Here is a 57,671-nt window from a genome sequence, read left to right on the forward strand (position 1 = left end):
CTTGGATCCACTCGTGCACCAGCGCACGACGCACCGGTGCGCTGACTATTTTTTTCGCAGCGCTTCCTTGATCAAGTCGTTCTCGAACAGCTGCACGGCCAGCAACGTCTTCAGCCGCGCGTTCTCGGTCTCCAGATCCTTGAGCCGATTGGCATCGGGCACGCTCATCCCTCAGAACTTGCTGCGCCACAGGTAGTAGGAGGTCTCACTGAAGCAATGCCGCCGGCATAGATCCTTGATGGCCACACCGGCTTCGGCTTCGCGCAGGAAGCCGATGATCTGTTCTTCGGAAAAACGCTTCTTCACGTCCAATCTCCTCGGGGTAGGGATCGGACTCCAAACCAATGTGCTACTCAAACTTGGGGGGACGTCGCTTCTGCGCGATGCGCTGCGGTGCAGTGCGGGTTTGTGTGTGGTGCGGATTTGCAGTTCGCACGCTTGGCCGCTGCGGGGTTGCCAAGCTGTGGAGCTTGGTCCACAATGCACTCCCTTGCTATCTGTTGGATTCAGAAAATTCTTTTGAATCAAACTCTTGGGTTGCAAGTGCAGAAAGTGTAAAGCTTCTGCGGCACAGGCCCCGACAGCGGGGCTTTGTTTTTGTCGATCGCGGCGATAGCGCTCCGACGAGATGTTAAGTCCATCGGCCTGGTGGCAGAGTGGTTATGCAGCGGACTGCAAATCCGCGTACGCCGGTTCAATTCCGACCCAGGCCTCCATCTCGATTCAACGACCCGCCGTTGGTTTTGCGGCTGCTCGCTGTTGCGCAATTAAAACATCTGTCCCGCACTCTTACTGCGTCGACATTACCCTGCCGCTGACTGCATCGCGCCTTACGGATGCCGGGAGAGATCATCGTTCATCTGTCACCTGTGCGGGTCCACATTGTTTGCGGCATGCAAACTCCGCTGTCACGTCTATCCGTTACCTGCTGCCATTCGTTCGGCAGCAGATAGTCGGGGTGCGTGGTCGATCTGGGTCAGAATGCAAAGAACGCCATCGCCGAGTGGATCTAGGGAAGGGCGAAACGGGGCGATGTTCTTGATCTGAAGCGTTTGCCGCTATCGATGTCTGTCGATGGGCCTGAATATGGAGCGGGAAACGAGACTCGAACTCGCGACCTCAACCTTGGCAAGGTTGCGCTCTACCAACTGAGCTATTCCCGCTTGAGGCCGCGAATTCTACCTGGAACGCAGAGGCTGTCAACTATTAGCTTCGGTTTTTTTTGCACTCTTTTCCGCCACCGCCGCACGCTCGTCGGCGCGCAGGCTCGGCCAGGCCGCATGCAGGTACTGGATCCCCGACAGCAGGGTCAGGATCGCGGCGATCGCCAGCGTCCAATCGCCGACATGGAAGATGAACAACCCCATCCACACACTCTGCGGCGGCGAGCCATCGGGCATCACCGAATACAGCAGACATAGCAACGCGACCATCTGTGCGGTGGTCTTGATCTTGCCGATCATCGCCACCCGCACCTTGGCACGCTGGCCGATTTCGGCCATCCATTCGCGTAACGCCGACACCGCAATCTCACGACCAACGATCACCGCCGCCCAGACCGCCATCCATGGGGTCGGATGGCCCTGCACGATCAGGAACAGCGCCACTGCCACCATCAATTTGTCGGCAACCGGATCGAGAAACGCACCAAACGCCGAATATTGGTGGTAGCGCCGCGCCACCCAGCCGTCCAGCCAATCGGTGAATGCAGCCACGCCGAAAATCGCAGCGGCGGCGAAGTTGGTCCACGGATAGGGCAAGTAAAACACCAGGACCAAGATCGGGATCATCACGATCCGCAGCAGCGTGAGCCAGGTAGGGATGGTCAACTTCATTGCGCTGCTCTACTCGCCTGCCGGGTCGGGGACCGGCAGTCCATGCAGGTTAGCGTAGATTCGCGCGGCCAGTGCGTCATTGATGCCGTCCACCCGCGCGATCTCCGCTTCGCCAGCGGCCTTGAGCCCAGCCAGTCCTCCAAAATGCTTCAGCAGGCTGGCGCGGCGACGTGGACCGATGCCTGGGATGTCTTCGAGTTTGCTGGTCATACGCGCCTTCTGGCGGCGACCACGATGGCCTGTGATGGCGAAACGATGCGCCTCGTCGCGCACCTGCTGGATGAACTGTAGCGCCGGCGACGCCGCACCAGGACGCAACTCGCGCCCGTCCGGCATGAGCAGGGTCTCGTGACCGGCACGGCGTTCTACGCCTTTGGCGACGCCGATCAACCGCACGCCCTCCACGCCCAGCGCGATCAGCGCCGCGCTGGCTTGCGCCAACTGGCCGGCACCGCCGTCGATCAACAACACATCCGGCAACACCGCCTCCGCCTTGGCTTCGCCTTCCACGGCACGTCGGAAGCGGCGCTCGATCGCCTGACGCATCGCCGCATAGTCGTCGCCCGGCTCAATGCCGCTGATGTTGTAGCGCCGATATTGACTGCGCACCGGGCCACTGGCGTCGAAAACCACGCACGATGCCACCGTCGCCTCACCCATGGTGTGGCTGATGTCGAAACATTCCACGCGTTTAACCGGCTCCTCCAGCTCCAGCATTTCCCGCAACGCCTCGCTGCGGGCATGCTGCGCCTGATGGCTGCTCAGTTCGCCGACCAACGCGATCTGCGCATTGCGGCTGGCCAGCTCCAGATAGCCAGCACGCTCACCACGCACGTTCCATTTGAGTTGGACTTTGCGCTCGGCAGCGGAACTCAATGCCGCTTCGATCAACGCGGCGTCGGTAATCTCGCGATCCAACAACACCTCGCGCGGCGGCGGATGTTCGGCGTAGTACTGCGACACGAACGCGCCCAGCACTTCAGCCGCACTCTCCTCGCCATTGGTCTTGGGAAAAAACGTGCGTGTCCCGAGATTACGGCCATCGCGGAAGGCCAGCAGCAGCACGCAGGCATGCGCGCCCTGGGTGGCGCAAGCGAGTACGTCCAAATCCGCTGCGCGACCATCGACATATTGCCGGGTCTGCATGCTGCGCAGCGCGCCGAGCAGATCGCGCAGGCGAGCGGCACGCTCGAACTCAAGCCGCTCGCTGGCCATTTGCATCGCCTGCACCAGTTCCTCACCGAGCTGGTCGCTGCGACCGTCCAGAAACAGCATGGCGCGGCGTACTGCCTCGGCGTATTCGTCGGCCGCCACCAAGGCCACGCATGGCGCGCTACAGCGGCCGATCTGGTATTGCAAACACGGTCGCGAACGATTGCGGAACACGCTGTCCTCGCAATTACGCAGCTTGAACAGCTTATGCATCAGGTTGAGCGTCTCGCGCACGGCGGTCACGCCCGGATACGGACCGAAATAGCGCCCAGGCACCGCGCGCGGACCGCGATGCAAGGCGATCCGCGGCCACTCCTCGCGGGTCAACAGGACATAGGGATAGCTTTTGTCGTCGCGCAACGACACGTTGTAGCGCGGCGCCAACGATTTGATCAGTTGATTTTCCAGCAATAACGCTTCGCCCTCGCTACGCGTGACAGTCACGTCCATGCGCGCCACCTGCGCCAGCATGGTCATGGTCCGTGCGTTTTTCGGCGAACCGCTGAAATAGCTGGACACGCGCTTGCGCAGCGCGCCGGCCTTGCCGACGTACAGCAACGTGTCGTCGGCGGCATACATGCGATACACACCCGGCGCAGTACTGAGGTTGGCGGCAAACGCCTTACCATCGAACGCGGGCAATGCGGAGGCGCTCATTCGCTGATCGGCAGCTCGCTCAGTTCGCCGCTAGCAATGTCGTAGCGCAGCACGGCATGCGCATCGGTCTCGGCAATCCACACCGTCCCGGCACCGACCGCCAGCCCAGCCGGACCGTGCAAGCGCCGTGGCAACGCCACGGTCGACAATTCCCCACCACCCAGACGCAGACTGCGCAGACTGCCGTTGCCGCTGTCGGCGATCCACAGCAGCGGCGCGTCCGGACTGAGCGCGATCGCTTGCGGGAATTGCAGCCTGGCACTGCTGCGCGGACCATCCTCATGACCGAAATCCCACACTCCCCGACCACCGAGCAAGGTCTGCACCAGGTCCCCGCGCAACTGCATCGAGCGCACCGACGATCCCAAGGCATCGCAGACATACAGCACCTGATTCACCACCGCCAGACTGCACGGCTGCGCGAACGCGGCCAGATAGGCACTGCCGTCGCGCAACTCCAGCGCTCCCGCACCGGCACACCGGCGCAAGCTGCGGCTGCCGAGTTCATAGCTCCAGATGCAGTTGTCGCCGGCCATCGCCATGTACACATGGTTATCGGCGACCACGAGATCCTGCGGGTGGTTCAACGCGACCAGCAGGGGCTGCCCCACCGGGCCTTCGACCGGCTCGCCAGCACGTCCGTTGCCGCACAGCGTGTCGACCTGGCCGGTCAACAGGTGGATACGACGCAGTGCGTGGTTGCCCGTATCGACGACGTACAGCACCCCACGCTGCAAGGCCAACCCCTGCGGACGATGGAACGCCGCCTGACCCAGTTCACCGTCTATGAAATCCGCAGTGCCTGTGCCGAACTGGCGTAGCACACGGCCACTGGTCGTGCATTCGAGAATGCGATGATGACCGCTATCGGCGATATACAGGCGATCCTCTGCCAGAGCCAGACCCGTGGGGAAACGCAAGGGCAAACGCGGCTCTGGTTGAGTCTCGCGGACATCGCGCAAATCCTCGTCCAGCGACAGCGGCTGTTCGGCGCACACCCCTTGCAGCGCCCTGTCCAACGCGACGCCACCGATCCCGACCAGACGCTCGTACTCGAAGCCATCGGCGTCCAATAGCACCAACGTCGGCCAGGAATGAATATTGAAACGCTGCCAGATCTTCCAATCCGCATCGAGCACAATCGGCACCGAAATACCTTGGCGACGCAGCAGCTTCAGCGCGCCCTCCGGTTCGCGTTCGCTGTCGAAACGCGGCACCTGCACCGCGATGACCTGCAACCGGCCCGGATTGCGCGTCTGCCAATGGCTCAGTTCGGCCAAGCGCTGCACGCACCACACCGAGGCAGCGTTGACGAAGGCCAACACCAAAGCGCGCCCCTGCTGTTCACGCAGGGTGGTCGGCGCCGCATTCAGCCAAACACTGGACGACAACAGTTCCAAATCAGTAATGGAATTCATCGGTCAATTATGCCGGAGTCGAAGGTAGCGGAGAGCCGCGCCACGCTAGCGACGGCGGCTTCGTCTACCAAGCGCCAAACACGCTCGAAGTGCGTGCTGTCGCCGGTGTACGGATCCGGAATTTCCTCACCTGCCGCGACTCCGGCCCAAGGCAGCCACAGCGCCATCTGCGCACGCGCCGTGATCGGCGCGCGCCGACGCAGGTCTCGCAGATTGCTGGCATCGGCGCACAAGATCCAGTCGAACGCGGCGAAATCGGCATCGCACAGCGACCGCGCACGCAGCCCGGAAATATCCACGCCGTGACCACGGGCGCAAGCGATCGCACGCGGGTCTGGCGGCTCGCCACGATGCCAATCTCCGGTACCGGCGGAATCCACCTGCACCTGCTCGGCCAGTGGCGAATGCTGCAGGTGATGACGTAACACAGCTTCGGCCATTGGCGAGCGGCAGATATTGCCCAAACAGACCATCAATAGCTTCATGCCATGCCCTGTCGGTATGCCTCGGCACGTGCCAGATCCTCCGGGGTATCGACCCCGGGCGGGAACGGCGCCGGCGACAACGCCACCGCGATACGGAAGCCAGCCTCCAACACACGCAACTGCTCCAGCGACTCGATCTGCTCCAGTTGCCCAGGCGGCATCGCCGCGAACCGGCGCAGGAAAGCGGCGCGATACGCGTAGATGCCGATATGACGCAACCATGGACCAGGCAGGGAAAATTGCGTGCGGGAAGCGGCAAACGCCTCGCGGTGCCATGGAATCGGCGCACGACTGAAATACAACGCATTGCCCTGCGCATTACGCACCAACTTGACAACGTTTGGGTCGAACAGGTGGTCGGCCGCATCCACAGGCGTACCCAAAGTTGCCATTTCGGCGCCGCTTTCGGCCAATGCCTGCGCCACTGCCACGATGCCCGCGGCAGGCGCGAACGGCTCGTCGCCTTGCAAGTTGACGACCAGGGTCCCATCGTCCCAGCCGGCGATAGCGGCGCATTCGGCCAGGCGATCAGTGCCCGAGACGTGCTCGGCCGAAGTCGCCGCCACATGTACCCCCTGCAGATCTTGCACCGCTGCGGCAATGCGCGCATCGTCAGCCGCCACCCACACCTGCTGTGCGCCAGCGGCCAGCGCGCAGCGCGCCACATGGCGGATCAACGGCTCACCGCCAAGCAACCGCAACGGCTTACCCGGCAAGCGCGAGGCCGCATAGCGAGCAGGAATGGCGACCACGAACGACGGCGAAGAAACAGCGCCGCTCATACGACAGCGATGCCGGCAACGGCGGACGAAGGCAGGAAATATCGCGATACGAACATCATCGATGGTCTCTCCGCAGAGTTGTCATGAATGGCAAAGCAGACGCGCCCCGGATGCACGCGCCAAGCGCGGCCGCGGCCTCACGACGCGGCATATCGCATTGTATCGGCGAGAGCCGAAGCACCACGAAGGCCCGACATACACCAGGATTCTATCGCGCTGCGCCATCGGACACTGCGCGCATCACATTCCTCGGCACGCGGGCAGCTCACTCGGCGACATTGCCGGCGCGACCACGCAGCTTGTCCAGCCGATCCAGCAGTGCAATCCAAAATGCCGCTGGCAATTCGGCGACCAGCGGCACACTGAAGCACCAATCATCGACAAGCGCGGCACACTTGACCGCGTCCTTCTCGGTCATCAGCACCGGCAACTCGCTGCCAAAGGCCAGATCTGCCGCACTGTAACGATGGTGATCGGGAAACGCATGCGGCACCACCCCGATGCCATGCGCGCGCAACATGGCGAAGAAGCGCTGCGGATGCGCGATACCCGCCACGGCATGCACACGCTGGCCGGCAAAACTTTGCAACGACCGCCCGCGACCACCGCGCATAGGCTGTGCATTCTCGATGCGCAGGCGCATGGCCCACTCGCCGAAGCCGACCTGGACCTCTCCGCTGTCACTGTCCTGGCCCAGGTTGACGACCCGAAAGTCGCATTCGCCGCCGCGCGCGACCGGCTCACGCAGTGGCCCGGCCGGGAGCAGACGAGCGTTGCCGTAACGGCGCTGACCATCCACCACCTCGATCTCGACGTCACGTTGCAGCCGATAGTGCTGCAATCCATCGTCGCAGACCACGATGTCGCAACCGGCCTGCAGCAGTGCGCGTGCGGCGGCGACGCGGTCGCGATCCACCCGCACCGGCACGCCGGTCTTGTGCGCGATCAACACCGGCTCATCGCCACCGAGCTCGGCATCTGTTGCAGACTCGATCCAGCGCGCGACCTGATCCTGGCGACGACCGTAGCCACGCGAAGCCACCCCCGGCGTCCAACCCGCTTCTTGCAGACGCCGCACCAGCGCGATGGTCAACGGTGTTTTACCGGTACCACCCGCGGTGAGATTACCCACCACCACCACAGGCACGGCGAGACTGTGACGCTTACGCCAGCCACGACGATACAGTGCGCGGCGCAGCGCGATCACCCCCGCGTACAGCGGCGTCAGCGCGTGCGCCCACAGCGGCGCGGTGCCGGTGCCGTACCAATAGGCAGGAGTCTGCCGTCCACGTTCGTCACTCATTCGAACGGCCTTTCACGAAACTGCATGCGGTGCAGGTGCGCGTAGACGCCGCCCAGTGCCAGCAGTTCGCGATGGGTGCCGCGCTCGACGATACTGCCCTGATCCATCACCAGCACTTGGTCGGCGTGTTCGATGGTGGACAGACGGTGCGCGATGACCAGCGTGGTGCGCTCGGGCATCAACCGATGCAGCGCGTCTTGCACCAGGCGCTCCGATTCGTTGTCCAGCGCCGCAGTGGCCTCGTCGAGGATCAGAATCGGGGCATCCTTGAGCATGGCGCGCGCAATCGCCAAGCGCTGACGCTGACCGCCGGACAAGCGGCCACCTTTGGCACCGACCTGAGCCTGCATGCCATCGGGTAACTGCTGGACGAATTCCATGGCGTTGGCATTGGCAATCGCGTGCCGCAGTTGCGCCGCATCCGCTTCGCGCATCTCCCCGTAGGCAACGTTCTCGGCGATGCTGCCATCGAACAGCATCACCTGCTGCCCGACCAGCGCAATCTGCCGGCGCAAATCGGCCAGACGGTAATCTTGCAACGGCTGGCCATCGAGCAGAATCTGGCCGGACTGCGGGTCATAAAAACGTGGAATCAACTTGACCAAGCTCGATTTACCGCTACCGGAACGCCCAACGATCGCGGTCACGGTTCCAGGTGCGGCAACGAAACTGACCTCGGCCAAGGCCGGGCGGATCTGTCCCGGATAGGTCGCCGTCACCTGGCGGAATTCGATCAACCCTTGCGCACGACCGATGCGGCGTGTGCCACTGTCCTGCTCCTCCGGCGCATCCAGCACCACGAACAACCGCTGCGCCGAAGCAACACCACGTTGCAGCATGTTCTGCACGTTGGTGAGATTCTTCAATGCCGGAATGATCGCCATCATCGCGGTCATCAGCGAAACGAACTCGCCGGCAGTCAAACGCCCGGCCAATGCCTCGTGACCGGCGATCAGCAACAGCGCGGCCAGGCCGATCGCACCCAGCAATTGCACCGCAGCCGAGGAGATGCCACGGGTGGATTCGACCTTCATCGCCAGACGCAGGTTGGTATCGGCCAGATCCTGGTAGCGCTGCATTTCGCTGGCACGTGCGCCGTAGACCTTGACCTCCTGATTGCCGGACAGCGCCTGCTCGGCGGCCTGCATCAATTCCGCATTGCTTTCCTGGATGCGGTGGCTGACCCGCCGGTAGCGCTTGGCCACCCGGTCCATGACCCAGGCCAGCGGCGGCGCCACCAGCAAAATCGTCACCGTCACCGTCCAGCTATACCACAGCATCACCGCCAGCGCGCCGACGATCTGCAACGTCTGCTGCACCATGACCTTCATCGCATCGACCGCCGCCTGCGCCACCTGATCGCTGTCCGAGCCCAGCCGCACCAGCATCGAGGCCACCGGCTCGACATCGAAGCGGCTACCCGGCAGGCGCAGGTATTTGTCCAGCACGTTGACGCGGAAGTCGCGAGCAATGCTGCGCGCCGCGCGTCCCATCGCCATATCGGTGAAGTAACCGGCAAGACCGCGCAATACGAACAAACCGACGATCTGCAGAGGCAGCCACATCGCCACCTCGCGGTTGCGGGCAATGAAGGTCTCGTCGGTGATCGGCTTCATCAGCGCGAGAAAACCCGAGCCGGCCACAGCTTCCAACAACGCGCCAACGGCGGCGATCAATAACAAACCACGGTAGCCACCGGCATACGACAACAAGCGGCGATAGGTCCGCCAGGGCGAGTCTTGATCGGGCGTGGCGAATGGTGCGTTCACTTGTTGCCTCCGTCCCTGTTGGTATCGGGTGCAGTGGCGATGGCGATGCGGCGGAAACCAAGCTGACCCAGCGCGTCCTGCACGGTGACTACCGCCTGATACGGGGTACGCGCATCGGCACGCAGCAGCACAGGCTGGGTGCGGTCCTCACCAGCGACCTGAGCGATACTGCGCTTGACCGATTGCAAATCCGTGCGCAGCACTTCTTGATCGTTGACGAAATAATGCCCATCGGCATTGATCAACACGCTCAGAGCACGCGGCGGCACCGCTGTATGCTGGTCGCTGGCGTTGGGTAGCTGCAACTGCAGCGTGGAGCGAGCCTCGAAGGTCGTCGTCACGACAAAAAAGATAATCAGCACCAGGATGACGTCGATCAGCGGCACCAAGTCGATATGCGGCTCGTCCTCACCACGCTCGTCGCGAATCCGCACCGGCTCAGCCCTTGGTCGCGGCGGTGGCGCTCTGCGCCGCCGGTCGTGCGGATGCCGCCGGTATGCTGGTACGGCCGTGGCCCTCCAACACGTCGGTCAACGCCGTGGCCTCCTGCTCCATCTCGATGATGTAGCCAGCAATACGATTTTTAAAATGACGATGGAAGATTAATGCAGGCACCGCAATGATCATGCCAGTCGCGGTGCACACCAGCGCCTTGCCGATGCCACCTGCAAGCTGGTTCACGTCACCGACACCATGGTCGAGGATGCCAAGGAACATCTGGATCATGCCGACCACCGTGCCAAGCAGACCCAACAGCGGTCCGGCCGATGCAACCGTCCCCAAGGCATTCAGAAAACGTTCCATCCGATGGACGACATGACGGCCTGTATCTTCGATGCGCTCGCGCACGATCTCGCGCGAACGGTGGCGCACATCCAGGCCGGCAGCCAACAGCGCGCCTAATGGCGAATTGCGCCGCAACGATTCGATGTGGGTCGGATCGAGCTTGCCACGTGTGGCCCAATTGCGCACTTCCTGACCCAGCCCCGGCGGCAGAACTTCGCTACGGCGCAGGCTCCAGAACCGCTCCAGGACAATCGCCAGCGCGACCACGCCCAACAGCAGCAATGGCAGCATCGGCCAGCCACCCGCCCTTGACCAGTTCCAACACGTCGCATCCCTCCGGCACGTTCGGCCGTTCGTTCACTGGCCGATAGGATAGCAGCCGTCCGCGCTCGCTCCGCCGCATCCCACAACCGCGCCCGCCATGGCCGCCGCTGGCGCAGTTGCACACCGGCATGCCCAAGCCAGACGCGCAATGCGCCTGCTTGGGCGGTGCACGCGACCTGCGCACCGGAAGCTTGCCAACGCGCGACCACCTCCGGCCGCGGATGGCCGAAGCGGTTCCCCTCGCCCGCCGAGATCAGCACCAGCCGCGCGCCGGTGGCGGCGACGAACGCAGGTTGCGATGCCTGCGCGCTGCCATGATGTGGGGCCAGCACCACCTCGGCGTGCAGGTCCTGTGGTGCCTGGCGCAGCAGCCGACGTTCGATCACATCGTCGATATCGCCAGTGAGCAGGATCGCGCCATAGTCACTTTCGACGCGGAGCACGCAACTGGATTCATTGTCGAGATAGGGAAAGCTGGAAGGCGGATGCAGAAAGCGAAAGCGCACGCCGTCCCACTCCCAGCCGGTTCCCGCAACGCATGGCCGATCCACCAGTACCGGCGCACCGGCAGGTGCCTGCGCCAAAGCAACCGGCAAAGCAGCGCGGACAGCTGCAAAACCCCCGGCATGATCGTTGTCGCCGTGACTGATCACCACGCGCTGTAACCGCGCCACACCCAGCGCATGCAGCGCTGGCACCACTGCCCGCTCCTTGACCAGTTCCAACACGTCGCATCCCTCCGGCACGTTCGGCCGTTCGTTCACTGGCCGATAGGATAGCAGCCGTCCGCGCTCGCTCCGCCGCATCCCACAACCGCGCCCGCCATGGCCGCCGCTGGCGCAGTTGCACACCGGCATGCCCAAGCCAGACGCGCAATGCGCCTGCTTGGGCGGTGCACGCGACCTGCGCACCGGAAGCTTGCCAACGCGCGACCACCTCCGGCCGCGGATGGCCGAAGCGGTTCCCCTCGCCCGCCGAGATCAGCACCAGCCGCGCGCCGGTGGCGGCGACGAACGCAGGTTGCGATGCCTGCGCGCTGCCATGATGTGGGGCCAGCACCACCTCGGCGTGCAGGTCCTGTGGTGCCTGGCGCAGCAGCCGACGTTCGATCACATCGTCGATATCGCCAGTGAGCAGGATCGCGCCATAGTCACTTTCGACGCGGAGCACGCAACTGGATTCATTGTCGAGATAGGGAAAGCTGGAAGGCGGATGCAGAAAGCGAAAGCGCACGCCGTCCCACTCCCAGCCGGTTCCCGCAACGCATGGCCGATCCACCAGTACCGGCGCACCGGCAGGTGCCTGCGCCAAAGCAACCGGCAAAGCAGCGCGGACAGCTGCAAAACCCCCGGCATGATCGTTGTCGCCGTGACTGATCACCACGCGCTGTAACCGCGCCACACCCAGCGCATGCAGCGCTGGCACCACTGCCCGCTCGCCAGCGTCGTACCCGTCTTTGACCGCAGGACCTGTGTCGTACAGCAGTTGATGCTGCGCGGTACGCACCAGCACCGACAATCCCTGCCCCACATCGATCATCACCAATTCCACTTCACCCGGTGCTGGCCGCTCCAATGGCGGCCAGAACAACGGCAACCACAACAACACCGCCAGCGGCTTGCCCGGCACCGCGCGCGGCAACAACAACCAGAACGCACCAAGTAGTGCCAGCGGCAACGCCCAGTCGCGCGGCTCGGGCAACCACCACAGGGCGAAGCGGCTCTCTCCCAGCTTAGTGAACACCGGCCATGTCAGATCGAAACAAAACGCTGCCGTGCGCCACACCCAGATGCCCGCTCCGGCGTGGACCGTGTCCAGCGCAGTCCCGAGCAACGCCAAGGGAACCACGACCAGACTCCACCACGGGATCGCCAACAGGTTGGCTAATGGACCGACCGCCGACGCCTGACCGAAGAGCATCGTGCTCAACGGCAACAGGCCGAGCGTGGCAACGCCTTGCGCAGAGAGGAATTCGCGCAACTTGTCGCGCCAGCCGCTGCCCGCCTTGGGCATGCACCAGACCAACCAGGCGACGCCGAAGAAACTCAGCCAGAAACCGGCCGACAGCACCGCCAGCGGATCGGCGATCAGCATGACGATTGCCGCCAACGCCAGCGCATCGACCACCCGCACCGGACGCCGCCACAGGCGCGCGATCACGACCACCGCGATCATCAACGCGGTGCGGACCGTGGGCAGCGCCATGCCCGATAGCGCGGTGTAACCGGCTGCGCCAAGCATCGCCAGCAAGGCCATCGCCTGATGCCGTGGCCATGATCGCCCCAGACGCGGCCACAGCCGCCACACTCCGCCCGCAAACAAGGCACAGGCTCCCGCAACCAACCCCACATGGAAGCCGGAAATGGCGATCAGATGGGTCAGCCCTGCCGCGCGCAGGATGCGCCAATCGCGATCATCCAGACGCCGAGTGTCGCCCAACGCCAACGCCTGTACGTAGCGCGCCGATGCGTTCGGCACGGTCGCGGCGATGCGTGCCGACACACGCTCGCGCCAGGCATCGATGCCCTGCCCGGGCGCCAATTGCATTGCCGCGCGCGGCGCGACGACATAACCGCTGGCGGCGATCCGTTGCGCGAGCGCATATGCCTCGGCATCGAAACCACCTGGGTTGCTGAGCCCGCGTGGCGCACGCAGGCGCACGCTCAAGCGCCAGTGTGCATCCGCACGCAAGGCGCTACGCGACCCTGGCTGGAGCGCACCGAAGTCATCGTACCAAGCCAGTTGCAGCAGGCGTCCACGCAGCGGTGCCGGTTGTGTCGCATCGGTATCCACGCGGATAAGAAAACGGGTGCGCCGTGGCTGCGACTGTGGCAAGTCCACCACCTGACCACTGAGAGTGGTCACGTGGCTTTCCCAATCTGGGGGTAACTGCTGCGCCAGTACCCTCCCCGCGATCAATCCCAGCCAACCGGCACCGACCGCAAACGCGCCCAACCAGCGCCAGCGTGGCGACACGCCAAACAGCAGCAAGCCGCCCAGTAGCGCCGCCAGCGACAATGGCCATGGGAGCAAACGCGGCAGCCACAGCGCGGCCAGCACGCCGGCAGCGAGACTGACCGCGACGGCGATGCCGAACGGTGCGACCGCTGCGCGCTGACGCGCCAGAGTGACTGGCAACGTGGTGCGCATGAACTGAAGACAACCCGGCATGCGACCTGCCCTCCCTGGCATGGATCCGGACACCCGTGCGGACGCGTCGCCAGCACACGCCGCATCGATGTCAGGCTCAGCCTCGCACAGCGGGCACAGCTTCCCTATCGGATAAACACCTCGCAAGGCATCGGAGTTTGCCGGTCGCCGCATGCACGCCGCCGCACACACGACAACGCGTCTGCACGATGCACACGCCGCCAAAACAGCGCAGACGCATCACGCCGCACGCGATACCGCAACATCGCGATGACGCATCAGACCTCGGCAGGGGCGAGTTCGCGCAACTTGCCCTGGTGCAGTTCCAATACCCGGTCAAGCTTGCGCGCCAGACCGCGATCATGCGTGACCAACACCAGGCTGGTGCCGTGTGCACGATTGAGTTCCAGCATCAGTGCGAAGACGTTGGCGGCGGTCTTATCGTCGAGATTGCCGGTGGGTTCGTCGCCAAGCACGCAGGCCGGGCGGTTGACCAGGGCGCGTGCCACAGCGGCACGCTGGCGTTCGCCACCGGACAATTCGCCCGGCTTGTGCTCCAGGCGATGACCAAGGCCAACCGATTCCAACAAGGCGCGCGCGCGCGCATCGGCGTCGTGCATCGGCGCCCCACTCAGCAGCACCGGCATCATCACGTTTTCCAACGCGGTGAATTCGGGTAGCAAATGATGAAACTGGTAGACGAATCCAAGCGAGCGATTGCGCAGTTGCCCACGTGCCGCGTCGGTCAGCGCCGACATGCGCTGACCGGCGACGTAGACCTCACCGGAGGTAGGGACGTCCAGGCCTCCCAACAAATGCAGCAAAGTACTTTTGCCTGCACCGGAGGCGCCGACGATGGCCACGGTCTCGCCCGGGGCCACGCTCAGGTCCAGTCCGTCGAACACCGGCGTGCGCATCTTGCCTTCGGCGTAGGTCTTGGCCAACGCTTCGGCACGAACGGCCGCCCCGCCCAACGGCGACACCGACGGCTGAGGATTTCCCATCGGCGATTGCGGTTGCTTATTCATAGCGCAGCGCCTCCGCTGGTTGCGTGCGGGCCGCGCGCCATGCCGGATACAACGTGGCCAGGAAACTCATCAACAACGCCACGACGGTGATCACGACCACATCGTGCGGCTGCATGTCGGTCGGCAAGCCGGTGATGTAGTACACATCCTCGGGCAGGAGTTTGATATTGAACACCGCTTCGATGGCCGCCAGGATCCGTTCCAGGTTCAATGTCAGCACGATGCCACCGATCACACCGGCGACGGTACCGATCACGCCGATCAACGTGCCCTGCACCATGAACACCTGCATCACCCCGCTCGGACTCAACCCAAGCGTGCGCAGAATCGCGATGTCGGCCTGCTTGTCGGTCACCAGCATCACCTGCGAGGACACCAGGTTGAACGCCCCCATCGCGATGATCAGCGACAGCAGGATGCCCATGACGGTCTTTGTGCGCATCTTGCCTTCGGCGTAGGTCTTGGCCAACGCTTCGGCACGAACGGCCGCCCCGCCCAACGGCGACACCGACGGCTGAGGATTTCCCATCGGCGATTGCGGTTGCTTATTCATAGCGCAGCGCCTCCGCTGGTTGCGTGCGGGCCGCGCGCCATGCCGGATACAACGTGGCCAGGAAACTCATCAACAACGCCACGACGGTGATCACGACCACATCGTGCGGCTGCATGTCGGTCGGCAAGCCGGTGATGTAGTACACATCCTCGGGCAGGAGTTTGATATTGAACACCGCTTCGATGGCCGCCAGGATCCGTTCCAGGTTCAATGTCAGCACGATGCCACCGATCACACCGGCGACGGTACCGATCACGCCGATCAACGTGCCCTGCACCATGAACACCTGCATCACCCCGCTCGGACTCAACCCAAGCGTGCGCAGAATCGCGATGTCGGCCTGCTTGTCGGTCACCAGCATCACCTGCGAGGACACCAGGTTGAACGCCCCCATCGCGATGATCAGCGACAGCAGGATGCCCATGACGGTCTTTTCCATCTTCAGTGACTGATAGAGGTTGGCGTTCTCGCGGGTCCAATCGCTGACCATGTATGGCCCACGCAGCTTCAACGCCAGATCGCGGGCCACGTTCCAGGCCAAGTCCATGTCGTGCAATTTCAACCGCACGCCCGTCACGCCGTCGCCCATGCGCAGCACTCGCTGCAAATCCGTCATGTTGGTCACCGCCAGACCACGGTCGACCTCGTTGTAGCCGGCCTCGAAGATACCGCTGACGGTGAAGCGCTTGTAACGCGGCACCATGCCCATCGGGCTGGCCTGCGGCTCACCGAGCATCACCACGACCTTGTCGCCCACGGCCACGCCCAACCACAACGCCAATTCCTGGCCGAGTACGATGTTGTAGGAACCGGGAGTCAAGCTGTCGACCGACCCCTGCTTCATCTTTTTCGCCAGTACCGAGACCTTGGCTTCCTCCGCAGGCACAATGCCGCGCACGATCGCCGGCTGGTTGCGCAGACCGGTCAACAGCGCCTCTTCCTCGACATAGGGCGCGGCACCGGCCACACGCTGGTCGTGCATCGCGACGTCCACCGCGTGCTGCCAGTCCTGCATCGGCGCGCCCTGCGCGCTGACCGTGGCATGCGCGGCCATCTGCAGCAGACGGTCGCGGATCTCCTTCTGGAAACCGCTCATCACCGCCAGCGTGGTGATCAACACGGTCACGCCCAGCGCGATGCCGAGGATCGAGGCCATGGAGATGAAGGAAATGAAATTATTGCGACGTTTGGCGCGCAGATAGCGCAGGCCGATGGCCACGGGTAAAGGTTTGAACATGCGCAGCCACCATCCAGGAAGCGCTATGGTGCCATTTACGGAGGCGCAGACGAAGCGGCATGGGCCTGTGCGGCCAGACGCAGTTCACGTCGTGCCGGCGCCGGCAGCGTATCGGGCCACCACACCAGATGTCGCAACCGCTCTTGCGCATCGCGCCAACGCACGAATGCCAATGGCCCGCGCCAATGAACTTGCAACGCGGCGACCGGCACGCCGTCCACGGTGGCAGTGCCGGGCCCGGCAGGGATCAGCACGATGCAAGGAAGACGCGCGGCTTCGCTGCGCAATAGCGCCAGCGCATACAGCAAGGCCAACAGTGCCGCCGGCCACGCCACGCCGCGCGGCAGGTCCGAACCGAGGATGGACAGCGGTGCCAAAACCCCCAGCAAGCTCAGCGCGGCCAGCAGCCAGCGCGAGGGACGCCACTCAAGCCGGCATGGCGCGGATGGTGGCGATGAGATCGGCGGCATGCGCATCGGGACAAGCCTCATACCCCATGAACCAGCGCCATAATTTATCGTCCTCGCAATCGAGCAGCGATAGGAAAACCCCGCGTTCGACTGTCGGTGCGTGTGCCCAGCGCTGATCAAGGTAGCGACCGAACAGTTGGTCCAGCTCGCGCATGCCGCGCCGGCAGCGCCAACGCAGCTTTTTCAGTTCGGTGGTGTCGTCCATCGTATCGACCCTTGCCTGGTGACGGCGCGCCGCAGCGGTCGCCGAAACAAACGCGGCACCGAATCGCAGAGTCGTTGCCGCGTGGTCGGCGGGCAAACCCGCCGCAGTGAGACGGCTCGCCGAGCCGAGCCGATCAGGCGCGGCGCGCCATCATCAATTTCTTGATTTCGGCAATCGCCAGCGCCGGGTTCAGCCCCTTCGGGCAGGTCCGCGCGCAGTTCATGATGGTATGGCAGCGATACAGCTTGAACGGGTCTTCCAGATCATCCAGGCGCGCACCGGTGTCCTCGTCACGCGAATCGATGATCCAGCGGTAGGCCTGCAGCAGGATGGCCGGCCCCAGATAGCGCTCGCCGTTCCACCAGTAGCTCGGGCAACTGGTCGAGCAGCAGGCGCATAGGATGCACTCGTACAGGCCGTCGAGCTTCTTACGATCCTCCGGCGACTGCAGCCGCTCGCGATCCGGCGGCGCTGGGGTCTGGGTGCGGATCCATGGCTTGATCGAGGCGTATTGGGCGTAGAAGTGGGTCAGGTCGGGGACCAGATCCTTGACCACGCTCATGTGCGGCAGCGGGTAGATCGGCACTTCCCGCTTGCCGCAATCGGCAATCGCCTTGGTACAGGCCAGCGTATTGGTGCCGTCGATATTCATCGCGCACGAACCACAGATCCCCTCGCGGCAGGAGCGGCGGAAGGTCAGGGTTGGGTCGATCTCGTTTTTGATCTTGATCAGCGCATCCAGAACCATCGGACCGCACGCGTCCAAATCCACCTCGTAGGTGTCGGTACGCGGATTGCTGTCGTCGTCCGGATTCCAGCGGTAGACCTTGAAGGTACGCACATTCTTCGCGCCCTTGGCGGGATAGTGCTTGCCTTTGCCGATCTTGGAATTCTTGGGGAGGCTGAACTCTGCCATGGCTGTTCTCGTTGGCTCAGGCTTGCGTGCGCGGGAAGGAGATCCGCACCGCACGCATGTTTAGGAAAAAAATGTCACTGACAATCGAGAGAGCGGCGCAGACCAAGGCCCTGACCTCTCTCTCGACACCCAGCATCGACCGTTCGAACAGGACGCGCAATGCCAACAGCAGCCCAAGCGCAATCACGGTCAGCGAGAGCATGTTGGATTGCATCGCCGATCCTGCCCTGGGATCAATACACGCGCGGCTTCGGCGGCACCACGTCCACGTCATTGCTGAGCGTGTACATGTGCACCGGGCGATAGTCGAAGCTGCACTGGCCCTTGTCGTCGACGGTGACCAAGGTGTGCTTCTGCCAGTTGGCGTCGTCGCGTTCCGGGAAATCCTCGTGCGCGTGCGCGCCGCGGCTTTCCTTGCGTTGTTCGGCCGAGTTGATCGTCGCCACCGCGTTGAGCAGCAGGTTGTTCAATTCATAGGTCTCGATCAGATCGGAATTCCACACCAACGAGCGGTCGGACACTTTCACATCCTCGAAGCTGGCGAAGATCTCCGCCATCTTGTCCACGCCTTCCTTCAGCGTCTTGCTGGTACGGAACACCGCAGCATCGGACTGCATGGTGCGCTGCATTTTGTCGCGAATCACCGAGGTCGGGGTGCTGCCGTTGGCGTGGCGCAGCTTGTCCAGCATGCTCAATGCCTTGTCGCAGGCGTCGCCCGGCAGATCCTTGTGCGGCGCATCGGTCTTGATCGTTTGGGCACAGCGGTTGGCCACCGCGCGTCCGAATACCACCAGATCCAGCAACGAGTTGGACCCAAGACGGTTGGCGCCATGCACCGACACACAGGCCGCCTCGCCGATGGCGTAGAGGCCGGGCACCACCGCATCCGGGTTGTCGCCGTCCTTACGCACCACTTCGCCGTGATAGTTGGTGGGGATGCCGCCCATGTTGTAGTGCACGGTCGGCAACACCGGAATCGGTTGTTTATGCACATCGACACCGGCGAAGATGCGCGCGCTCTCGGCGATGCCGGGCAATTTTTCGTCGATCACGCCTGGCCCCAGGTGGGTCAGGTCGAGCAGGATGTGATCCTTGTGTTCGCCGACACCGCGACCTTCGCGGATCTCGATGGTCATCGAACGCGACACCACATCGCGCGAGGCCAGGTCCTTGTAGTGCGGTGCATAGCGCTCCATGAAACGCTCGCCGCTGCTGTTGCGCAGAATGCCGCCTTCGCCGCGCACGCCCTCGGTGATCAGGCAGCCGGCGCCATAGATGCCGGTTGGATGAAACTGCACGAACTCCATGTCCTGCACCGGCAGGCCAGCGCGCATCACCAAGCCACCACCGTCGCCGGTGCAGGTATGCGCCGAGGTAGCGCTGAAGTAGGCACGACCATAGCCGCCGGTGGCCAGCACCACGCCATGGGCGCGGAACAGGTGCAGCGATCCCTCGGCCATATCCAGCGCCAGCACGCCACGGCACACACCCTCTTGGTCGAAGATCAGGTCGAGCGCGAAGTACTCGACCATGAAACGTGCGTTGTGCGCCAGCGACTGTTGGTACAGGGTGTGCAACATGGCATGACCGGTGCGGTCGGCCGCGGCGCAGGTGCGCTGCGCCGATGGGCCTTCGCCGTATTTGGTGGTCATGCCGCCGAACGGACGTTGATAGATCTTGCCGTCCTCGGTACGGCTGAACGGCACGCCGTAGTGTTCGAGCTCGATGATCGCCGGGATCGCCTCGCGGCACATGTATTCGATGGCGTCCTGGTCGCCCAGCCAGTCCGACCCCTTGATGGTGTCGTAGAAGTGGTAGCGCCAATCGTCCTCGCCCATGTTGCCGAGCGCGGCGGAAATACCACCCTGCGCGGCCACGGTGTGCGAGCGGGTCGGGAAGACCTTGGTCAGGCAGACCGTCTGCAGGCCCTTCTGGGCCAGGCCGAAGGTCGCACGCAAACCAGCGCCGCCGGCGCCGACGACGACCATGTCGTACTTGTGTTCGGTGATCTTGTAAGCGGACATCGAGTCTGAATTCCTGTTACGGGCGCCGATCAGGCGCTGCCCAGCGCAATGCGGGCGACCGCGAATACACCGACGATTGCGCCGAGCACGGCGATGAACTTCACCATGGTCTGCAGCGCCACGGCCAGCAGCGAGTTGTGCACGTAGTCTTCGACAATCACCTGCAATCCGATCTGCGCATGCCAGAACATCGCGATCAGGAAACCGACCAGCAGCATGGCATTCCATGGTTTGGCGACCGCCTGGGTCGCGGTGACATAGTCGGCACCGAGCAGGCCCAGCACGAACGTCAGGAACCAGATGGTCAGGCCGACCAGGGCGGTAGCGGTGAGCCGCTGCAGCACGAAGTGTTCGGTGCCGGACTTGGCCGCGCCCAGGCCGCGCACGTTCTTCAGCGGGGTACGGTAACGATTCATGCGGCAGCTCCGGTGAGGACGTCCACCCAGATCAGCGCCACGATGACCAGACTACCGATCACCGACAGACAGCTACTGCGCAAGAACGCAGGAATGCTGAAGCCGTGACCGAAGTCCTGCACGATGTGACGCAGGCCGTTGCACAGGTGGTAGGCGAACGCCCAACTCCAGGCGAACAGGAACACTTGGCCGTACCAGGTGCCCGCCATTGCACGGAAGCAGTCCCAGGAGGCCTGCCCGCGCATCAGCACCAACAGCGCGGCGACGATGACCAAGGCACCGAACGCCAGCACGATGCCGGTGGCGCGGTGCAAGATGGACGTGACCATCTGGATCTGCCAACGATAGACCTGCAGATGGGGAGAGAGGGGACGTTCACGGGTCGCCATGCGCTTGGCTCGTTATCTCGGCTGGGCGGCGTGCTTAAGGCCGCGTTGGCTCACAACTGCTCAGAAATCGATGCAGCGTCCGTTTTTCTCCCAGTCGCCGTAGCGCGTCGGCTCGAGGCCGCCGCGCCCGCCGATCTCCTTCGGCGCAGGCGCCGGACGCGGAGGTGTCTCCTCGGCAGGCCGCTGCGTTTTGGGATCGGACTCGGGTATGGGGGTTGGTTGGCCTATCATAAGGGTCTCACAACAACTCAATTTTAGTCCTCCACTCTCGTGCCTGACAACCTGAATCTGGATTCCGGCGGTTTTTCCGCCCTGCCACACCTGGAGTACGTTGCATTGCGCGGCCCGGATGCAGTCGCCTTTGCTCATGCGCAGTTCGCCAACGACGTGCAAGCACTGCAAGTGGGGCAGTGGCAATGGAACGCCTGGCTCAACACGAAAGGCCGGGTGATCGTGCTGTTCGCGCTGTTGCGACAGGCAGAGGACACGCTGCTGGCCTTGCTGCCCGATGGCGGCGCAGCCGAACTGGCCACGGCGCTGGGCCGCTTCGTGTTCCGGCGCAAGCTGCGCATCGCCGCAGAAGACGATCTGCGCGCCCACGGCCGGCTGAGCCTGCCGGCGCAGGCACACGGTGCGCTGTCGGCGACCGGCGAGGACGGAGCGATCGAGCTGGACATGGGAGGCGATGGCCTGCCGCGCACGCTACGCATGCTGCCGGCGCAGGCCGGTCATGCAGCCGAGCAGACCGTCGTGGATGCTTGGCGCGAGGCCGACCTGCGCCTGGGCTTGGCCCGGCTGGACCCGAGCCAGCGCGAACAATGGACCCCGCAACAACTCGGGCTGGACCGGCTGCACGCCTTCAGCGTCAAAAAGGGCTGTTATCCGGGCCAGGAAATCGTCGCCCGCACCCATTTCCTGGGCAAGGCCAAACGTGGGTTGCAATTATTGGAACTGGAAGTCCCGGTCGCAGCCGGTGCGCCGGTCCTGCGCGAAGGCGAGACAATCGGCAGCGTAGTCAGCGCTGCCGGCGCGCTGGCGCTGGCGGTACTACCACTGGAAGAGGCACCGCCCAACGGACTGCAGGTCCAAGCACGCACCGCGCACTGGCAGCCGCTGCGCGAAGGGCTGGCACGCTGAGCGCGCACGCCATGCAGCCACGGCCACATGCGAGCCGTCGCGCGCGGCGCCGTGGCAATGCCGGCGCACCTTCAGGCTGCCGCCAGCCGATTGCCGCTGTCAGGATCGAAGAAATGCAGCGCCGCGCCGCGTACCGCCACCGGCAGATGCTCGCCCAGCCCTGGCAGCGCGCGCGGCGCGACCCGCATCACCAACGGTTGCGCACCATGGCGGAGGTTGACGAAAATCTCGTTACCGACCGGCTCCACCACATCCACGATCGCATCGAATCCTCCCTGTCCAGCCTCGCTAGGCTGCAGATGCTCCGGACGCACGCCGATCGCGATCTGCCGACCAATCCACTGCGGCGCGACCTGCGCGCCCGGCAACGGTACCCGACTGGCGTCGGCCAGTTGCAACTGCAAGCCGTCGTCTTCGAGCAATTGCCCACGCAGCACATTCATTGCCGGACTGCCGAGAAAGCCCGCCACGAACAGATTGGCCGGGCGCTCGTACAGTGCCATCGGCGCATCGATCTGCTGGATGACCCCATCCTTGAGCACGACGATACGCTGACCCAGGGTCATCGCCTCGACCTGATCGTGGGTGACGTAAATCATGGTGGTGCCGAGTTTGCGATGCAGCTGCGCGATCTCGGTGCGCACCGTGTGGCGCAGCTTGGCATCCAGGTTGGAAAGCGGCTCGTCGAGCAGGAACACCGCCGGCTCGCGCACCAGCGCGCGGCCCAGGGCCACGCGCTGACGCTGGCCACCGGACATGGCGCGCGGCAACTTGTCCAGCATCGGGGTCAGGCCCAGGGTCTGCGCGGCGGCGGCCACGCGCTGACGAATGACCGCCTTGCTCTCCCCACGCAACTTGAGCCCAAACGCCAGGTTCTCGGCCACGGTCATGTGCGGATACAAGGCATAGCTCTGAAACACCATGGCGATGTCGCGATCCTTCGGCGCCACCTCGTTGACCACACGCTCGCCGATACGCAATTGGCCGCCGCTGATCTCCTCCAGGCCGGCGATCATCCGCAGCAACGTGGACTTGCCGCAGCCCGACGGCCCGACCAGCACCATCAGCTCGCCATCGGCCACGTCAAAACTGGCCCCCTGCACGGCCACCTGACCGTTGTCGTAGACCTTGCGAATGTTGTCCAGTCGTACTTTGGCCATCGTGCGGTATCCGGTTTACGGCAAAAGGAACAGGCTGCCGCCGGTCCCACCCGAAGGCGGTGCATGCGTATGCCCATGCGGGTCGCATCGTGCCGGCTCAGCGGCAACAATGACCCACGATACGGTATTCTGACATGCAACCGTTTCCACGATCCGCCCTTGCCCGGCGGGAGGTCCTGTACGTGATTGGCCGCCACCGATCCGGCGCGCGACGCATCAGGACACTGCTGCTTGAGGCATTAGAGAGGTATCCTCAGAGGTCTTGCAGTCGTATTCCTCTCTCGCATCGCACGCTCGCGCCCGACGACCATCCCCCGTTGTGCCTTCGTCTGCGCCGCAGAACAGATACCGTCTGCGCCCGCCACACGCTTGCCAACACCACGCAACTAAAACCAGCCACTAGTGATTGACGACATGTCACCCGAAACCGAAATCCGGTCGATGCACGATACCTTCCTGTTGTTCGGCGCCACCGGCGACCTGGCCCAGCGCTACCTGTTCCCATCGCTACTGCGCATGCTCGACGATGGCTTCCTGGCGGACGATTTCCGCATTCGCGCGCTGGCACTGTCGCCGCACGATACCGCCAAGTTCCACGCGCTGCTCAAGCCGCGCCTGCACGCGGCGATGCCACAGATCGACGAGTCCATCGTGCAGGCGCTGCTGGCCCGCATCGACTACCGCTCGGTGGACCTGCGCAACCCAGAATCGGTCGCCGACGCAGTGCGCGACCTGAGCGCGCGCAAGTGCGTGAGTTACCTGGCGATCCCGCCGGGGCTCTACATCAGCACCTGCCAGGGTCTGGCCTTGGGCGGCGCGCTGGCCGCGCCGAACCGTCTGATGCTGGAAAAGCCGATCGGCCACGACTCGGACAACGCGCACGAGATCCTGCAATCGATCGGCGCGCTGATCGACGAAGACCGCGTGTTCCGCCTGGATCACTACCTGGGCAAGGCGGCGGTGCAGAACCTGATCGCCCTGCGCTTCGGCAACACGCTGCTGGAGGCGGTGTGGAACCGCAACTACATCGAGTCGGTGGATATTCTGGTCGCCGAAAGCGAAGGCGTGGATGGCCGCGACGCCTACTATGCGCGCTCCGGCGCACTGCGCGACATGGTGCAAAGCCATATCCTGCAGTTGCTATGCCTGGTGGCGATGGAGCCACCGGCCTCACTGGAAGCGGACCGTATCCGCGACGAGAAGGTCAAGGTGCTGCGCGCGTTGCGTCCGCTGGAGGCGGCCCACGCCGCGCGCGACAGCGTGCGCGGGCGCTACACCGCCGGCACCGTCAACGGCGAGCCGGCGCAGGCCTACCAGCCGCCGGAAGGCAGCGACGTGGAGACCTTCGTCGCAGTCACCGCCCACATCGACAACTGGCGCTGGGCCGGGGTGCCGTTCCGGCTATGTACCGGCAAACGCATGGCCGAGCGCTCCACCCGCGTGGTGGTCACGCTCAAGCCGGTCACCCACTGGCTGTTCGAGCGGCCGACCGCGCAACAGGCGACGCCGAACCGGCTGACCTTCCAGTTGCAACCCCAGGAAAATATCGAACTGGACCTGATGAGCAGCCTGGCCGGCCCGGAATGGGGCGCGCTGGAGCTGCAGCCGCTGGAACTGGAACTATCGGTGCCGACCGGGTTGCACCGACGCATCGCCTACGAGCGACTGATGCTCGACGCACTCAACGGCAACCACGCCCTGTTCGTGCGCGACGACGAAGTGCGCGCCGCCTGGGCCTGGATCGACAGCGTCAGCGACGCGTGGGCGCAGGCACGGCTGCCCTTGCAGCTCTATCCGGCCGGCAGTTGGGGGCCGCAGGAAGCGCAAGCCTACGTCTCGGCCACGCCACCTAAACCCGCGCCGCGAGACACACCATGAGTGCACCGCAGCGACCAGTCCTGGTCGCGGACATCGGCGGCACCAACGCGCGCTTCGCCCTCGCCGACCTGGACGCCTCCACCCCGCTGCTCAACGACAGCACCCAGACCTATGCGGTGGTGGAATTTCCATCGCTAGGCGACGCCGCCCGTCACTACCTGGAGCAGACCGGCGTGGACGCGCGCAGTGGCGTGTTCGCAGTGGCCGGGCGGGTGGACGGGGACGAAGCACGCATCACCAACCATCCCTGGGTGATCTCGCGTTCGCGTACCGGCAGCATGCTCGGCTTCGACGTCCTGCACCTGATCAACGACTTCGCCGCGCAGGCGATGGCGATCAACCTGCTGCAACCGCAGGACGTGGTCCAGGTCGGTGGCGCGAGCTGGAGCCCGGCGGCAATCGAAGGGTCGCGCAACTACGCCGTGATCGGTCCCGGCACCGGCCTGGGTGTCGGCGGGCTGCTGGTCCGCGGTAGCCGCAGCTATCCGCTGGAAACCGAGGGCGGCCACGTCAGCTTTCCGCCGGGTACGCCAGAAGAAATCCGCATTCTGGAGCTGCTCTCGCAGCAGTTCGGCCGCGTCTCCAACGAACGCCTGGTGTGTGGCCCTGGCCTGGTCAACATCCACCGCGCGCTCAGCGAGATGGCCGGCGACGATCCAGGCCCACTGAAACCGGAAGACATCTCCGCGCGAGCCGCCCAGGGCGATTACCGCGCCATGCGGACCATTCAAGTGTTTTGCGCGGTCTTCGGCGCCATCGCCGGGGATTTGGTCCTGGTGCATGGCGCCTGGGACGGGGTCTTCCTGACCGGCGGGTTGGTGCCGAGGATGCTCGACGCAATTCAGCACTCCGGTTTCCGCCAGCGCTTCGAGCATAAAGGCCGATTTTCGTCGATCATGGCGCGGGTACCCTCGCTGGCGGTGATCCACCCTCGTCCCGGCCTGCTCGGCGCCGCTGCCTATGCAGTGGATGTCGCGCGGCAATCTCCAGGAGCCATGGCATGAGCGCCACGTTGTCCGACCGCATCACCCTGATCCGCTACGACGATCCAGACGAATGGATCGACGCGGCTGCGGCCGAGATCGGCAACGCGTTAGCAGAGGAAATCCAACGCCGCGGCAGTGCGCGCCTGCTACTTTCCGGCGGCACCACACCGGCACCGGTGTACCAGGCGCTGGCCGAACTGCCGCTGGATTGGTCAAAGCTGGAGGTCGGCTTGGTCGACGAACGCTGGCTGTCGCCGCAGGACAGCGACAGCAATGCCTATCTGATTCGACACAGCCTGCTGGACCGCGCCGAGGAGGCACGCTTCGAACCGCTGGTGCGGGTCGGTAAGCCGCTGCAGGATTGCGTGCATGCCGCCAACCTGCACGCCCAACACGCGCCGTCCGCGTGCGTGGCGGTGCTGGGCATGGGCGGCGACGGCCACACAGCTTCGCTATTCCCCGGTGCCACCGACCTGAACAAGGCCCTGACCACCCCGCTCCCCTACGCCGCGCTGGATGCCACCGGCTGCCCCGGCGCCAATACTTGGCCGCGGCGCATCACCCTGACACCAGCCGGCCTGGCACCAATCGGTCAGCGCTTGTTGCTGTTGCGCGGCAAGCAGAAACTGCAGGTGCTGGAGCATGCGCTAGCCGGCACCGATCCACACGAATTCCCGATCCGCGTCGCGTTCGATACGCCGGGTGCGCGTTTGCGCGTGCACTGGTGCGAGTAGTCGAGCCGGAATCCGGAACCCGATGCCCGGGATCCGGAACAGCCGCGTACGCCAGCTGCTTTTGCCGCCCCCTGGCCCCTACCCCTCCGTAACCATTTCAGCCAATGACCCTGCATCCCAAACTTCATGCGATCACCGAGCGTATCCGCGTGCGCAGTGCGCCGTCGCGGCACGCCTACCTGGCCGGCATCGACGCCGCACTGCGCGAGGGGCCATTTCGCAGCCGCCTGAGTTGCGGCAACCTCGCCCACGGTTTCGCCGCCTGCGGGCCCACCGACAAGAGTCGCCTCGAAGGCGGGATCACCCCGAACCTCGGCATCATCACCGCCTACAACGACATGCTCTCGGCACACCAGCCGTTTGAGCACTACCCGGAACTCATCCGCAACACCGCCCGCGCGCTTGGCGCCACCGCACAAGTGGCAGGCGGTGTACCGGCGATGTGCGACGGTGTGACTCAAGGCCGGCCGGGCATGGAGCTGTCGCTGTTCTCGCGCGACGTGATCGCACAAGCCACCGCTATCGGCCTGAGCCACGACATGTTCGACACCAGCCTGTATCTGGGCGTGTGCGACAAGATCGTGCCGGGCTTGCTGATTGGCGCACTGGCCTTCGGGCACCTGCCAGCGATCTTCGTTCCTGCCGGCCCGATGCCACCCGGCATTCCCAACAAACAAAAAGCCGAAGTGCGCGAGCGTTACGCCGCCGGTCAGGCCACCCGCGAGGAGTTACTGGCAGCCGAGTCGGCCTCCTACCATGCCCCTGGCACCTGCACTTTCTACGGTACCGCCAACTCCAACCAGGTGCTGCTGGAAGCGATGGGCGTGCAGCTCCCCGGCGCATCCTTCGTCAATCCTGGCACCCCGCTGCGCGAGGCACTGACCCAACAGGCGACCGAACGCGCGCTGCGCATCACCGCGCTGGGCAACGACTTTCGCCCGCTTGGCCGTCTCATCGACGAGCGTGCCATCGTCAACGCCGTGGTTGCACTGATGGCCACCGGCGGTTCCACCAACCACACCATCCACTGGCTGGCGGTGGCGCGTGCGGCCGGCATCGTGCTGACCTGGGACGACCTGGACGCCCTGTCGCAAATGGTGCCGCTGCTGGCCCGCGTGTATCCGAACGGCGACGCCGACGTGAACCACTTCGCTGCCGCCGGCGGCATCGGCTTCGTGTTCCGCGAGTTGATGGACGCTGGACTGATGCACGACGACTTGCCCACCGTGGTCCCCGGTGGCATGCGCGCCTACGCCGACGAGCCATGCGTACGAAACGGCGCGCTGGCCTACGCGCCGAGCCCGGCCAAGAGCGGCGATGAAGCCGTCGTGCGCCCGGCCGCCAACCCATTCGAAGCGCAAGGCGGCTTGCGCCTGCTACGCGGCAACCTCGGTCGCTCGCTGATCAAGCTATCGGCGGTGAAGCCGCAATTCCGCACCATCGAGGCACCGGCGGTCGTCATCGATGCGCCACAGGCGCTGAACAAACTGCACGCCGCTGGCGCGCTGCCGCACGATTTTGTGGTCGTGCTGCGCTACCAGGGTCCGCGTGCCAATGGCATGCCCGAACTGCACTCGCTGGCGCCGCTACTGGGCCTGTTGCAGAACCAGGGCCGGCGCGTGGCGTTGGTCACCGACGGACGTTTGTCCGGCGCGTCGGGCAAGTTCCCGGCAGCCATCCACGTCACCCCGGAAGCAGCGCGCGGCGGCCCCATCGCCTGCGTGCGCGAAGGCGATATCGTGCGCCTGGACGGCGAAGCCGGCACCCTGGAAGTGCTGGTGGACGCCAACGAATGGGCCGCACGCACGCCAGCGCCGAACACGGCGCCAGCCGCGCACGACATCGGTCGCAATCTGTTCGGGATCAACCGCCGCGTGGTCGGCCCCGCCGACCAGGGCGCGCTCTCGATCTCCTGTGGCCCACCTGCGGCCGACGGCGACCTGTGGAACTACGACGCCGAGTACGAACTTGGACACGACGCGGAAGCCGCTGCCGCACCACACGAGGCCAAGGACGCCTGAGCGACTCTCGTATCGCTCCGACCACCCCCACCCTGCCCCAGGCCACTCGCGGCCTGGGCCTCGACGCGTACATCAATCAGAGACCCTCATGACCATCGCCGAACACCAGACCAAGGCCGAGCAATTGCTGCGCGCGGCCGGCATCCTGCCCGTCGTGACCGTGCACAGCCTGGAAGAAGCCCGCCGCGTTTCTGCCGCGTTGCTGGAAGGCGGACTGCCGGCAATCGAACTGACCCTGCGAACGCCCGTTGCCTTGGAAGCGCTGGCAATGCTCAAGCGCGAATTGCCGGATATCGTCATCGGTGCCGGCACGGTACTCAACGCGAGTCAGTTGCAGCAATCGATCGATGCCGGCGCCGATTTCATCGTGACCCCGGGCACCACGCCGATGCTGGCCGAGGCATTGGCGCGAGCACCACTGCCGGTGGTGCCAGGCGCGGGCACGCCGAGCGAACTGATGGCACTGATGGAGCGTGGCTTCCGCGTGTGCAAGCTATTCCCCGCCTCGGCGGTCGGCGGCCTGGCAATGCTCAAGGGACTGGCCGGTCCGCTGGCCGACTTGAAACTATGCCCCACCGGTGGAATCGGCGAGAGCACGGCTGCCGAATATCTGACGCAACCGAACGTGGTCTGCATCGGCGGCTCGTGGATGGTGCCGAAAGAGTGGCTAGCCAACGGCCAGTGGGACAAGGTCCGCGAGAGCTCCGCCAAGGCGGCGGCGATCGTCGCCGGAACCCGGTAAGGTCAACAAGTCCGAATCGCAACAACACTACAATGCGGAGCGGCCGGAGTGATTAGCCACTCAGTGGCAGCTCTGGTGGCAGCTCTGCATGTAGCACTGTTCAAACGCATCCACTGAATGACTGAGAGCCAGTGCTAATCAGGAAAAGCATGGTAATCATGCATCTGGACAGGCACCGTCAAGCAACTGTTGCGGTGCCACGGCTATCCGAAGACGACGACCTCCCGGATGCCGATTTTCCGGACCCCTTACGCCTTGCATAGAATTCGCTCAACCACTGTTCGGGCTTTAAATCGTCCGGCGCGACGCCATGCTCTTTGGCCTTACGATCCAACACATGATGCATGATGTCGATGTTATCGGTCGAAGCGGAAATGACAGATAGCGCATCATCCATACCGCGCAGATTGAGCTGGCATACCGACGATCCGTGTCCCTGCTTGACCAGAAAACAACGCGAACGTTCATCCAGACCGACGACCACCTGATATTCAGCCTCGGTGAGCTTGAGGCCATCCATGTAGTCTTCTTTACTGGCATTTGGATTGGGTAGCAGGATCATGGTGGCCGTCTGCTCGACCAGCGAGGCGGAGATATCGCTGGCCAACGCATCCTCTGGGCTCTGAGTCGCGAAGATGCCCAGACCATTCTGCTTACGGATGGTCTTCTGCTTGTTCTTGGCAAACTCTTTCAGCCCGCCCTTCCCGTCGAGGATCTTCCAGAACTCATCCATCACGTAGATCAACGGCCGACCATCAATCAATGCCTCCAAGCGATGCAATAGATAGTTGATGACCGGGGCACGCACTTCCGGATTGTCGATCACGTCGGTGTAGTCGAAGCCGATAATGCTCGCCTTTTCCAAATTGATCGTATCGACCGGATTGTCGAACACCCAGCCGTGCGAATTTCCTGCGGTCCACTTGCGAATGCGTGCATACAAACCGTCGTCCCCCATGTTGGGCAGGCTTTTACGGAAGTTAGTCATACTCCGCAATTGTATGGGCGTATCCAGCATGCTCTCGACTCCACGGAAGATATCCTCTTCTTCACGCGAGGTGTATTCGGGCTTTCCAGCCAGGACCTTGATCAAATCGGACAGGAACTGAATATTGGCTTCCGTCCGTTCGCACTGGAATGGATTGAATCCAGTCGGCTGACCATTCTCCAACGCAAGATAGTTACCACCACATGCACGCACGAAAATTTCCGCACCACGATCCTTGTCGAAGAAAAAGATAGTCGGAACGGGATCGAATTTCTGTACCTGGCTGAGCAGGAAGTTGATGAGCGCGGTCTTACCCGTACCCGACTTGCCGATGACCATCGTATTGGCAATGGCCTTTTCGCCGAACGAGTTCTCTGCCGGATGCGTGGCGTGAAAATTGAAATAATAAGGCTGCCCGTTCGTGGTCTGCAGAGTGGTGACACACTCGCCCCAAGGATTATTATTGCGTTTGCCCTGTGCGAAATTGTGCAAAGGTGAAAGCCCAAGAAAATTCAATGAGCTGACATTTGCCAAACGAGTCCGGTAGCGCCAGTTGCCCGGCAACTGCGCATAAAAAGATGAGACAATCGCCAGATCTTCTTTGGTCGAGACGAAACCAGCGTTGGACAATTCTGCGCGCGTGGTGGCGACTTGCTGCGACAACTTCTCTTGAGTATCGGCATAAACAGCGACCGTAAAATGGTACTCGCCCAGCACGAAATTGCCCGACGACAACTGATCCATCGCCAAGTCGAGCTCGTGAATCTGGCTAACCGCCTTATCGCCTGAGGAGACCATCATGCCCTTGGTCCGATCCAACACCTTCAGCGCGTCGTGACGCCCCATCGGGCTGAAAGAATGGGTCATGACATATTCAAAATCCAGATATTTCATACCATTAAGAATGCCAGGATAAGTGCCATCGGCATACTCTTTAATATTCAGAATTGCACCAAAATGATTAACACCCTCCGGGGTTTTAATCACATAGTCACCGGTTTTATTGGCAAACATATGCTTACTGACTGGAAGATAAGCAGATACCGGCGCCTGCAGCACCGGCACCGGCTCATCGATACGATTGATGAGATAACCAAAGAATTCCAGCGTTTCGGAGAACACCACGCCATTGCTGGCCTCATACATGCTCAGCCGGTAAGGCGAATAATCCTTGAGAACGGCCTCGACATTACCCGCAAGCTCAAGAATTTTAGCTATCGCCTGATCCTGCTCTGACTGCAGCTGCGTGATGCTAGAAGATTTATTCATCAGGCCGCTTACCGGTCACCACCGGACGATAGATCATGGTCATGTAAAGCTCGTTTTGCATGATCTTTTGCGAAGAAAGCGCACTGTAATACTGGTCGGAAAGTTCCTGATTGAAGGCTTGACGGAACTCACCATTGGAATTGATTCGACGGCGACGACGCACGTCATGAACCCAGAATGCCACGTTCGCGAAATCCGGTGCGCGCAGGGTCTGCAACATCCGGTTGAATGTGTTGTGGCGATGTTCGATCTCCCACTCCTCTCGCCCTACGAAGGGCAAGCCGCCAAGATGCCAAGTCAACATGAAGTCCCCTCCCGTCGTCTTGAGTACGGACGGTGCCACGTGAGTGGAGATGGAAATGAACTCACTGATCGAAGTATCTGGGATGAACATAATAGTGGAATAACTCGAAATACGTTTCGTCTTACCAAGGACCGACTTAAGCAAGCCGGGAACAGTCAAAATCACTACAGAAAATCACCACGCACATGCGGAAAAAATATTCAGTGCACGCCATGAAAGCTCGTGCACTGAGATAAACTAGATGTCAAATAGATTTAACGCCTTTTATCTGACGCATCTTTCCGATATTCATTTGGAGAAAAAACCCACATGCCTGAATAACGCTGCTGGTTACGCACACGCATTTTGAACATCCAACGCAAACCAAGCATTCTGAAGATCATCTCATCACGCTTGGTCATTTGTTGCATAACGAAAACGATGACAGGAATGAGCAGCAGAAAACGCATATCGAAATAAATTCCCATCAGGAAGCCACCTCCCGCTCCGATGAAAAACGGGATGTAAGGCACCCCGAAGAACATCGCAGGCCGGGTACAACCCCGGAAAAGTACGTCCTTATGCATACTGCAGCGCGTGCTGGATGAGATCGATACTCGCTTGGCAAGATGTCTGGCCCGTTTCGCCGATCAACATCTTGGCCAACTGACCAGCCCCACCGATCAGCACGCCTCCCAAGAGAACTGGCGCAACTTCGGAAACGCGCTTATGTGCAAAAGCAATCTGGTAACCCGAGAAAACCGTCGCGATGGTGACGACTACGACCGAGGCCATATTCAGGATGTTGTTCGTCTTACCGAGAGAGAAAGCCGCAGACTTTCTGATCAGCACCTGCATAATCGGCGCCTGTGCCCGCCGCCATGGCAACACCTGAAGCAAATATGGCAGCAGTAAAAATCGCAGCCTTCAACGCGGCCACACCAATGATCTTGGCGTTCGAGTTGATCTGATTATTATTGGACATCATGGGTATCTCCTTGACTTGAAAAACGTGGGGAAATCATTTAATCATTTAATCATTTAATCATTTAATCATTTACACCAAAGTGCCATTTAGACCGGCTAAAATACGAACGCTCCATCATCAGACGTCGGTGGTGATGCAGCTTTACCAGCAACAGCCGATCCCGCAACAACCGGCGAACTACTCGCGGAAGCCTCAGAAGCTGAATTTGCTCCACTGCCAACAGGAACCGCCACTCCCTTGCCGCCACCGGTTGACCGTATTACATAGAGGTCAGCATCTTTTTCTTGTGTAGGCATGAGTGCAGCGGCACTAGCCGGCGACTTTTCTTGTCCCTGCGTATTGACAGCAGCCTGATTTTGCGTCGAAATCTGCGCTTCCGGGACCAAACGATCGGCCAGTTGATTGTTAGACGCCGCGATGCGACGTGCGATGATCGAATCGACCTCATGCACTATCGCATCCTTTGCAGTTCCAGTCACAGCATGGCGTATGCCGACCGGAATTACCGGGATCGCCACTACCGGAGTCGCAGTTTGAGAGCGCTCTTGGTTGATGGACGCATAGATTTTCTGCACATAACCATGACTGTAACCAGTCTCAAAATTTCCGGAATAGTAGCAGCTAAAAGATTTGCCCCAATTTCCGCCAGAGCGGCTATAACATTCCGCGAGAATTTTGGAGGCGACTTGCAGATTTGAACAGGTTCGAAATGCTTTCTCGTATGAATCCAGCCCATATTTTATCAAGTTATAGCGATTGACCTGCCCTAGCCCGAGGGAAAAGTTGTAGCCCTTCTGCTCCAACATGTGTGCAGTGGCGACCGCCTCGGAGATATTCTTCGGCTGTCGGATCAAATGCCCGCCGACCACACCAATCGCGAACGGATTGCGTGAGGATTCCACGCGCACAACGTGCTGCATGACTTCGGCCGAAACCGCCATTTCAGGGCAACTCAGTAGTTCCATGCCTGGCAACATGCAGCCTTCACTCCGTATGTATCAACTCCATCGCCAAGTGCTTAGGAGTCACAGATGAGACATCGCTGAAAAAATTACCGCCAATCAACTATCAACCAACTTATCGTGTCAATGAAAATCACTCCTCGCACCGGAGAGTGTACGTTCTGGATCGAAATCGATACCGGTGATATAGCGCCGCCCAGCATGCGATTTGATGTGCACCACAATGTCGATGGTCATCATGAGCAAGCGCTTGATGACCGAGAACTCCAATCCCGAACCCTCGGCAGATGCCTTGACCATCAGGGCTAACTGATCCCAAGTCTGTCCGATGCTACCAGCATGGCAACTGGTGATGGAACCTGGATGGCCTGAAGCACAGTTGCGGATGAAGTAGAAAGATTCGTCACCACGCAACTCAGCCAGAATAATGCGGTCCGGCTTCATCCGCAAACAGGCTTCCATGCAACTCTTCGCAGTCACATTACTCGCGCTTTGCCCGCCCTTCGAGTAAAGCAAATGCACCACATTTGGCTGCGTGATAAACAGCTCGCGTGCATCCTCGATCGTGACCAAACGTTCTTCATTGGGAATATGATTCACCAGCGACTTCATGAACGTCGTCTTGCCACTCCCCGTAGCACCGGCAACGACAACATTCTTTTTGAACAAGACAGCTTTCTTGAAGAACTCGGCGTAATCGCGCTGACGCCGCAATTCAAGCAACTCACGATCCTGTTCGCTGACACCGGCCTGCATTTCCAGGATTTCCTGGAAAAACCCGTCTTGCTGGTATTGCTCTAACGTTTTGGCGTGCTTGGATGGGAGACGAATTGTGATCGACACTTTTCCCGCATCACAAGCAGGAGGAATGACGAACTGGGCGCGCTGCCCGGTCGGGAAGGTCAGCGACACGACAGGATCCACATCCGTGATGCGCTGACCAGTGTTGCTCTCGTTGACCACTGAGGTACAGAATTGCCGCGCACGCTCGAAGGTCAACGAAGGTATGTCCATTCGCTGCCAGCCACGCAGCGTCTCCAGATACAACTCACCAGGACGGTTGATGCAGATTTCCGTCACTTCCGGAGAATTGAGATAATCCAGAATTCCCAGCACCGAGTACTGGTAATCCAGGAAATCCGTCGAGATCTGTGCGGTCGGAGATTCTTCGAAAGTCACGTCGGATTCCTCAGGCGATCATCGCGGCAACACGGCAGTGAAATCGACATCCTTGGCAACGTACACATTGACCACGGTGCCTTGATTGATGGTGACAGTCGCTGGGTGACGACGATCCAACGCCTGATCCGCCAGGCGTTGGATGGATTGGGCCGTATTACTCTCGTAGGGCTGCTGGGTGACGACGCCGGAATTGATACCGACCGAAGTCGTCCTGGGGCCGTGCTCAGCCGCCTCCCATTTGAACGCATCGCTGAGAAGACTGATCATCAGAGCCGAGGAGATCCGGCTTGGCCAATGTGCGTTGTACTGGCCTGGATGACCCGCACTGCCAAGATTGTCGACCCCCGGCCCCACCATAGTGACGTCGATCCCAGTCGGGGTCGTGATGCGATCCCAAACCACCTGCATTCGCGGACCGGTCGGTTCTACTGCACCATACTGACCCAACATTTTCGACCCCTTTGGCAGCAATAGGCGCCGGCCGTTGATCGAATATACGGGCTCGGTGATGATGCAGGATGTGAAGCCTGGGAAGTCGGTAATGATGCGCGTCTCAAGGACACAGCGAATGTAGGTGCCGCGCACCAATAATCCGTCCGGATTGGCAATCGGCTTGGCGGAGGTTTCCTGCTCCTGTTGCTTTTGCTGGGCTCCACCCTGTTCTTGCCCTGGCAATAGCCCGGGGATACCTTGCTGCTGGGCACCACCGGCCTCTTGCATGACCGCCATGCGCCGCTCCAACAACGATGCGCCCCGCTCCTGACGTGAAGGTCGCGTATCTTGCGCCACACTCGCAGGTGGCATCGGTGGCATCGGCGGTAAATTTGGCTGCTCGGCCAACGGAACTGGTTCGGCCTGCTGGATTGGCGGCGGAGCGGCGGTTTGCGGCAGCGCTGGCGCAACTACGGCTTCCTGGCGTGGTTTAGGCGGCGGCGCTGCATCACGCCCGCCACCGATGACCCAGAAAATCGCCATGACCAACAGCAAGGCAACGCCCGCCAAGAAGACCAATGCCTTACGATTGAGCTTCTTGAGATCACTTGACCTGAGAACTGGCTCATTGGCGTCAAGATCCAGATCGGTGGTCTGCCGATGACGAGCGAAATAGGGATTCTCTCGGTTGGCGTCACCCGACTGTGGAGAACGCGGCTGACCCTGATCATGGTCATTATTTTCGTCAGAAGGAGGCATGTTCGAATTCACTTTTGCTTATTCCTACGCAGGCCGACGACATTTTTGCCATGGCGGATGACCAGGAAGGGATAGGTCCCATGAACGATCAGGGTATTTCCCTCAACTGTGGTATTGACCAAGAAATCCTCACCGTTCTCTTTCTCTCGACCGAATACGGCCGGGAAATTTCCTGTCGGGAAACGCGCCAGATCCATTTTTATGTATGTGAACTTTCCATCGTCATAAACGCTGCTCGGTACGATCCACATTTGCTTCGAACGCGTGGAGTAATCGTAATCGAAATAATAATGACGATCTTTGGTCAGCCGCGTATCCAACTGAGACTCATCCTTCACCTTCTCACTCGCCGCAGCGAAACTGGTATCTTTCGGATAGGTGAAGGACACTTTGTATTGAACACCGGACTGTTTGGCCTGCTCCAGCCTCTGCCAATCGGTGGCAACCACTTTCAATTCCAGAATATAGGAATGGGTGGCAGTCCGGATCATCATATTGGTGTCAACATCGACGTTCTTCGGCTTCAGATAGAAGACGTTTTCGCGGCGACTTAATTCCCAACCACTGCTAAACCCAGTACTGTAGTCAAGGATCTTCTCGTTCGGACTCAATTCGACCTGGGTGGTGATGCCAAGGCCGGTACGGATCTGATAAATCTTGTCAGGCTCATACTCGTACTGCTGAACCACCTGCGCTGAAGCCAACGGCGCGAACAGCGACAAGGCCAGCGATGCAATATGCACAGGACCAATTTTCGTCAAGAAACTCATCGAACGTTCGCTCCATTGCCATTGTTCTGGGGTGCAACGTTGGGCGCAGGCGGGGCAAGAGCGGGCTGCGCTCCGGGATAAACAGGTGCACTACCAGGATTTGCGGCTGGCATCTGTTGCTGGGCAGGAGCAACCACGTTGCCAGCGGGCATGGAAGACTGTGCGGCCATCGGTCCAGGCGGATGCGACTGCACCGCGCTCACCGTCGGCGACTGAACAGACGGCGATGGTGGCACTGGCATCGCCGAGTAGTCGTTATCGACTCGATAATCCGTTACCTGGAAACCCAATGGGTTCTGCACGCGAAGGTCTTCATCCATCACCAGGTTGTTATTATAGCGAAAACCCAGGATGGCAAACTTATTATCAAGAAAAGTGGACTGCCCACTTTTCTTATCATAGACACTACGCTGAAACCGAACATTCGCACCGTCATAGGGTTTTCCACCACCACCTTGCAGTGTAATACTCAGGATCGCCACCCGAATGGATCGCGTTTTTCCGTAAGTATAGTATGGTGCCGATGGATTATTTGGAGCATGCAACGCATAATACTCCGCTCCCACCGAGGTATCTTTAGGCGCCATCGAAAACACGGTCGGCCAGTCGTTCAGGCCCATCATTTCGGAGTCGTATGACTCCCTCGCCGTAATGAATCTGGCGACATTGCTTCTGGCCAGCGCCTCGCTGGTAGTGATACTCCTAACGTCACCAATATCCCGCAACACAGATACAGTTGAGTTACCGGTATAGGCATCTGCCATCACCAAGTAGGGAACCTTTTCCTTCAGCGGTAACATGTAGTAGTAACCACCGCCGAGCAACAAGCACAGGATGATTGCACTGAACGCAATCCACCATGCGCGACGCTCACTGCGCCGTGCCAAATCAGCAATGCTGATCTCGTAATTGACCGCTTTCGCAACGGTCTTGTTAACGCTCTCGCTCTCAACGGGCTTCTTACCGAACATCAGACTTCACCAGATTCATAATGTGGCTGCGCAAGCTCATACAGGCTCCCGCATGACGTCACTTTGTTTTTGCACCGCCGCTGACCCCAGGAGTAATACTGGGCGACGAGGAGGGTTTTACTAAAATGCGATTACCCGCAGCAGAGACAGTCACACCTTCTGGCGCATAGATCACGCTCAGTTCGGCAACCGCTTGCTGGATGCTGGCAGTATTGATCTTGGCCACGGGCGCATAGAGCGTGTAGTCGGACTGGATACCGTAGGACAACTCCATATTGGAATCTTTAGACCAACGTTCGAGCATTGTCTTCAATGTGCCATCCATTGGCACAGCCTGATATACGTATGAGGAGTAGAGCGGAATCTCCATCGTCGATGCGGAGAGCCGGTTGACCGGCTTCCAGCCACCACGGAAATTGGGCGCAGAACTGGTTGCGCAAGCGTTCAACAGCGCAATGGCGCTCAACGCAGCAATCAGCCGGAATATATGCGTTTTTTTCACGCTGGCCTCTGAATTACGGAAACGTTTCTGGATGAACAAGCAAAACCCAGCGCGATGCCCGCATGACCACGGAATTTCCCGCCGCCCCTGCACAGCACGCGCATCGTTTGATTGAGACAGACGCGAAAGACTGACGTACACGCAATTGAGTGAACATTGAACATGCCCACCACCCAGCGATATACGTCTAAAAAAGCAGAATGTGATAGCAAACCTTCCATGTCACCCTTACATGCACCGGCTTAGATGCACGCCCCCGTTCCTACTGCTATAGCCGAGCAATCAAAAATTGCGCTCGAGAATCTGCCTCATAGGCCCTGCCACGTCAAGTATTTGGCAAAAAAACGTTCAACTACTCGAAAAATGGCAAAATTAAGAGGATCTCATCACAAAATTTTGGTTGCTGTGCCGAAATGCCGACGACTGACATGAGCAACCGAGTGAAGTGGCGGCATGAGTAACAGTCGAAGTTGCCACACTCGACCAACTCTGCACACCCTGCCCTATCAGAAGAGCCCCCTCCCCAATACACTCACCACCTACGACAACTCCACACTTTGTCATCCCGCAAGACTTTCAACTTCAACACTTCACATTCCTTTGTATACCAGAGCCTTCCTTGGAGTACATCGCGTGACGTAAACCGCTCACTTAGATGGTGCTATCACCATAGAGAGTCTTCAGTGGATGATGCGTGATGATGACAAACGCGACCTGCCACCTGTCATTTTGATCAGCCAGAACTAGCGTATTCGGCGACATTCCAGGCCCAAGAAGGAGGCAAGTGGCCATTTGAAGGATTTGGATGGCCGGGAAAGCGGGCCTGAAGAAGCTGCTGGCCGAGCAAGTATCAGCAAACGAGCTAAGCAGGATTTCAGTGGGCCATTACTGAAGAAACTGGCACGGGTAGTGGTAACGTTGCTGACGCGGACTCCGTATTGAGCAAGCGCGCGGAAACTTCACTGACACGGGAGCATTCCTCACTCAGCGCTGGCGAAGTTCCCACTTGCTTGCCATGCGCCGCAGCGATGGATCCAGATCGGCATCATCGCGCAATACCGCAATCGGACGCCAGGCCAGGGCCAGCGACTCGGCGCTGACCACGAACGCCTCGTCCGCGCCAGCGCACACCACGTAACGCGCATCGTAATGCCAATGGCCCGGCGCCTCATCGCGCGCCGGAATCCAATGTCGATCCAGATCGAAGATGGCGCCATCGAGCAGGAACAACCCAGGCAACCCCGATTCTTCCTGCGCTTCTCTCAATGCTACCTGCGCCAGATCGCGCTCGCCATCGGCATGACCACCCAGTTGCAGCCAGCGCCGCAGCTTGCGGTGGTGGGTCAGCAAGGTGCGGGCGCCGTCGGCACTGACCAGCCACGCCGAGCCAGTGAAGTGACCGGCCAGACGCGCGCGCACGAACGGATCGGCGGCATCGTCCAGCAAGGCGAGAAACTGCGCGGCAAGCTCGGCCTGCTCAGGATATCGCTCGACATATGCGTGCAACGACTGGCGTAAGGGCGGTTCGGACATGTGCATTTCTCAATCGGGGTCGGCCATGATCGTGGTGCAGCGCACAGCGAGCTTGTGGTGGCCGGCTGGCTTTGGCATGGTACGACGCCTGCGCCATCCACTCCTGGGACGGACGCATCTTCACCTCAATACCCGGGCCCTTGCCCCCGACCCTACCTGGGATACACCGAATGCTGAAGTCTCTATTGCGGATCAAGCCGATCGCCCCCGCCGGCCATGTCGAAGCCGGCGAACCGTTCGAGGGCAGTCTGCAGGGCGAAACCTGCCTCAAGCGCAGCCTCACCGCCAAGCACCTGATCATGCTCGGGATCGGCGCGGTCATCGGGGCCGGCATCTTCGTGATGACCGGACAGGCCGCCGCCCACCATGCCGGTCCGGCGGTGATGCTCTCGTTCGTGTTCGCCGGCATCGCCTGCGCCTTCGCCGGGCTGTGCTATGCCGAATTCGCCGCGATGTTGCCGGTTTCCGGTAGCGCGTATTCCTATTCCTACGCCACGCTCGGCGAGGGTGTGGCCTGGTTCATCGGCTGGTGCCTGGTACTGGAATACCTGTTCGCCGGTTCCAGCGTCGCGGTCGGCTGGTCGGCCTACCTGATGAGCTTCGTCACCGGTACGCTGGGGCTGCCGTTCCCGGCGGAGCTGGCCGGTGGACCGCTGCAATGGACTGGCCATGCCTTCGTCGCCTCCGGCAACCTGGTCAACCTGCCGGCGGTGCTGATTGTCGTTGCGGTCAGCGCGCTGTGCTATGTCGGCGTCACGCAATCGGCGTTGGCCAACGCCATCGTGGTGACGATCAAGGTCGTGGTGATCTGCCTGTTCGTCGGCGTCGGCATCTCGCATATCGACCCGGCCAACTGGACCCCATTCATTCCGGAGAACACCGGCCCAGGTACGTTCGGCTGGAGCGGCATCTTCCGTGCCGCCTCCATCGTGTTCTTCTCCTATATCGGCTTCGACGCGGTCTCCACCTCCGCTGGCGAAACCAAGGACCCGCAGAAGAACATGCCGATCGGCATCCTGGTATCGCTGGCGATCTGCACGGTCATCTACATCATCGTCTGTGCGGTGCTGACCGGCCTGCTGCCCTATACCCAACTCGGCACCGCCAAACCGGTGGCCACGGCGCTGGAGCACTATCCCAACCTGGCCTGGCTGAAGACCATCATCGAGATCGGCGCCATCGCCGGCCTGTCCTCGGTGGTGCTGGTCATGCTGATGGCCCAGCCGCGCATCTTCTACACCATGTCCCGCGATGGTTTGCTACCTCGGCTGTTCGGCAAGGTCCACCGCAAGTTCCATACGCCCTATGTCGGCACTATCGTGGTCGGCGTGGCCGCCACACTACTGGCTGGATTGATCCCGCTGGAAGTCCTTGGCGAACTGGTGTCGATGGGGACCCTGCTCGCCTTCGCCACGGTCTGCATCGGCGTGCTGGTGCTGCGTTTCACCAAGCCCGAACTGCCACGCCCGTTCCGGGTGCCGCTCGCGCCGCTGATCTGTCCGCTCGGCGCGATCGCCTGCGTGTTGCTGTTCTTGCAGGCGTTCCAGGAACACTGGAAGGTCTTCATCGTCTGGACGCTGCTCGGCTTGTGCATTTATTTCTGCTACGGCATCCGCAACAGCCATCTGGCCGACAATGCCTGATCCTCGGCTGCCACGGCCGGCGTGCACGCCGTCCTTCACCCTCATTCCTTCGCACTGCGCGCCACGCCCGGCTGGAGCCGTTCCATGCTCAAACACCTCTTGGCCACCAAACACCCGCACGCCAGCCACGCCGATGCCGGCGGGCTGGGCCTACAACGCACGCTCGGCCCCTGGGGGCTGACTGCGCTGGGCATCGGCGCGGTGATCGGCGGCGGCATCTTCGTCATCACCGGCCAGGCGGCGGCCAACCATGCCGGGCCGGCGATCATGCTCTCGTTCGTGCTCGCCGCGCTGTGCTGCGGGTTCTGCGCACTGGCCTATGCCGAGTTCGCGGCGATGGTGCCGGTGTCCGGTAGCGCCTACACCTACACCTACGCCACCTTCGGCGAATTGGCGGCCTGGTTCATCGGCTGGATGCTGGTGCTGGAATACGGCGTGTCGGCGGCGGCGGTCGCGGTGAGCTGGACCGGCTACTTCCTCAGCCTGCTCGATCACTTCCACCTCCACCTACCAGCACCGCTGGTCAACGCGCCGCTGGATGGCAAGCTGCACCTCACCGGAGCAATCGCCAATCTACCCGCCGCCGGCATTGTGTTGCTGTTGACTTGGCTGTGCTACGTCGGCATTCGCAAATCCTCGGCGATGAATATGGCGATGGTCGTGCTCAAGAGCGGCCTGGTCGTGCTGGTGATCGTGGTGGGCTCGCATTATGTGGATCCATCCAACTGGCACCCATTCATTCCCGCTAGCCAAGGCCCAAGCAAGTACGGCCTGGAGGGCGTGCTACGCGGCGCTGCCATGGTGTTCTTCGCCTACATCGGCTTTGAATCGGTCTCGGTCGCGGCGCAGGAATCGCACCGGCCGCAGCGCGATCTACCGATCGGCATGCTCCTGTCGCTGATCATCTGCACCGTGCTCTACATCGCCATGGCTGCGGTGCTGACCGGATTGGTGCCATACACCCAACTCGGCACCGACGAGCCGGTGGTGACGGCCGTCGCCGCGCACCCGCAACTGGCCTGGCTGCGCGTGGTCGTGGAGGTCGGCGCACTGATCGGCCTGTCTTCGGTGGTGCTGGTGATGATCATCGGCCAGCCACGCATTTTCATGATCATCGCCCGCGACGGCCTGCTGCCGCCACTGTTCACCAAGATCCATCCACGCTATCGCACACCGCATGTCAACACGCTGATCACCGGCATCGGCATCGCCCTGCTGGCCGCGCTGTTCCCGCTGGACGTGCTCGGCGAATTGACCTCGATGGGCACCTTGATCGCCTTCGCCGCGGTTTGCGCCGGGGTGCTGATCCTGCGCAGCACCCAGCCGGATCTACCGCGCCCGTTCCGTATTCGCCTGGTCTGGCCGGTCTGCATCGCCGGCGTGCTCAGTTGCCTGGCGTTGCTGTCGGCGATGACCGCGTACAACTGGCTGCTGATGGTCGGCTGGACCGCAGTCGGTTTGATGATTTATTTCGGCTACGGTTACCGCCACAGCCGTCTGCGCAACGATCCCGACAGCGTTGGCCAGGAATAGTGCAGGCATTGTGCGAGCGGGGACGCTACACCCGTCCCGGCCGGAGTGCGTGATTGCCGCCGACGCGTTATCCCAAGCACACCAGCAAGCCCTACACTAAGACGCATGAATGCCCTGCCCTACGACCCCGAACGCCTGCGCACGCTGGCGCAATTGCTGATCGGCAACATCCGCGAACTCTCCCAGGCCGGCTGGACTCCGGCCACCAGCAGCAATTTCTCCCATCGCTTGGACGCGCGCCATGCGGCGATCACCGTGTCCGGTCGCGACAAAGGCAGGCTGGTGGAGGACGACATCATGGTGGTGGACTTCGACGGACAAGCCGTGGGCCGCCCATTACGCCCATCGGCCGAGACCTTGCTGCATACCCAACTGTACCGACGCTTTCCCGAGATCGGTTGCGTGTTGCACACGCATTCGCCGGTACAGACCATCGCCTCGCGCCTGTATGCGGCACAGGGCCATGTCCACCTGGAAGGCTACGAACTGCTCAAGGCGCTGCACGGCAACCAGACCCACGAGATTGCGGTGGACCTGCCCGTCTTCGCCAATACCCAGGACATGACGGTGCTGGCCGCGCAGGTGGATGCACTACTTGATCGCACCGCGCTGTGGGGCTATCTGATCGACGGCCATGGCCTGTACGCCTGGGGCCGCGACATGGCCGAAGCACGCCGACACCTGGAAGCCTTCGAATTCCTACTGCATTGCGAACTGGAACTGCGCAAACTAGGCGCACAAGGCTAGACATCGTCGCACCGCGCAATACGTTCCAGTGCCGCAACAGTCGCCTGCAATACACCTGCTACCCTCTTCCTCCCCGCATCTTTCGTCTTGCCGCCATGAGCCGACTCCGCATCTTTGCCGACACCACTCCCGAGGCGCCGCTGTTCGATAGCCGCGATGGCGATGCGATCGCCGCCGAGCTGCAGAAGATCGGCGTCGTCTTCGAACGCTGGCAAGCGAACCAACCGATCCAAGCCGGCGCCTCGCCCGAGGCGGTGATGGACGCCTACCGCGCCGACATCGACCGTCTGGTGACCGCGCACAACTTCAAGACCGTGGACGTGGTCAGCATTGCCCCCGACCATCCCCAGCGCGAGGAAATGCGCAAGAAGTTCCTCGACGAGCATTTCCACAAGGAAGACGAGGTGCGCTTCTTCGTCGCCGGCTCCGGACTGTTCACCCTGCACGTGGACGGCAAGGTCTACGAAATCGAATGCGTGCAGAACGATCTGATCGCAGTGCCCGACGGCACCCACCACTGGTTCGACATGGGCCCGGAGCCGCGCTTCGTCGCGATCCGCTTCTTCACCGAGCCGGACGGTTGGATCGGCCACTTCACCGGCACCGACATCGCCCAGCGCTTCCCGCGCTACGAGCCGGCCCAGCGCGACGAGGCGCACTGAACCATGGCCGCTCCGCGTGCGATCTTGACCGATATCGAAGGCACCACCAGCAGCATTTCCTTTGTCAAGGACGTCCTATTCCCCTATGCGCGCCGCGCTCTGCCCGGCTTCGTCAGCGAGCACGGCCAGCAGCCGCAGGTCCGGCAATGGCTGGACACGGTCGCTAGTGAATGCGGCGGCATCTGCACCGACGCGGTCATCGTGGAGACGCTGCAGGGCTGGATCGATCAGGATCGCAAGCACACCGCACTCAAGGCACTGCAGGGCATGATTTGGGAAAGCGGCTACCGCGACGCCGATTTCACTGCGCACATCTATCCCGATGCCGCGCCGGCGCTGCGCCGCTGGTACGCCGATGGACGCGCGCTGTACGTGTATTCGTCCGGTTCGGTGCCGGCGCAACAGTTATTCTTCGGCCACAGCGACGCTGGCGATCTACGCGGCCTGTTTTCCGGCTGGTTCGATACCGAGATCGGTGCCAAGCGCGAGCAAGCCAGTTATGTGCGGATCGCCGAAGCAATCGGCCTGGCGCCGATGCAAATCGTGTTTCTCTCCGACGTGGTCGCTGAACTGGACGCGGCACGCGCAGCCGGCATGGACACGATACTGATCGACCGCCGCGCCGATTATCCGCAACCGCGCCAGGGCGAAGCCTGCAATGGGCACCACCGCGTGGAGAGCTTCGCCGACCTGGATTTTTGAGCGCACGCATGCGTGCATCCGTCGCTACGTTCATCGCGTCCCTGACACCGTCACGACGCCAGCTGTCACGGCGGTTACTGCTGGCATTGCTGCTGGCGCTGGTCGTGCCCGCCTGCCAACTCGATGCCGAGACGGCACTGGCGACCGATGAAGTGCAGGCACCGCAAGATCCGCTCGACCAGGCGCAACTGCGCCGCGCGCTGAACGCGCTGCAACCACAACGCCCGGGAATCACCGACCTGTACGTCGTCGGCTTCGCCGGCGACGCCAGCGAAGACGTATTCCGCAACGAAACGCTATACCTGCGCCAACTGTTCGCCCAGCGCTTCGGCGCGGCCGGACGCATCGTCACGCTGATCAACCATGGCGACAATCTCGGCGCCCATGCCTACGCGCCGCAGGCCTCCTACGACAATCTGGCCGACACCCTGCAACGCATCGGCAGCCTGATGGACAAACGCGAGGATGCACTGCTGCTGTTTCTGACCAGCCACGGCACCGAACAGCACGAGCTGTATCTGCAATTCGGCCCGGGCGAGGACGCCGAATACGACACCATCACGCCAAAAGAACTGCGCGGATTGCTCGACGACGCCGGCATTGTCAATCGGATCATCGTGCTATCGGCCTGCTACTCCGGCGGCTTCGTACCGGCGCTGAAGACCCCCGACACGCTGATCATCACCGCCGCGCGCCGCGACCGTGCCTCGTTCGGCTGCGGCAATACCGCCAGCGCCACGTATTTCGGCCGCGCCTGGCTGATCGACGCGCTGGCGCGCACCAGCGACTTGGTCGAGAGCTACCGTCTTGCCAGCGCGCAGATCCATGCACGCGAGCGCGAGGAGGGCGAAACGCCGTCGCACCCACAGCTCTACGTCGGTGCCCGGATCGCACCGCTGCTGCAGCGCTGGCGCGCGCAATTACGCCCCATCGCGGCACCGGCATATCCCTATCCTGAGCCAGACGCAGCAGTCGCGCCGCACACAAAAGCGGCGCAAACGTCACACCGCACAGCACCAGCACCAGCACCAGCACGCAAATAACCATACCAAGTGCTCATGTCATCGAAAAAACCTGAGCAGTGAGCGCACCTCACCTGCTCAGCGACGCTCTGCCCTCGCGACTGCATGAAGGCTGCGCCCGCAACACCATCGACAAGCACACGCATCGGCGTTAACGCATCTCGACCTGCACATCCGCCGGCAGCGTGGGGATACGCAATTGGCCGTGCTCCCATTGCGCAGATTCACCATTAATCTCGGTCCGCCCAGGTTCGCCTGGGTACGGCCACGGAAGCACCAGGCCACCGCTCGGCACATGCAGGCCATCGGAAACATTCAACACCAAGCGATTTTTCTGCCGCCGCAGCCGATAACTTAGCAGCCCATGCGGCGTGCGCAGTTGTTCGATGGACACGCCTTTGCCGTCGAACCAGTCGATCGGAATACCTGCCGCCAGCACCAGGCTGTCATCGCTATCGCGGGTGTACGCGAACATGTCCAGCGCTGAGCGCACGAAATCCGAGGCCACCCAGGCATGCGGCAGATCGCCAAGGAAAAATGGCGTGCGCGGGGTGTGCGAGACCACTTCCGCCCACTGGTTCCAAGGCTGTGGCGTGCGATCCTTGAAGAAGAACGTCGTCGCCTCCCAGGCCCGCTCGCGCCAGCCCAGCCGCACGAACGCAGCGACATTACGCCACTCGTATGGGGTGTAGTCCTTCCACGCGCGCTGACCATCGCGGCGGCTTACGAACTCACTCCAGTAACGCTCGAAGGTGGCATTCAACAGTGCAGACGGCAATCGCACCTGCTCGCCCCCCGGCGCCAGCGCAATGGTGCTGGAGGTCGGATCGAAATCGCCCAGTTCAGCCGAGCCCGGCAGGAAATCGATGTGGTGCTGCTGCGTCGCAGCCTGCAACGACGCATCCAGATCCTCGCGGAACTGGTCGCGCGCAGCGGAGAAACTCGCCGCATCCTCGCCACGGCCCAACTCGACAGCCAGCGTTGCCGCGTCCGTGTAGCCGCGCGAGGCCCAGAAATCGTCCCAGTAGGCGTGCATCGGCTTGGCCGAATAGCCTTCGTGGCTGATCGACGCCGGCATCATTCCGTAGAAGGCCCGATTGCGCGCACGATTCTCGTCTGTCCGCTCGCTCAGACGCAGTTGCTCCATGTACTGATACGCGCCCAGCACGTGCGGCCACATCTGTTGCACAAACGCGTGGTCGCCGCTGTAGCGATCGTAGTTGGCGATGGCGAAAATCAACTCGCCATGGCTATCGTTTTCCGGCACCGGATCGCTGCCACGATCATCCACACAGCACGGCACCATGCCATTGTCGAACTGGTGGGGCGCGTACCAGGCAAGGTAGTCGCGAACCACATCGGCGCGCCCCAGGCGCAGCAGGGCGTCGGAAATCATCGCGCCGTCGCGGATCCAACTGCGCGAATAGGAGCGCGTGCCCGGTTGCAGACGTGGCCCGATCCGCGAGATCAACATGTGCGCCAATGCCGTGCGCAGCGTATCGACCAGGGCCTTGCCTTGCGCCGGCACGTGCAATTGCACCCGATCCAGCGTTGCGTGCCATTGCGCCGCCATTTGCTCCTGCGCACGCGCCGCATCGAAGCCCGGTGGCAGCGCATGCAGCCCCGTCTGTGGGATCAGCAACGCCACCTCGCGCACCTCGCCCGGCGCCAAACGTCCACGGTACAGCAGTGCCCCGGAAGCCAACCCGTCGGGATCCTGCGCTTGCTGCGGCAAAGCGCTGCTGTCGGCATCCAAACGTTCGATGTCCATTCCGGCGTCGAACGCGGTGGCATAGGTGGCGTCGGGCTTCTGCACCGCGAACACGCGCGGCTGACCATCGACCCGCACCTGCGCGCCGTCGAACGCCAGTGCACGGATCGAGCTGACTCCGCCGAGCGTATTGAGGAACTGGCTGGGCGGGTTCACCTGGAACGGACGTACCGCCAAGGCCAAGGTGTAGTCGTGTGCCTGTTTGCTTGGGTTGCTGAGCCGATAACGCGCCACCAACTGCGCTTGCTCCGGTTCCCCCTGCACGAAGGCCGTCACGCGTAATGCGGCGTTGTCGTGGCGCCAGTCCACGCTGGGAATGGGCAAGTAATCGTCCTGCAAGCTCTGCGCGGTCTTCACGTCAGCCCAGCTCAGGCGCTTGCCATCCAGTAACAGGAACGGTTCGATGCTGAAACCGCCCTTGCCCACTTCGATCGCACCATCCTCGCCGATCAAGCCTTGTTCGCGACCGCCATCCAGGCCGACGATGGTCCAGTACGGCTGCTCTGCGCTGAAGCCACGCGGAAACCAACCGCGAGGAGACTGCGCCGCCACCGATTTGATGAAGTCGTTCGTCGTCGCGGCAAACGCCAGCGGCTGCAGTGCGATCTCGGCAATGCCGTAGTGAAAGCTGGGGCCGTCCTCCAGGTCGAAGCGCACGTAGCGCGCCTCGGTTTCCGGTAGCGCCAGCCAATCGATCACACCGTTACCAGCGGTGACCGCGCGCAGTTCACGCCAACTGCGTCCATCGATCGAACCCAACACCTTGTAGCGCGAGGCATAGACACCAGGCGCCCACTGCACCTTGGCACCGCCGAATTCGCGCACCTTGCCCAGATCCAGCATCACTGTCTGGGTCTTGGCATTGCCGCTGTACCACACTGTGTCCGGCTTGCCGTCGGCAATCCGCTGCCGCAATGCTGGCGCGGTGTCGGTACTGACCTGGACCGTCAACGGCGAGGTATCCTGCGGCGGCAATGGGATCAAACGCAATTGATCGAAGCACACCGTGCCGGCACCGCCAACCTGGTTGTAGATGGTGAACTCGATTTGCGCACTGCGCTTGAGTTCTTTTTCCGAACTCGGCCCCCAAGCCTTGTCGATCTGCCGCTTCTTGAAGCTGACCGCGCTCCATTGCGCGGGAAAATCGTAGCGTGGTTGGTTGACCCACCACACATTGTCACCACTGGCATCGATCAGCTTGAACTGCAGGTCGTTGCGCGGCGAATCACCGCGCAACTGGAACGCGAATTGGTAATTCTCCGGGTACTCGATCGGCAACGCGCGACGGATGCCGGCATAGCCGGACACTCCATTAAAATCGTAGTCCAGACACATGGCCTTGGCCCTGCCGCCGCCGGCTGCCTGCACCAGTCGCGCGGAAGCGGTGACCTGATTGGAAGCGACGATCTGCCAGTTATCCAGATTATTGAAACTATCCAGCGTCACAGGCGCGGTCGGCGGCGCGGCCCAAGCATGCGTCGCCAGCATGCCCAGAATCGCCAACAACGTCCTTCCGCTCATCCTCGCCACCATATTGCGCATCACATCTCTCATGTCTGGTTATCCTGTTTGCGTTACCCGACCTGAGCGACGCCGCGCTCCATGCCCCGGTGCCACCGCTTCCATGCCGATGGAGGAAAGCTCTCCGCCACTGTTCCCACCTGTGGCCACAGAGACCCGATCGCCTGCGCTCGACTATGCGCCCCGATGAAATGCAAGCGCAGCGCCTCAGCCCTTCACACTACCGAGCAGCAAGCCTTGGATGTAATAGCGCTGTAGCGCCAGGAACAACGCCAGTACCGGAATCACGGTCACGACCGCGCCCGCCATCATCATTTCCACGTCCATGATGTGCTCGCGCGACAGTGCCGCCAATGCCACCGGCAGGGTGTAGTGCTCCTGATCGGTCAGCACGATCAGCGGCCACATGAAGTCGTTCCATGCGGCCATGAAAGTGAAGATCGTCAACGTCACCAACACCGGCTTGAGCATCGGCAGGACGATCTGGAAAAACAGACGCAGTTCGCCAGCACCGTCGATGCGCGCCGCTTCCAGCAACTCGTCCGGAATCGAGCGCGCATACTGGCGTACCAGGAAAATGCCGAACACCGTTGCCAGCGCCGGCACCACCACGCCCCCGAAGCTGTTGACCAGGTGCAATTGCTTCATCAACAAGAACAACGGCAGCATCGCCACCTGCGCGGGGATCACCAACGCCGCTAACAGCACCTGAAAGACCCGCTCCTTGCCGACGAAGCGCAGCTTGGCGAAAGCGTAGCCGGCCATCGTATTGATCAGCAACGAGCCGAGCGTGATCGCGCACGACACCAGCAGGCTATTGGCAAAATTGCGCGCCATGCCGGTATGGCGGAACAACTCAACATAGTTCCCCAAGGTGGCGCCACTGGGCAGTAGCGGCGGCGGGAAGCGACTGGCTTGCCCTGCAGGCATAAACGACACCGACACCATCCACAACAGCGGCGCCAGACTCATCAGAGCGAGCAGCAGCAGCCCGCCGTTGACCAGCAACGCATGCCAACGCGAAGCACCGATCTCCCGACTCATGCCACTCATACCAAGCCCCTCTTGCGACCAAAATGCAGCATGACCGTCGTCACTGCCAGGATGATCAGGAACAGCAGGAACGCCACCGCCGACGCGCGGCCGAGGTTCCACCACTTGAAGCCTTCCTCGAACATGTAATACAGCACGCTGACCGTGCTTTGCAGCGGGTCACCGCGCGTCATCACGTAAGGTTCGGCGAATAGTTGGAAATAGCCGGACACGGTGATGACACCGACCACCAACAACACCGGCCCCAACATCGGCAGGGTGATATGCAGCAACTGCCGCCACTTCGACGCGCCATCGATGCGCGCGGCCTCGTACAGATCCTGCGGAATGGCCTGCAAGCCAGCAAGAAAGATCACCATGTTGTAGCCGAAGTTTTTCCAGACCGCGAACAGCATGATGGTCGGCATCGCCCAGTGCGGATCGCCAAGCCAGTCGATCGGGCCGATGCCCACATGCGCCAGCGCATAATTGACCAGGCCGTAGCTGGTGTGGAACAGATAACGCCAGATCACCGCCACCGCCACCAGCGTGGTCACCACCGGCGCGAACAGCGCGGTGCGCAACAGCGCCTTGCATCGTGCCACCGGCGCATTGAGCAGCAGCGCCGCGCCCAGCGAGGTGGCAATGGACAGCGGCACGCCGACGATGACGAAGTAAGTGGTATTCCACAGCGACTTCCAGAACATCGGAGTCTGCAGCAACTCCAGATAGTTGCCGACACCGACGAAACGCAAGTTGTGGCGATCGGCCAGCGCGTACAGGTCGAAATCGGTGAGGCTCAACACCAATGCCGACAGCACCGGCACGCCAAAGAACACACCAATCACCATCAGCGCCGGGCCGGCGAACAGCCAGCCGACCATGGAGCCGCGTTTCATGGCGCCGCTCCTGCAACCGGCGCGGTCGTTGCCTGCCGATGCTGCTGAAGATGGATCCAACGCCGTTTTTCTAGAATCTCGTCGACACGTTTATCCAATTCCCGCATGGCCTTGTCCTGTGGTTCGCCGCCACGCACCACACGTTCGGTGGCAAGGCGCATTTCCTGCACGATACGCTCCCATTCCAATACTTTCGGCGCCGGCTTGACCCGTTCCAACTGATCGGCGAACGCATGCGCCAGCGGATCGTCGGCCAACGACGGATACGCCCAGGTACTACGACGAGGTGGCATGTCGCCGATCAGCGCGTGGAAACGCGCTTGGATCTGCGGCCGCGACAGGAATTCGATCAGCTTCCACGCCGCGTCCTTGTGCTCGGATTTACGAAAGATCACCAGACTGGTACCACCGGCGATACCCGCGCCGGGACCGTCGGGACCAGGCAGCGGCAACGTGCCCCACTGGTTCTTCAACGCTGCCGGCGCGACCTTGCGGAACTCGCGGATGTTCCAGGGCCCGGAAATGTAGAACGCGTAGAAGCCGTTGAAGAACTCGTTCCACACGTTGGCAACCTGGGTTTCGGACATCTTTGGCGCCCAGCCACGCTCGAACATATTGGCGTAGAACGCCAGCGCCTTGCGAAAACCGGCGCTTTCGAAATTCCCATAGTTGTTGTGATCGCGCAGCAGCGGATCGGGCAATTGCAGGCCAAGCGACAATTGCTGCTCGAACTCGTTGAGCGGCATCAAGATCGCATAGCGCTTGGGCCCGACATGTTGCTTCACCGCCGCCATCGCCCGTTCCCACTCGGCCCAGTTCCGCGGCAGTGTCTCCACGCCAGACGCGCGCAGGATGTCCTTGCGGTAGAACAACAAACGCGTATCCACGTACCACGGCACGCCGTAGAGCTGGCCGTCGATGACGCTGGTGTCCCAAATGCCGGGGAAGTAATCCGTCGGGTCCACAACCTTGGAATGGGCCACGTAAGGCTGCAACGGCTGCAGGGTCCCCAGCTCGGCGAATTCCGGAATCCAGGTATTGCCTAACTGGCACACGTCCGGCAATCCGTCGGCGGCAAAGGCGGTCAACAGCTTCTCGTGCGCGGCGGTCCAGGGAACATTCTGGATCTGCACGTGAATTTGCGGATTTTCCTGCTCAAATTGCGGGATCAATTGGGCCACGACCTCCGCCTCGCGCCCCATCGCCCAGAACCGCAGCACCTCACCTTGCGGCATACGCGCACAATCGCACAAGACCACCACCAGCCCCAACAGCAGCAGCCAACGAGGGATCATGCGCAGCGTACTCGCAGTCGCTAACACAACGACTGCGTCACTGCCGGGCGGACGCGGGCCGAGCTCCGCGTCATCATGCGCCCCCCGTACACGACGGTTCCTGCACGCTATCGGCGCCCACCCGGCAGCGACTGGCGAGGTTGTGTTAGCCACTTTCATTTCGAATTGTGCGGCTGACGCGGCACAGGATTCTGTGGTGACTGCACGGCGGCGGCACGCGATTCGGCGATGCCGATCTCCCTGGCCTTGGCGGCCTGTTCGTCCTTTTTCAGCATCGACTGCGCCTCACCGTCAGGGGTCAACCAACCACCACTGAAACCAGCACGCTCCAGCCCGGTCCGGATGTACTTGTTCTTCTTCATGACATTCCAGACGAACTCATTGCGATAGTTCGCGATCATGGCCAGGATCGGCCCCTGGTCGATGCCGATGTAATCACTTGACACCCAGCCACGACCAGGAACAACACGCCCGGTCTTGAGCGGAATATCGTAGTTGAAGCTGGGGTTGAACGAATCCAGGAAGCCATAGCTGGAATAGATGAAGTCGCCGTAGCGCTTGTGCATTTCCTCGGTCGTCGGAATCACCACCTCCGGCGCGAACACCAGCGAGGCAATCGCGGCAGTGGGCGCCAGGGTGCCATCGTCGAAATTCTCGCGCAGCCCGGCACCGCGCGAAGAATAATGGCGGAACTGACGCTGATCGCCGTGGTAGTCCTGCTCGGTGTTCTGGGGGCCGTCGCTGGCGGTCAACCCCCATACGTTCTCGCCGTAGTCCTTCCACTTCATGGGATTGGCGATGGCGTACTCGCGCTGCGCCAGCACCGCGCGGCGGCTGTTGAGGAAGTAATCGATACCGCGTTCGCGCATGTACTGATCCTGGATATCGCGGAAATCGATCCAGACATGACTGTATTGATGCGCGAACATCGGGCCGAAGGAAAGATACTCCTGCCCGTAATACACGCCCCAGTCATTGTTGTAGGTGCGCGTCCATAACGTCCACGCATCGGGACTAACCGCGTGGGTCGGCGAACCGAGCGCGAGCACGTACAGCATCATCGCTTCGTTGTAGCCGGTCCAATCGTGGTTGATGAAGCCGCTCTCCGGAAACCAGCCCATCGAGATCAGTGGCTCGCGCTGCTGCAACCAGCCCCAGTCCACGCGCTTGTACAAGGTATCGGCAATCTCGCGGATCTGCTTCTCGCGCGCATCGTCGCTGTCGTAGTACGACTGCGCGAACAGCACGCCCATCATCAGCATCGCGGTATCGACGCTGGACAGCTCCACCCAGCTGTCGTAGCGACGACCATTCTGCATGTCCAGAAAATGATAATAGAAACCTTTGTAGCCGGCCTTTCCGATGCGCTGCGGTCCCAGCGGCGCATCGCGAAAGAAGCGCAGGGTGATCAGCGTGCGGTCCACCGCTTGGTTGCGGCTGATCCAACCGTTCTCGACGCCGATGGGATAGGCGGTCAGGGCAAAGCCGACCGAGGCGATACTGGCGAACGGACGCGACGGGAAGCGATCAGGGGTCAGCCCGTTGGTTTCGTTGGTCGTGTCCCAGAAAAACTGGAACGTGCGCCGCTCGATGTCGCTGAATAGCGTTGGCAACTCGGGCTTCACCGGTTTCGGCGGAAGCTGCGCCTCGACCAGGATCACCTGGACCGGCTTCTTCTGCACCACCTTCGGCTCCTCGGCTTTCTTGCACGAAGTCAACAACACGCCTGCCGCCATCATGAGCAGCAACATGCATGCGGAACTACGTTTTTGCCTCATCCTGCCACCCCGTGTACGTTCACCTGCATGCGCCACCCTCCATGACACAACCAGCGCAACGCCACCGCCCAGCGGGAACCGCAGTGTCGCATTGCTTGTCGATAGCCAGGTTGAATCCTGATCGTCCAACGTGGAATACGGGTCGTACTGCATGATATCGCACAGGCTGTTGCCCGCCAGACAGCAACCGGCGCGGTGTTGTTAGCCACTTTGAAATTGGTCGGCCCCATCGCGGCAACAGGCTCGCGGCATCATCATTGCGCTTGCTCACAACGCCGCAATGCCCGCAAGCCGCTCCGTGCCAGTCTAGAGGCGATGTCAGCCCTCATCCCCCGGAACTTCGGCGCGGATCGACAACGCATGGATATCGGTCTGCATCATGTCGCCTAGCGCGGTATACACCGCACGGTGTCGGGCCAGGGGCGGCATGCCCGCGAAAGCCGCGCTGACCACGCGCACATTGAAATGACCTCGACCGTCACGCGCACCGGCATGCCCGGCATGACGGTGGCTATCGTCTTCGATCTCCAACGCCAGCGGCGCGAACGCCGTCTGCAACGCCGCGCGGATCCGCTCGACCCGGTCTGCGGCCACCTGGCTCATGGCAACACCTTACGGAACGGCCGCACTTCGACCCGCGCATAGACGCCAGCGGCGACATACGGATCGGCATGCGCCCAGGCTTGGGCCTGGGCCAACGAATCGAACGCGGCCACCACCACGCTCCCGCTGAAGCCGGCGGGACCAGGATCTTCGGCGTCGATCGCCGGACACGGCCCGGCCAGCAGCAGGCGTCCGGCGTCCTGAAGGGCCACCAGCCGCTGCAAATGCGCTGGCCGCGCCGCCGCGCGCCTTGGCAACGCCTCCTCGCCATCGTACCCCTCGATCACGTACCACATCCGCCACCTGCCTTCGTTGCGCACCGAACATCGGCAAATTCTACCGCCGCAACGCTGGACACCGACCCTGCCGGCACATTACCCTTGGCAGCATTGCACGCGGCCTGATGCAGAGGTCCGCCGGTAGCTGGCGACCAAAGCCCCCTTCCGACGGCGAATTCGCTGCCTGACACCGCCCGCGCAGACGTCCTCCTCCGTTGTTCCGCCGCCACGACACGCGTGGCGTGCGTCGTAATGTTTCGTTGAATGAGGGGCCGCGTTGCGGGGACGACGCGCCATCAACCGCACTACCGCAGGCAAGGAGCTGCGCAAGGTCTTCCCTGCCCCGCCCTTTGCTACCGCAACACCGATGTCCAAACGATGACCTCAGAACTCGCGCTCGACGCGAACCCGCCAATCCAGACGCCTCACCCACAGCAGCAAGAAATGCCGCTGGCGGTGGTGCATGGGCAGCCGGTGCTGCAGATCCCGCAGGATCTGTACATTCCACCGGATGCGCTGGAAGTCATCCTGGACGCATTCGAGGGCCCTCTCGACCTGCTGCTGTACCTGATCCGCCGGCAGAACCTGGACATTCTGGACATCCCCGTCGCCGAAATCACCCGGCAGTATGTGGACTACATCAATGTGATGCAGGAACTGCGTTTCGAACTGGCGGCCGAGTATCTGGTGATGGCCGCGATCCTGGCCGAGATCAAATCGCGGATGCTGCTGCCCCGGCCGCCGGTGGAAAATGGCGAGGAGGCGGATCCACGCGCGGAACTGGTCCGGCGCTTGCAGGAGTACGAACGCTTCAAGCAAGCGGCCGAAGATATCGATGCACTGCCGCGGCAGGACCGCGACACCACTGTGGTACATGCGCACGTACCCGACCGTACCGCCGTCAAGCTGCCGCCGCAGGTGGAGCTGAAGGAAATGCTGCTGGCCTTGTACGACGTGCTCAAGCGTGCCGAATTGTTCAGCGGCCACGCGATCAAGCGCGAGGCATTGAGCGTGCGCCAGCGGATGGGCGACGTGCTGGGCCGTCTGGACGACGGCAAGTTCCACCGTTTTGAATCGCTGTTCACGGCCGAGGAAGGCAAACTGGGCGTGCTGGTCACCTTCCTCGCCTTACTGGAACTGGCCAAAGAGCAGTTGCTGGATATCGTCCAGGAGCCGCTGACGCATGTCCCAGCCGATGCCGCCGAACGGCCACCGCTGCCGCCGATCTACGTCAAGTCGCTGGCACTGGGCAACACCAACGCACCACTGCAATTCAACAGCGAGTTCGACGACAGCGACACCGCTGACGCCGCCCCCTGAGTCCACCAAGAACCCACCCACGCATGGATCAAGCGCTGATCAACCGCATCGTCGAGGCCGCCCTGCTCGCCGCCAACCAGCCCCTGCCGCTGGCGCAACTGCACGGCCTGTTTCCCGAGGACGAACCCGCCCCGCCCGGCAGCATCGAGCGCGCACTGGAGCAATTGCGCGAAGCCTGCCAAGACCGTGGCGTCGAATTGGTCGAAGTCGCCTCAGGGTTCCGCTACCAGGTACGTAGCGACGTGCATGCCTGGGTGGCGCGGCTGTGGACCGAACGCAAGACCCGCTACACCCGCGCCACCCTGGAGACCCTGGCACTGATCGCATACCGCCAGCCGATCACCCGTGGCGAGATCGAGCAAGTGCGCGGCGTGGCGGTGAGCAGCAACATCATCCAGGCCTTGGAAGAGCGCGAGTGGATCCGTGTCGTCGGCCACCGCGACGTGCCGGGCAAGCCCGCTCTGTTCGGCACCACCAAAGGGTTCCTGGATTATTTCGGACTCAAACGTCTGGACGAACTGCCGCCCTTGTCCGAACTGAAGGACATCGGTGAACTGGAGCCGCAACTACCGCTGGATCGCGACACCCTACCGGTCGGTGACATGGCTC

General features: G+C 61.9%; 49 protein-coding genes, 2 tRNA genes and 6 pseudogenes (1 of these 57 running past the window's edge). 15 read left to right on the forward strand and 42 right to left on the reverse strand.

What is annotated here, in order from left to right; translation table 11 throughout:
- Window positions 1-306 (reverse strand): annotated as a pseudogene (locus XANALMUS060_RS18400) (transposase); the annotation flags it as partial.
- A 336-nt stretch (window positions 307-642) separates the two neighbouring features.
- Here XANALMUS060_RS18400 and XANALMUS060_RS07230 point away from each other — a divergent pair.
- Window positions 643-716 (forward strand) — tRNA-Cys (locus tag XANALMUS060_RS07230).
- A gap of 371 nt (window positions 717-1,087) precedes the next feature.
- Here the strand turns inward: XANALMUS060_RS07230 and XANALMUS060_RS07235 are convergent.
- The 23 genes and pseudogenes from XANALMUS060_RS07235 to XANALMUS060_RS23005 all read right to left on the reverse strand — a co-directional run bounded on the left by XANALMUS060_RS07235 (window position 1,088) and on the right by XANALMUS060_RS23005 (window position 21,328).
- A tRNA-Gly gene (locus XANALMUS060_RS07235) sits at window positions 1,088-1,163 on the reverse strand.
- A gap of 36 nt (window positions 1,164-1,199) precedes the next feature.
- Complete coding sequence (gene pgsA / locus XANALMUS060_RS07240) at window positions 1,200-1,835, reverse strand: CDP-diacylglycerol--glycerol-3-phosphate 3-phosphatidyltransferase (RefSeq protein WP_045727728.1); 636 nt, start codon at window positions 1,833-1,835, stop codon at window positions 1,200-1,202.
- A 9-nt stretch (window positions 1,836-1,844) separates the two neighbouring features.
- Complete coding sequence (uvrC, locus tag XANALMUS060_RS07245; protein ID WP_045737820.1) at window positions 1,845-3,704, reverse strand: excinuclease ABC subunit UvrC; 1,860 nt, start codon at window positions 3,702-3,704, stop codon at window positions 1,845-1,847.
- Complete coding sequence (locus XANALMUS060_RS07250; protein WP_045737821.1) at window positions 3,701-5,122, reverse strand: nhl repeat protein; 1,422 nt, start codon at window positions 5,120-5,122, stop codon at window positions 3,701-3,703. Before XANALMUS060_RS07250 ends, uvrC begins: the two co-directional genes overlap by 4 nt.
- Window positions 5,119-5,607 carry a low molecular weight protein-tyrosine-phosphatase gene (locus XANALMUS060_RS07255; RefSeq protein WP_045737822.1) on the reverse strand — a complete coding sequence of 163 codons (489 nt, stop codon included), beginning with the start codon at window positions 5,605-5,607 and terminating at the stop codon, window positions 5,119-5,121. The genes XANALMUS060_RS07250 and XANALMUS060_RS07255 overlap by 4 nt, the downstream gene beginning before the upstream one ends.
- Complete coding sequence (kdsB, locus tag XANALMUS060_RS07260; protein WP_045737823.1) at window positions 5,604-6,389, reverse strand: 3-deoxy-manno-octulosonate cytidylyltransferase; 786 nt, start codon at window positions 6,387-6,389, stop codon at window positions 5,604-5,606. Before kdsB ends, XANALMUS060_RS07255 begins: the two co-directional genes overlap by 4 nt.
- A gap of 265 nt (window positions 6,390-6,654) precedes the next feature.
- On the reverse strand, window positions 6,655-7,692 hold the full coding sequence (gene lpxK / locus XANALMUS060_RS07265) for a tetraacyldisaccharide 4'-kinase (protein ID WP_045727733.1): 1,038 nt from the start codon (window positions 7,690-7,692) through the stop codon (window positions 6,655-6,657).
- Entirely contained in the window at window positions 7,689-9,461 is a 1,773-nt protein-coding gene (msbA, locus tag XANALMUS060_RS07270; protein WP_045737824.1) for a lipid A export permease/ATP-binding protein MsbA, read from the reverse strand. Before msbA ends, lpxK begins: the two co-directional genes overlap by 4 nt.
- The gene (locus tag XANALMUS060_RS07275; RefSeq protein ID WP_045737825.1) at window positions 9,458-9,895 is read right to left on the reverse strand and encodes a biopolymer transporter ExbD; all 438 of its coding nucleotides are present in this window, start codon (window positions 9,893-9,895) and stop codon (window positions 9,458-9,460) included. Before XANALMUS060_RS07275 ends, msbA begins: the two co-directional genes overlap by 4 nt.
- 4 nt (window positions 9,896-9,899) lie before the next feature.
- On the reverse strand, window positions 9,900-10,538 hold the full coding sequence (locus XANALMUS060_RS07280) for a MotA/TolQ/ExbB proton channel family protein (RefSeq protein ID WP_152640427.1): 639 nt from the start codon (window positions 10,536-10,538) through the stop codon (window positions 9,900-9,902).
- Window positions 10,539-10,918: 380 nt separating this feature from the next.
- A pseudogene (locus tag XANALMUS060_RS21870) lies at window positions 10,919-11,428 on the reverse strand (MBL fold metallo-hydrolase); the annotation flags it as partial.
- A pseudogene (locus XANALMUS060_RS07285) lies at window positions 11,322-13,721 on the reverse strand (DNA internalization-related competence protein ComEC/Rec2); the annotation flags it as partial. The pseudogenes XANALMUS060_RS21870 and XANALMUS060_RS07285, both read right to left, overlap by 107 nt.
- 278 nt (window positions 13,722-13,999) lie before the next feature.
- Window positions 14,000-14,749, reverse strand: coding sequence for a lipoprotein-releasing ABC transporter ATP-binding protein LolD (lolD, locus tag XANALMUS060_RS07290; RefSeq protein WP_045737826.1), 750 nt, complete (start codon window positions 14,747-14,749; stop codon window positions 14,000-14,002).
- Window positions 14,742-15,182 (reverse strand): annotated as a pseudogene (locus XANALMUS060_RS07295) (FtsX-like permease family protein); the annotation flags it as partial. The gene lolD and the pseudogene XANALMUS060_RS07295, both read right to left, overlap by 8 nt.
- Window positions 15,183-15,294: 112 nt before the next feature.
- Window positions 15,295-16,539 (reverse strand): lipoprotein-releasing ABC transporter permease subunit, encoded by a 1,245-nt coding sequence (locus tag XANALMUS060_RS07300; protein ID WP_045737827.1) that lies wholly within the window; start codon window positions 16,537-16,539, stop codon window positions 15,295-15,297.
- 35 nt (window positions 16,540-16,574) lie between these two features.
- Window positions 16,575-17,015 carry a hypothetical protein gene (locus XANALMUS060_RS07305; RefSeq protein WP_045737828.1) on the reverse strand — a complete coding sequence of 147 codons (441 nt, stop codon included), beginning with the start codon at window positions 17,013-17,015 and terminating at the stop codon, window positions 16,575-16,577.
- Window positions 16,966-17,214, reverse strand: coding sequence for a succinate dehydrogenase assembly factor 2 (locus tag XANALMUS060_RS07310; protein ID WP_045737977.1), 249 nt, complete (start codon window positions 17,212-17,214; stop codon window positions 16,966-16,968). Before XANALMUS060_RS07310 ends, XANALMUS060_RS07305 begins: the two co-directional genes overlap by 50 nt.
- A gap of 133 nt (window positions 17,215-17,347) precedes the next feature.
- Entirely contained in the window at window positions 17,348-18,130 is a 783-nt protein-coding gene (locus XANALMUS060_RS07315; RefSeq protein ID WP_045737829.1) for a succinate dehydrogenase iron-sulfur subunit, read from the reverse strand.
- 16 nt (window positions 18,131-18,146) lie between these two features.
- Window positions 18,147-18,344 carry a hypothetical protein gene (locus XANALMUS060_RS07320; protein WP_045737830.1) on the reverse strand — a complete coding sequence of 66 codons (198 nt, stop codon included), beginning with the start codon at window positions 18,342-18,344 and terminating at the stop codon, window positions 18,147-18,149.
- A gap of 19 nt (window positions 18,345-18,363) precedes the next feature.
- Entirely contained in the window at window positions 18,364-20,154 is a 1,791-nt protein-coding gene (gene sdhA / locus XANALMUS060_RS07325; protein ID WP_045737831.1) for a succinate dehydrogenase flavoprotein subunit, read from the reverse strand.
- A 29-nt stretch (window positions 20,155-20,183) separates the two neighbouring features.
- Window positions 20,184-20,570 (reverse strand): succinate dehydrogenase, hydrophobic membrane anchor protein, encoded by a 387-nt coding sequence (gene sdhD, locus XANALMUS060_RS07330; protein WP_045737832.1) that lies wholly within the window; start codon window positions 20,568-20,570, stop codon window positions 20,184-20,186.
- Window positions 20,567-20,959 carry a succinate dehydrogenase, cytochrome b556 subunit gene (sdhC, locus tag XANALMUS060_RS07335; protein ID WP_045737833.1) on the reverse strand — a complete coding sequence of 131 codons (393 nt, stop codon included), beginning with the start codon at window positions 20,957-20,959 and terminating at the stop codon, window positions 20,567-20,569. Before sdhC ends, sdhD begins: the two co-directional genes overlap by 4 nt.
- Before the next feature lie 60 nt (window positions 20,960-21,019).
- On the reverse strand, window positions 21,020-21,328 hold the full coding sequence (locus XANALMUS060_RS23005) for a DUF1674 domain-containing protein (protein WP_200894021.1): 309 nt from the start codon (window positions 21,326-21,328) through the stop codon (window positions 21,020-21,022).
- On the opposite strand from XANALMUS060_RS23005, the gene XANALMUS060_RS07340 reads away from it, so the two are divergent.
- The gene (locus XANALMUS060_RS07340; RefSeq protein ID WP_045737834.1) at window positions 21,230-22,096 is read left to right on the forward strand and encodes a folate-binding protein YgfZ; all 867 of its coding nucleotides are present in this window, start codon (window positions 21,230-21,232) and stop codon (window positions 22,094-22,096) included. The genes XANALMUS060_RS23005 and XANALMUS060_RS07340 overlap by 99 nt on opposite strands.
- A 71-nt stretch (window positions 22,097-22,167) precedes the next feature.
- Here XANALMUS060_RS07340 and ugpC read toward each other — a convergent pair whose 3' ends face one another.
- Complete coding sequence (ugpC, locus tag XANALMUS060_RS07345) at window positions 22,168-23,256, reverse strand: sn-glycerol-3-phosphate ABC transporter ATP-binding protein UgpC (RefSeq protein WP_045737835.1); 1,089 nt, start codon at window positions 23,254-23,256, stop codon at window positions 22,168-22,170.
- A gap of 441 nt (window positions 23,257-23,697) precedes the next feature.
- Here ugpC and zwf point away from each other — a divergent pair, with 441 nt between their 5' ends.
- The 5 genes from zwf to XANALMUS060_RS07370 all read left to right on the forward strand — a co-directional run bounded on the left by zwf (window position 23,698) and on the right by XANALMUS060_RS07370 (window position 29,617).
- Window positions 23,698-25,134 (forward strand): glucose-6-phosphate dehydrogenase, encoded by a 1,437-nt coding sequence (zwf, locus tag XANALMUS060_RS07350; RefSeq protein WP_045737978.1) that lies wholly within the window; start codon window positions 23,698-23,700, stop codon window positions 25,132-25,134.
- On the forward strand, window positions 25,131-26,138 hold the full coding sequence (gene glk / locus XANALMUS060_RS07355) for a glucokinase (RefSeq protein WP_045737836.1): 1,008 nt from the start codon (window positions 25,131-25,133) through the stop codon (window positions 26,136-26,138). Before zwf ends, glk begins: the two co-directional genes overlap by 4 nt.
- A complete protein-coding gene (gene pgl, locus XANALMUS060_RS07360; protein WP_045737837.1) occupies window positions 26,135-26,854 on the forward strand; it encodes a 6-phosphogluconolactonase in 720 nt (239 codons plus the stop codon). The genes glk and pgl overlap by 4 nt, the downstream gene beginning before the upstream one ends.
- 104 nt (window positions 26,855-26,958) lie before the next feature.
- Window positions 26,959-28,875, forward strand: a complete 1,917-nt coding sequence (gene edd, locus XANALMUS060_RS07365) for a phosphogluconate dehydratase (protein ID WP_045737838.1) — start codon at window positions 26,959-26,961, stop codon at window positions 28,873-28,875.
- Window positions 28,876-28,963: 88 nt separating this feature from the next.
- A complete protein-coding gene (locus tag XANALMUS060_RS07370) occupies window positions 28,964-29,617 on the forward strand; it encodes a bifunctional 4-hydroxy-2-oxoglutarate aldolase/2-dehydro-3-deoxy-phosphogluconate aldolase (RefSeq protein ID WP_045727751.1) in 654 nt (217 codons plus the stop codon).
- 178 nt (window positions 29,618-29,795) lie between these two features.
- Here XANALMUS060_RS07370 and XANALMUS060_RS07375 read toward each other — a convergent pair.
- The 10 genes and pseudogenes from XANALMUS060_RS07375 to XANALMUS060_RS07415 all read right to left on the reverse strand — a co-directional run bounded on the left by XANALMUS060_RS07375 (window position 29,796) and on the right by XANALMUS060_RS07415 (window position 40,256).
- A pseudogene (locus XANALMUS060_RS07375) lies at window positions 29,796-32,268 on the reverse strand (VirB4 family type IV secretion/conjugal transfer ATPase).
- Between the two features lie 164 nt (window positions 32,269-32,432).
- Window positions 32,433-32,744, reverse strand: a complete 312-nt coding sequence (locus tag XANALMUS060_RS07380; RefSeq protein ID WP_082064970.1) for a VirB3 family type IV secretion system protein — start codon at window positions 32,742-32,744, stop codon at window positions 32,433-32,435.
- Window positions 32,737-33,142: pseudogene (locus tag XANALMUS060_RS07385) on the reverse strand (TrbC/VirB2 family protein). Before XANALMUS060_RS07385 ends, XANALMUS060_RS07380 begins: the two are co-directional and overlap by 8 nt.
- Before the next feature lie 98 nt (window positions 33,143-33,240).
- The gene (locus tag XANALMUS060_RS18420) at window positions 33,241-34,122 is read right to left on the reverse strand and encodes a lytic transglycosylase domain-containing protein (RefSeq protein ID WP_082064971.1); all 882 of its coding nucleotides are present in this window, start codon (window positions 34,120-34,122) and stop codon (window positions 33,241-33,243) included.
- Window positions 34,123-34,230: 108 nt separating this feature from the next.
- Window positions 34,231-35,286 carry a P-type DNA transfer ATPase VirB11 gene (virB11, locus tag XANALMUS060_RS07390; RefSeq protein ID WP_045737840.1) on the reverse strand — a complete coding sequence of 352 codons (1,056 nt, stop codon included), beginning with the start codon at window positions 35,284-35,286 and terminating at the stop codon, window positions 34,231-34,233.
- Between the two features lie 18 nt (window positions 35,287-35,304).
- Window positions 35,305-36,492, reverse strand: coding sequence for a TrbI/VirB10 family protein (locus tag XANALMUS060_RS07395; protein ID WP_045737841.1), 1,188 nt, complete (start codon window positions 36,490-36,492; stop codon window positions 35,305-35,307).
- Window positions 36,489-37,250 (reverse strand): TrbG/VirB9 family P-type conjugative transfer protein, encoded by a 762-nt coding sequence (locus XANALMUS060_RS07400; protein ID WP_045737842.1) that lies wholly within the window; start codon window positions 37,248-37,250, stop codon window positions 36,489-36,491. Before XANALMUS060_RS07400 ends, XANALMUS060_RS07395 begins: the two co-directional genes overlap by 4 nt.
- Entirely contained in the window at window positions 37,247-38,221 is a 975-nt protein-coding gene (locus tag XANALMUS060_RS07405) for a type IV secretion system protein (protein WP_045737843.1), read from the reverse strand. The genes XANALMUS060_RS07400 and XANALMUS060_RS07405 overlap by 4 nt, the downstream gene beginning before the upstream one ends.
- A 58-nt stretch (window positions 38,222-38,279) precedes the next feature.
- Window positions 38,280-38,708 (reverse strand): hypothetical protein, encoded by a 429-nt coding sequence (locus tag XANALMUS060_RS07410; protein WP_045737979.1) that lies wholly within the window; start codon window positions 38,706-38,708, stop codon window positions 38,280-38,282.
- A 999-nt stretch (window positions 38,709-39,707) separates the two neighbouring features.
- Window positions 39,708-40,256, reverse strand: coding sequence for an NUDIX hydrolase (locus XANALMUS060_RS07415; protein WP_045737980.1), 549 nt, complete (start codon window positions 40,254-40,256; stop codon window positions 39,708-39,710).
- Between the two features lie 170 nt (window positions 40,257-40,426).
- Between XANALMUS060_RS07415 and XANALMUS060_RS07420 the strand changes: the two genes are divergently transcribed.
- The 6 genes from XANALMUS060_RS07420 (at window position 40,427) to XANALMUS060_RS07445 (ending at window position 46,586) form a co-directional block, all read left to right on the forward strand.
- On the forward strand, window positions 40,427-41,899 hold the full coding sequence (locus tag XANALMUS060_RS07420) for an amino acid permease (RefSeq protein WP_045737844.1): 1,473 nt from the start codon (window positions 40,427-40,429) through the stop codon (window positions 41,897-41,899).
- Window positions 41,900-41,983: 84 nt separating this feature from the next.
- Window positions 41,984-43,432 carry an amino acid permease gene (locus XANALMUS060_RS07425; RefSeq protein ID WP_045737845.1) on the forward strand — a complete coding sequence of 483 codons (1,449 nt, stop codon included), beginning with the start codon at window positions 41,984-41,986 and terminating at the stop codon, window positions 43,430-43,432.
- 105 nt (window positions 43,433-43,537) lie between these two features.
- A complete protein-coding gene (locus XANALMUS060_RS07430; protein ID WP_045737846.1) occupies window positions 43,538-44,179 on the forward strand; it encodes a methylthioribulose 1-phosphate dehydratase in 642 nt (213 codons plus the stop codon).
- Between the two features lie 95 nt (window positions 44,180-44,274).
- Window positions 44,275-44,841 carry an acireductone dioxygenase gene (locus XANALMUS060_RS07435; RefSeq protein WP_045737847.1) on the forward strand — a complete coding sequence of 189 codons (567 nt, stop codon included), beginning with the start codon at window positions 44,275-44,277 and terminating at the stop codon, window positions 44,839-44,841.
- 3 nt (window positions 44,842-44,844) lie between these two features.
- A complete protein-coding gene (gene mtnC, locus XANALMUS060_RS07440) occupies window positions 44,845-45,543 on the forward strand; it encodes an acireductone synthase (RefSeq protein ID WP_045737848.1) in 699 nt (232 codons plus the stop codon).
- An 8-nt stretch (window positions 45,544-45,551) separates the two neighbouring features.
- A complete protein-coding gene (locus tag XANALMUS060_RS07445; protein WP_045737849.1) occupies window positions 45,552-46,586 on the forward strand; it encodes a C13 family peptidase in 1,035 nt (344 codons plus the stop codon).
- A 130-nt stretch (window positions 46,587-46,716) separates the two neighbouring features.
- Here the strand turns inward: XANALMUS060_RS07445 and XANALMUS060_RS07450 are convergent, their stop codons facing one another.
- From XANALMUS060_RS07450 to XANALMUS060_RS07480, 7 genes are all read right to left on the reverse strand, one after another.
- Window positions 46,717-49,824: a discoidin domain-containing protein gene (locus tag XANALMUS060_RS07450; RefSeq protein WP_200894023.1), complete on the reverse strand. Its 3,108-nt coding sequence runs from the start codon at window positions 49,822-49,824 to the stop codon at window positions 46,717-46,719.
- Between the two features lie 240 nt (window positions 49,825-50,064).
- Window positions 50,065-50,901, reverse strand: coding sequence for a carbohydrate ABC transporter permease (locus XANALMUS060_RS07455; RefSeq protein ID WP_045737981.1), 837 nt, complete (start codon window positions 50,899-50,901; stop codon window positions 50,065-50,067).
- A 5-nt stretch (window positions 50,902-50,906) separates the two neighbouring features.
- Complete coding sequence (locus tag XANALMUS060_RS07460) at window positions 50,907-51,788, reverse strand: sugar ABC transporter permease (protein WP_045737851.1); 882 nt, start codon at window positions 51,786-51,788, stop codon at window positions 50,907-50,909.
- Entirely contained in the window at window positions 51,785-53,023 is a 1,239-nt protein-coding gene (locus XANALMUS060_RS07465) for a sugar ABC transporter substrate-binding protein (protein ID WP_235430412.1), read from the reverse strand. The genes XANALMUS060_RS07460 and XANALMUS060_RS07465 overlap by 4 nt, the downstream gene beginning before the upstream one ends.
- 215 nt (window positions 53,024-53,238) lie before the next feature.
- Window positions 53,239-54,897, reverse strand: a complete 1,659-nt coding sequence (locus tag XANALMUS060_RS07470) for a glucoamylase family protein (RefSeq protein WP_200894024.1) — start codon at window positions 54,895-54,897, stop codon at window positions 53,239-53,241.
- 282 nt (window positions 54,898-55,179) lie between these two features.
- A complete protein-coding gene (locus tag XANALMUS060_RS07475; protein ID WP_045737854.1) occupies window positions 55,180-55,464 on the reverse strand; it encodes a BolA family protein in 285 nt (94 codons plus the stop codon).
- Window positions 55,461-55,760 carry a YciI family protein gene (locus tag XANALMUS060_RS07480; protein ID WP_045727771.1) on the reverse strand — a complete coding sequence of 100 codons (300 nt, stop codon included), beginning with the start codon at window positions 55,758-55,760 and terminating at the stop codon, window positions 55,461-55,463. Before XANALMUS060_RS07480 ends, XANALMUS060_RS07475 begins: the two co-directional genes overlap by 4 nt.
- Before the next feature lie 360 nt (window positions 55,761-56,120).
- Here XANALMUS060_RS07480 and XANALMUS060_RS07485 point away from each other — a divergent pair, with 360 nt between their 5' ends.
- Together XANALMUS060_RS07485 and scpB are read left to right on the forward strand one after the other, a co-directional pair.
- Complete coding sequence (locus XANALMUS060_RS07485; protein WP_045737855.1) at window positions 56,121-57,062, forward strand: ScpA family protein; 942 nt, start codon at window positions 56,121-56,123, stop codon at window positions 57,060-57,062.
- A 23-nt stretch (window positions 57,063-57,085) separates the two neighbouring features.
- On the forward strand, window positions 57,086-57,671 hold the 5' portion of the coding sequence (scpB, locus tag XANALMUS060_RS07490) for an SMC-Scp complex subunit ScpB (protein ID WP_045737856.1). Its footprint extends 290 nt past the window's final position; only the first 586 of its 876 coding nucleotides appear in the window; the start codon lies at window positions 57,086-57,088; its stop codon lies off the right edge, out of view.

This window comes from Xanthomonas sp. MUS 060, assembly GCF_000963215.1.
In the GTDB taxonomy this organism is placed as follows: Bacteria; Pseudomonadota; Gammaproteobacteria; order Xanthomonadales; family Xanthomonadaceae; genus Xanthomonas_A.

Bases quoted from the DNA above. Each gene is read 5' to 3' on its own strand.
- XANALMUS060_RS07320 (WP_045737830.1), bottom strand. From the start codon at position 18,344: ATGCAATCCAACATGCTCTCGCTGACCGTGATTGCGCTTGGGCTGCTG.
- mtnC (WP_045737848.1), top strand. From the start codon at position 44,845: ATGGCCGCTCCGCGTGCGATCTTGACCGATATCGAAGGCACCACCAGC.
- XANALMUS060_RS07250 (WP_045737821.1), bottom strand. From the start codon at position 5,122: ATGAATTCCATTACTGATTTGGAACTGTTGTCGTCCAGTGTTTGGCTG.
- pgsA (WP_045727728.1), bottom strand. From the start codon at position 1,835: ATGAAGTTGACCATCCCTACCTGGCTCACGCTGCTGCGGATCGTGATG.
- pgl (WP_045737837.1), top strand. From the start codon at position 26,135: ATGAGCGCCACGTTGTCCGACCGCATCACCCTGATCCGCTACGACGAT.
- sdhC (WP_045737833.1), bottom strand. From the start codon at position 20,959: ATGGCGACCCGTGAACGTCCCCTCTCTCCCCATCTGCAGGTCTATCGT.
- XANALMUS060_RS07455 (WP_045737981.1), bottom strand. From the start codon at position 50,901: ATGAGTCGGGAGATCGGTGCTTCGCGTTGGCATGCGTTGCTGGTCAAC.
- uvrC (WP_045737820.1), bottom strand. From the start codon at position 3,704: ATGAGCGCCTCCGCATTGCCCGCGTTCGATGGTAAGGCGTTTGCCGCC.
- XANALMUS060_RS07475 (WP_045737854.1), bottom strand. From the start codon at position 55,464: ATGAGCCAGGTGGCCGCAGACCGGGTCGAGCGGATCCGCGCGGCGTTG.
- XANALMUS060_RS07450 (WP_200894023.1), bottom strand. From the start codon at position 49,824: ATGCTGGCGACGCATGCTTGGGCCGCGCCGCCGACCGCGCCTGTGACG.
- sdhA (WP_045737831.1), bottom strand. From the start codon at position 20,154: ATGTCCGCTTACAAGATCACCGAACACAAGTACGACATGGTCGTCGTC.
- XANALMUS060_RS07255 (WP_045737822.1), bottom strand. From the start codon at position 5,607: ATGAAGCTATTGATGGTCTGTTTGGGCAATATCTGCCGCTCGCCAATG.
- XANALMUS060_RS07415 (WP_045737980.1), bottom strand. From the start codon at position 40,256: ATGTCCGAACCGCCCTTACGCCAGTCGTTGCACGCATATGTCGAGCGA.
- XANALMUS060_RS07480 (WP_045727771.1), bottom strand. From the start codon at position 55,760: ATGTGGTACGTGATCGAGGGGTACGATGGCGAGGAGGCGTTGCCAAGG.
- lolD (WP_045737826.1), bottom strand. From the start codon at position 14,749: ATGAATAAGCAACCGCAATCGCCGATGGGAAATCCTCAGCCGTCGGTG.
- XANALMUS060_RS07445 (WP_045737849.1), top strand. From the start codon at position 45,552: ATGCGTGCATCCGTCGCTACGTTCATCGCGTCCCTGACACCGTCACGA.
- XANALMUS060_RS07465 (WP_235430412.1), bottom strand. From the start codon at position 53,023: ATGCCGCAAGGTGAGGTGCTGCGGTTCTGGGCGATGGGGCGCGAGGCG.
- XANALMUS060_RS07380 (WP_082064970.1), bottom strand. From the start codon at position 32,744: ATGCATAAGGACGTACTTTTCCGGGGTTGTACCCGGCCTGCGATGTTC.
- zwf (WP_045737978.1), top strand. From the start codon at position 23,698: ATGCACGATACCTTCCTGTTGTTCGGCGCCACCGGCGACCTGGCCCAG.
- sdhD (WP_045737832.1), bottom strand. From the start codon at position 20,570: ATGAATCGTTACCGTACCCCGCTGAAGAACGTGCGCGGCCTGGGCGCG.
- lpxK (WP_045727733.1), bottom strand. From the start codon at position 7,692: ATGAGTGACGAACGTGGACGGCAGACTCCTGCCTATTGGTACGGCACC.
- XANALMUS060_RS07300 (WP_045737827.1), bottom strand. From the start codon at position 16,539: ATGTTCAAACCTTTACCCGTGGCCATCGGCCTGCGCTATCTGCGCGCC.
- XANALMUS060_RS23005 (WP_200894021.1), bottom strand. From the start codon at position 21,328: ATGAGCAAAGGCGACTGCATCCGGGCCGCGCAATGCAACGTACTCCAG.
- XANALMUS060_RS07310 (WP_045737977.1), bottom strand. From the start codon at position 17,214: ATGGACGACACCACCGAACTGAAAAAGCTGCGTTGGCGCTGCCGGCGC.
- XANALMUS060_RS07420 (WP_045737844.1), top strand. From the start codon at position 40,427: ATGCTGAAGTCTCTATTGCGGATCAAGCCGATCGCCCCCGCCGGCCAT.
- edd (WP_045737838.1), top strand. From the start codon at position 26,959: ATGACCCTGCATCCCAAACTTCATGCGATCACCGAGCGTATCCGCGTG.
- XANALMUS060_RS07400 (WP_045737842.1), bottom strand. From the start codon at position 37,250: ATGAGTTTCTTGACGAAAATTGGTCCTGTGCATATTGCATCGCTGGCC.
- XANALMUS060_RS07305 (WP_045737828.1), bottom strand. From the start codon at position 17,015: ATGCGCATGCCGCCGATCTCATCGCCACCATCCGCGCCATGCCGGCTT.
- glk (WP_045737836.1), top strand. From the start codon at position 25,131: ATGAGTGCACCGCAGCGACCAGTCCTGGTCGCGGACATCGGCGGCACC.
- XANALMUS060_RS07425 (WP_045737845.1), top strand. From the start codon at position 41,984: ATGCTCAAACACCTCTTGGCCACCAAACACCCGCACGCCAGCCACGCC.
- XANALMUS060_RS18420 (WP_082064971.1), bottom strand. From the start codon at position 34,122: ATGTTGCCAGGCATGGAACTACTGAGTTGCCCTGAAATGGCGGTTTCG.
- XANALMUS060_RS07485 (WP_045737855.1), top strand. From the start codon at position 56,121: ATGACCTCAGAACTCGCGCTCGACGCGAACCCGCCAATCCAGACGCCT.
- XANALMUS060_RS07315 (WP_045737829.1), bottom strand. From the start codon at position 18,130: ATGGCAGAGTTCAGCCTCCCCAAGAATTCCAAGATCGGCAAAGGCAAG.
- XANALMUS060_RS07405 (WP_045737843.1), bottom strand. From the start codon at position 38,221: ATGTTCGGTAAGAAGCCCGTTGAGAGCGAGAGCGTTAACAAGACCGTT.
- XANALMUS060_RS07460 (WP_045737851.1), bottom strand. From the start codon at position 51,788: ATGAAACGCGGCTCCATGGTCGGCTGGCTGTTCGCCGGCCCGGCGCTG.
- kdsB (WP_045737823.1), bottom strand. From the start codon at position 6,389: ATGAGCGGCGCTGTTTCTTCGCCGTCGTTCGTGGTCGCCATTCCTGCT.
- XANALMUS060_RS07280 (WP_152640427.1), bottom strand. From the start codon at position 10,538: ATGCTGCCATTGCTGCTGTTGGGCGTGGTCGCGCTGGCGATTGTCCTG.
- XANALMUS060_RS07430 (WP_045737846.1), top strand. From the start codon at position 43,538: ATGAATGCCCTGCCCTACGACCCCGAACGCCTGCGCACGCTGGCGCAA.
- XANALMUS060_RS07435 (WP_045737847.1), top strand. From the start codon at position 44,275: ATGAGCCGACTCCGCATCTTTGCCGACACCACTCCCGAGGCGCCGCTG.
- ugpC (WP_045737835.1), bottom strand. From the start codon at position 23,256: ATGGCCAAAGTACGACTGGACAACATTCGCAAGGTCTACGACAACGGT.
- XANALMUS060_RS07370 (WP_045727751.1), top strand. From the start codon at position 28,964: ATGACCATCGCCGAACACCAGACCAAGGCCGAGCAATTGCTGCGCGCG.